Genomic DNA, 42,370 nt, shown 5'->3' with positions numbered 1-42,370 from the left:
AGCCGCAGTCACCGAGGTCGGCGTGATTGCCCGGGAAATGGCCGCCATGGCGGCCCGCTGACGCAGTTCCCTATCTCGATCGAAAAAATGGTTGAGCAGCCGTCAGGCCGGCAGCCGCCGCAAACTGTCCGTCGGCCGGTCGATAACGTTTGAGACCGCGTTTTATTCCGCGGCGGAATTGCAACCAGTCCGAGAGCGGTAACGTTTACGGAAGGGGCATGGTTTACCGGACAGGCCGGAATCTGTTGCAATCGCCCCGGCAATTTTTCCTTCGATGGCAAAACGCTTCGCGGAATTTTGATCGGACTTCTCGCTACATCCCCGAATCGCTTCGCATCGGGGCTGGGAAAGAAATGTTCATCGTGCTCCTGCGAAAAATCATGGGCTCAATGGCAGAATTTGCCGAAGCGGACATGCCTGTTCATCTGCATTGGCACGGACCTCGTCATTCGACATCGAGATCAAAGAAATGCTGAGTCGCCAGAGCGGCGGCACCCCGAGCCCAGGAGCCCGGCACCCAATCGGGAAGCAATTCGGGCATATTCAGAAAAACATATTTTGCCATCGAACGGCGGATCGGCTCGAGAATCGCCTCGCCAAACTGCATGGCTTCGCCGCCGGCAATCAGCACCTCCGGATCGAACAGATTGACGAGATCCGCCAGGTGGCGCCCGATCAGTTCTCCCGCTTGCGCCATGATTTCGAGAGCATCCGCGTCGCCGGCCTCGATCGCGGCGGCATATTCGTCACGCGTTGCCTTTGCTCCCCGGCGCCGGCTCCATTCATCGACCATCGCGGCCTCTGCCGCATGGGCCTGAAGGCAGCCCCTTCGTCCGCATTCGCAAAGCCGGCCGCCGGGAACCGTGATGATGTGACCGAGCTTTCCGGCAAGGCCATGGCTTCCGTGATAGATTTCGCCGCCCATGACCAGAGACGACCCGACCCCAGTGCCGACTGCGATGGTCGCGAAATTGCTGTAGTTGCGGCCGGCTCCGAAGAGCCGCTGCGCAACGGTAAAGGCGCTGATGTCGTCATCGATCCAGACCGGGATATGGACCCGCTCGCGCAGCAATTCGGGAAAAGCAAGATTGCGCCAGCCAAAGCGGGGGCTCTGGACGCAGATGCCCTTGACCGCATCCACCTCGCCGGGGATCGAAACGCCGACGCCCATCACCGGCGAGCCGGTGCGATCCGCATCGGCCAAAAGTTTCGGGATCGCCGCGGCAATGGCCTCGACCATGGTTTCCGGCCGCGTGTCCGGCACCGGCATATCGAAAGAGGCAATCGGCGTCGTGGCAAGATCGGTCAGGACGCAATCGATGCTGTCGTGGCGGAGCTTGAACCCGACGGCCAGATGGCCGCCATAGTTGATATCCACCGGCACCGGCCGGCGTCCCGCCGCGCCGGTCTGTGCCTTTCCTTCGACGACCAGCCCCTCCTCGATCAGTTCCGTGACCACGAAGGTAACGGCCGCAGGACTGAGGCCGGTAACGGTCGCAATCTCGGCGCGTGGCATCGGCCCGCGGTTTCGCAGCAAGTTGAGAATGAGCCTTCGGTTGAGGGCTCTCGAGGTACTAGGGTTGCCGCGCACGGGGTTCCTTTAAATTTATTTTGTAAATTAACTATTGTCGCTTCCCGGAAGATACGGTATGCAATAGCGCATGGCAATGGAGGAATATCCGCTCGCATCAGCGCAAGCGGAAATGCCGGTTTATTGCGTAAATTCTGAAGGTTGGCGGCTGTCTGCGTCTGTGGACGGGCCTGGATTTGATGTGCCTCGGGAGGAAATAGATGGCATCGAAGAACGAACTTTCACTCATCAATGCAATCAAGGCGTCTCGGCGCCAATTCATAGTCGGCACGGGCGCTGCCCTGGCGGCCACGGCGCTCTATCGCCCGGCGATTGCCAATGGCGGCGAAGTGACGATCATTTCGGATATCGGCAATGCCGGCCAGCGGGCCGTCCTTGAGCGCATTGCCGCAGATTTTACCAAGCAGACGGGGACAAAAGTCACCATCAACAATATGGATCACGAGGCCCATAAGACGGCGATCCGCAGCTACCTCGTCGTCGGCGCTCCTGATATCTGCTTCTGGTTCTCCGGCAACCGAATGAAGGCCTTCGTCGATCGCGGACTGTTCGACGACATTTCCGACCTGTTCGTAAAGGAAGGCTACGGCAACAAGCTGGGCGCCACCATGACCGCCGTCACCGTCAACGGCAAGCAATATGGCCTGCCGCTCGGCGGCATTCTCTGGGGCCTTTTCTATCGCAAGGACGTTTTCGCCGAGAAGGGCTGGACGGCGCCGAAGAACTGGGACGACTTCCTGAAATTCGGCGATGCCGCAAAGTCCGCCGGCATGACGCCGATCAGCATGGGGACGAAGGAGCTGTGGCCGACCGGCGGCTGGTTCGACCACATGAATCTGCGTATCAACGGTCTCGAAAAGCACTTGGCGCTGATGGAGGGCAAGGTCCCCTATACCGACCCTATGCTGAAGCCGGTCTTCGACAAGTGGGAAGAACTCATCAAGGCCAATTTCTTCTCCGCAAGCGGTCCGTCCTTCGGCTGGGAGCAGGCAGGCGCGGCTCTCGCACAGAAGAAGGCGGCAATGATGGACCTCGGAGGCTTCATCAAGTCCGCCTTCCCGGCGGGCGACGAGGGCCAGATCGGCTTCGCTCCCTTTCCGGAAATCGTCCCAGGCGTCGAACGCTATGAGGATTTCTCGGTCAACTCGGTGCATATCCCCGCCAAGGCGAAGAACCGGCAAGGTGCGCGCGATTTTCTGGCCTACTTCTACCAGCCGGAAAATCTCGGCGTCTTCCTTGAAGCCGAAGGCACGATCCCGCCGCGCAACGATTGCCCACCGAGCAAGGACCCCTTGGTCAATATCGCCGTGGAATCGCTTAAGAGCGTGAAGGGAACGTCGCAATATTATGACCGCGACACCGATCCGGACATGGCGCAGGACGGCATGAAGGGCTTCCAGGAATTCACGGTCAAGCCCGAGCGGCGCGATCAGATCCTGGCGCGTCTCGAAAAGACCCGCGCGCGCATTTTCAAATAGTCCTCCCGGACCAGGGCGCGGCGGGCAACGGGTCTTGCGGCCCGTCGCTCCTGCCGCGCCACCTTCGAAAGGCGCGCCTGTCGAGGCGCCTTGAATTATCGAACCAAGAAGTCTGAGCCATGTGGAAAAAGCACAGGAACTGGCTGACGCCCGTCCTCTTCATTGTGCCGGGATGCATCCTGTTCGGGACGATCATCATCGCTTCCTCGGTAGAATCGGTCTGGATATCGTTCTTCGATTGGGACGGCGTCGGCCAGAAGACCTGGGTCGGACTGGCGAACTATTCCGAACTTCTGTCCGACCCCCAGTTCTACGTCTCGCTGAAGAACAATCTCATATGGCTTGTGATGTTCATGGCGGCGCCGCCACTCGGACTGGCGCTGGCGCTGCTCGTCAACCAGCAGATCGCCGGCATGCGGATATTGAAGTCGCTCTTCTTCATTCCGCTGGTACTTGCGACCGTGACGGTCGGCGTCGTGTTCGGCTGGGTCTATGATCCGAATTACGGGCTTCTTGCGCTGATCTTCAGCCTCTTCGGGGCGACGGCTCCGGCCCTGCTTGCCGATGAGCATTTCGTCACCTTCGCCGTGGTTGCCGCCGCGCTCTGGCCGCAGATCGCCTTCTGCATGGTGCTCTTTCTCGCGGGCCTCAACAATCTGAGCTCCGATATTATCGGAGCCGGACGCGTCGATGGCGCCCGCGGCTGGAGCATGCTCTGGCACGTCGTTCTGCCGCAATTGCGCGAAGTGGGTTTCATCGCCCTTGCCGTCACGGTCGTCGGCGCATTGCGGTCCTTCGACATGATCGCGGTCATGACCTCGGGCGGCCCGTTCGGCTCGTCCGAGGTCCTGGCCTACCAGATGTACGAGCAGTCGATCTTCTCCTACCGTTTCGGCTACGGCGCGGCGATCGCTACCGTCCTGTTTGCAATCATGATCATTTTCATCACCTGGTATCTGCGCGTCATGGCGCGCATGGAACGGGAGACACGCTGATGTATCCTCGCCCCATTCCCGAAGAAAAGCCGGCACTCCGCGGCCTTTATGCCGGTTTCGTCGGCCTGATCCTCATACTCTGGCTGCTGCCGCTCTTCGCCGTCATGCTGACCGCATCCAAGACGGCCGATGAGATCATGGCCGGCAAATACTGGACCTGGCCCGAGCATTTCAATCTCATCGAGAACTTCCAGTCCGTCTTTCAGCAGACGAACATGTGGGGCTATTTCATCAACAGCCTCATCATCACCCTGCCTTCGGTGCTGCTGGTTCTGGTGTTCGCGACGCTGACCGGCTATGTGCTCGCCCGTTATTATTTTCGCGGCACCGCCCTGCTCTTCTCGCTCTTCGTCGGCGGCAACTTTCTGCCGGCGCAGATCATGATGATCCCGGTGCGCGACCTCATGGTCAGATTCGGCCTCTACGACACCTATCTCGCGCTGATCATCTTCCATGTCGCCTTCCAGACCGGCTTTGCGACCCTGTTCATGCGCAATTTCATCGCAGCCCTGCCCGACGAATTGTTTCAGGCGGCACGCGCGGAAGGCGCCTCCCCCTGGCAGACGATGCGCCATGTCGTCTTACCGCTGATGCGGCCTGCCCTTGCAGCGCTTGCGATCCTGATCTTCACCTTCGTCTGGAACGATTATTTCTGGGCGATCGTGCTGACGCAGAGCGACGTCGTCAAACCGGTGACGGCGGGCCTGAACAATCTCAGAGGCGAATGGACGTCCGCCTGGAACATCGTGGCGGCCGCAACCTTGTTCGTCGCCGTTCCGCCCGTCCTGATGTTCTTCCTGATGCAAAAACATTTCATCGCGGGCCTGACCATGGGCGCCGTCAAGGGCTGACGCGTTCCGCTCCGTTTGAGACGATTTGGAGTACCATTCATGAGCCATGTACAGCTGATCGATATCGACAAACATTATGGCAGCTACCATGCGCTGCGTTCGGTCAATCTCTCCGTCGACAAGGGCGAGTTCATCGTCATGGTCGGCCCGTCGGGCTGCGGCAAGTCCACCACGCTGAAGACGATCGCCGGGCTCGAGACCATCAGCTCGGGCGAGATCTGGATCAACGGCCGCAACGTGACGCGCGAGGAACCGGGCGATCGCGGCATTGCCATGGTTTTCCAGTCCTATGCGCTTTATCCGCACATGACGGTTGCCGAGAATATGGGCTTCGGCCTGAAGATGGCCAAGCGACCGCAAACCGAGATCGACGCTGCCGTCAAGCGGGCGGCCGAAATTCTCAGAATATCCGATCAGCTCGACAAGCGCCCGAAGCAGCTTTCTGGCGGCCAGCGCCAGCGCGTCGCGATCGGCCGCGCCATCACCCGCTCGCCGGAGGTCTTCCTCTTCGACGAACCGCTCTCCAATCTCGATGCCGCATTGCGCACGCAGATGCGCGTCGAGCTTTCGACGCTGCATCAGCAGCTCGGCTCGACGATGATCTATGTGACGCACGATCAGGTCGAGGCGATGACGATGGCGAGCCGCATCGTCGTGTTCAACAAAGGCATCATCGAACAGGAAGGCGCGCCGCTTCATCTCTATCACAATCCGGCAAACCAATTCGTCGCCGGCTTTCTCGGCGCGCCGCGGATCAATTTCGTCAATGCAAAGCTCGTTTCGCTGCGTGACGGCATTGCTGAAGTCGCGCTCGAAGGCGGCGGCGCGACGGTCCTCGTTCCCGTAGCCGATGTCGGCGATCTCAAAGCACAAGCAGACCTCACTCTCGGTATACGGCCGGAATCGCTGAAGATCGGCGCCTCCAGCGAGGACGCTGCCATTTCCTTCGACGGCAGGGTCCGCCTCGTCGAACAGCTCGGCCGAGAAACCATTCTCTACGTCGACGCCAGTCCGCTTGCTACGGTCGGCTCGGAAAGCGGCACGCGCAATTTCACCGTTCAGCTCGGCAACGCGACCGGCTTTTCGGCCGGCGAGCAGGTCAAGCTGTCCGCCTCGACATCCTCGCTCTACCTCTTCGGTCCCGATGGCAGAACCCTCAGCCGGCCGAAGCCCATCATTGCCTCTCTGTAAAGAAAGCTTGTGACCTCATGAAAGTTTTGGAAAGAAAGCCGCTCTCGGTCTGGCGGACGCTCAATCTCGACGGCTTCATGGTCGGCGTGCCGCATTATCCCGAACATGTCGACGAAAGCTATTGGGACCGCGATGCCGAACGCATGGCGGCCGCCGGGTTCAACACCGTCCGCATGGCGGAATTCGCCTGGCACATCATGGAGCCGCATGAAGACCATTTCGATTTCTCGCTCTTCGACAAGGCGATTGCCGGCCTCGCAAAGCACGGCATCAAGACCATCCTCTGCACGCCGACCGCGACACCGCCGCGCTGGCTGACGGCGAAGTACCCGGAAGTCCTGCGTGTAGACGCAAATGGCAGAGAGGCGAGCCATGGATCGCGCCAGCATTGCGACACGACGAGCCCGGTGCTGCGCCGGCACAGCCAGCGCATTACCCGCGCGATGGCCGAGCATTACCGCGACAATCCTGATGTCATCGGCTGGCAGACGGACAATGAGCTGAACACGACCACCTCCGAAAGCTACTCGCCATCGGCGCTCATCGAATTCCAGAAGTTCTGCCGTGCCAAATACGGCACGATCGAAGCCGTGAACTTTGCCTGGGGCGGCGACTTCTGGGCGACGGCATACCAGACCTTCGACCAGATCGTCTTCCCGAAGCCGCTGAATCCGTCCTTCTCCAGCCCCGGACATGTGCAGGACTATCACCGCTTCCTCGCCTTCGCGACGGCTCTCTTCCAGCACGATCAGGTAGACATCCTGAGGACGACCAATCCCGAATGGTTCATCTTCCATAACCTCGGCAACCTTGCCGACATCGATTTTCGCGGCCAGTTCGGCCAGGATCTCGATTTCATCGGCTTCGACATCTACCCGTTCCTCTATGACGAAATGCGCCGCGGCGGCGGTCATGCGATCACGCAGGCTTTCCACCTCGACCAATGCCGCGCCTATTCCGGCAATTTCATCGTTCCGGAACAGGCCTCCGGCCTCGGCAGCCAGCCGGGCTTCTCTTCATCCGTGCCGGAGCCCGGCGAGATGCGCCGCATGGCGATGACCTCGGTGTCGCGCGGCGCCGACGGACTGATGTTCTTCCGTTGGCGGCCCGCGCATTTCGGCGCCGAGATCTACTGGAACGGCATTATCGATCATGATGATGTTCCACGCCGCCGCTACGAGGAAGCCATGCAATTCGCATCCGACATCCGCAAGATCGAGGACAAGCTGCTCGGCACCACCGTGCGCATGGATATTGCCATCGCCGGCGCGGATTTCGACAATCAGGAAGCCTACAAGACCTACGCGATCGGCCTGCCAAGCCCGATGCAGGATGCCGCCCATCTGCACCGTGCATGCTATCAGGCCGGCATTGCCTGCGGCTTTATTCACCCGGAAGACGATCTGTCGCGCATCAAGGCACTCTATGTTCCCCATTGGGTCATGTGGAAGGAAGAGTGGTCGGCAGCCGTGGAGAAGTTCGTCGCCGATGGCGGCACGCTCATCCTGTCGGCAATGACGGGGACCCGCGATGACAACAACCACATCATCCGCACCCAGGCGCCGGGTGCCGCACTTTCCAAGCTTTCCGGCGTAAGCGTCTACGAATTCGGCCCCGTCTCCGCCCCGGGCGCCGACGGACTGTTCACCGGCTTCCGTGAGGGCGGCATCGGCAGCCATCAGCCGTCCCCGCGTCCGCCGGCATCCTCGGCCTCACGCAAATATGCCTATACAATCGGCAATCGTCAGCTGGAAGCGGGACACCTTTACGAGAAGCTGGAAACAACCGCGGACACCGAGATCATCGGCCGCTGGTCCGACCGCTTCCTGGAAGGCACGCCGATGCTGACGCGCCGCCGGCGTGGCAAGGGTCAGGTCTATTATCTCGGCACCTATCTTACCGCGCCGCTCGCAGAGGTCATCGGGGAGATTCTCGCCAGCGACGGCGTTGCCGCGCCGCTCGTGCAGGATCTGCCTGCCGGCGTCGAGGTGTCGCTGCGCGAGGGCAACGGCAGGAAGTTGCTGTTCGTGCTCAATACGGAGCACGAAACGAAAATCGTCGATCTGCCTGCAGGGATCGATCTGCTGACCGGCAGGACGATATCGGGACGGAGCGAGCTTCAAGGCTACGGCGTGCTTGTGATCGAGCAATCCGTCTGACACGGTCCGTCAAGCGGCGGCGCCGAAGGTGAAGCCTCGGCGCCGCCGCTCGGCCTCGATCAGCCCGCGTCGTCACCGTTTGCCAGCGGCACGAACAATCCAAGCTTGACGTCACGCAATACTACATTCGTGTGCATGCGCCGGATCTGGGGATTCTCCGCCATGATCACGGCGGCGATATCGTCATAGTGCTCGACATCGCGCGCAGTGACGATCGCGATGAGATCGACGGCGCCCGTGACATAATAGACCTGCTGGATGTGATCCTGCTTTTCCGCCCAGAGGCGGAATTTCGCAAGCGCATCGTAATTGTCGCGCTCGATCTCCATGCCGACGATGAACACCATCGGCGTGCCGGTCGCCTTGCGGTCGACAACCGCGATTTCCGCCTTGATGATACCGTCCTCGCGCAGCCGTTTCAGGCGCCGCTGTACGGCTGAAGTCGAAAGGCCGACCTCCTCGGCGATCGCTTCGGCGGTCAGCTGACAATTGCGTTGGACGATATCGAGAATATCGCGATCAAAACGATCGAGGTTTTCCATTGCCACTCCTCTGTCAGCCCGGCGAAATCCCCTGGCGATATCTCTATTCCATCACAAAAGATGCACACGGAATACATTTTTGCTTTTTTTATGCAGAATGATCGGAAATTGCGCGCAAATTCCGCTCTTCTTCGCGATATTCTCCGCAAATTGTTTTCATCGGAATTATATATGACAGAGCTGTCCTCCCAGGCTCTTTGCGTGGAAGATCTCCACAAGAGTTTTGGGTCACATCAGGTCCTCAAGGGCGTTTCGACCATTGCCAATCAAGGGGACGTGATTTCCATCATCGGCTCGTCCGGTTCCGGGAAAAGCACGTTTCTGCGCTGCATCAACCTGCTTGAGATGCCCGATCGCGGACGCATCGTCGTCAACGGCGAAGAAGTCGCCCTGAAGCGCGGACGGCAAGGACAGATGCAGCCGAAGAGCTGGCGGCAGATCGAACGGATGCGCAGCGGGCTGGGCATGGTGTTCCAGAGCTTCAACCTCTGGGCACATATGACCGTTCTCGAAAATATCATCGAGGCGCCGGTGCATGTCCTCGGCATTCCTCGTCGCGAGGCGATCGAGAAAGCTGACGCTCTCCTCAATAAAGTCGGGCTTTACGACAAGCGCGACGCCTATCCAGCCTTCCTGTCGGGAGGTCAGCAGCAAAGAGCAGCAATTGCCCGCGCGCTTTGTATCGATCCGGCCGTGATGCTCTTCGACGAGCCGACGTCAGCGCTCGATCCCGAACTGGTCGGCGAAGTCCTCAAGGTGATCCGGGACCTCGCGGAAGAGGGCCGAACCATGCTGCTGGTCACCCATGAGATGCGTTTTGCCCGCGATGTCTCCAACCATGTTCTTTTCTTGCACCAGGGACGCATCGAGGAGGAAGGGCCGCCCGCGCAGGTCTTCGACGCTCCGCTCAGCACCCGCTGCCGTGAATTCACCGGCCTGCTGCCGGCCTGATCCTCAATCCATTCGCAGACAACACCATTAGGAGAATCCCTTACATGAGACTGGTTTCCACTTTATTCGCCGGACTTGCCCTCGCGCTTTCTTCGATGACGGCGCAGGCCGAGGTTCGCTTCGGCATCATGAACGAATCCTACCCGCCCTTCTTCGCCAAGGATGCCTCCGGCAAATGGCAGGGCTGGGAGATCGACTTGATGGACGCCGTTTGCGAGCAGATGAAAGAGAAATGCTCGATCGTCGAGCTTTCCTGGGACGGTCTCATCCCTGCGCTTCAGAGCAAGAAGTTCGATGTGATCTGGTCATCGATGTCGAATACCGCCGAACGTTCGAAGGTCATCGATTTCACCGACAAATATTATAATACGCCGAGCACGCTGATCGGCCCGAAGGACCAGAAGACCGGCGCGACGGCAGGCGACGTCAAGGGAAAGACCATCGGCATCCAGGTGTCGACTATCCAGTCGGAATATTACAAGAAGTACTTTGCCAAGGTCGCGGACGAGAAGACCTACCAGACGCTCGATGAGGCATTTCAGGATCTTGCCGCCGGTCGCATCGACTATGTCTTTGGCGATTCACTTGCACTCGACGCCTTCCTCAAGAGCGATGGCGGCAAGGATTGCTGCGCCAAGATGGGTGATGTCGCCGACGACAAGGAAATCCTCGGAGCCGGCGTTTCCGGCGGCCTGCGCAAGGAAGACACCGAGCTGAAGGCAAAGCTCAATGCGGCGATCGCCGCGGTGCGCGCCAGCGGCAAATACGATGAGATCACCAAGAAGTATTTCAGCTTCGATATCTACGGCACCAAGTAAACGACCGCGACGATGGTGACCTCTCCACAGGGCATTTTGGACCTGCTCTCCCCCTATCCGCCTGGATGGGGTGGAGTCCTCTTGACCGGGGCCGCCTCCACGGTCGCCATCTCCGCCGGCGCTTTTCTGATCGGCCTTCTGCTCGGTACGGGCGGGGCACTGGGCAAGCTTTCGGGCATCAGGCCGCTCCGGCTTCTGCTCGAACTCTATACGACCGCCGTCCGCGCCGTCCCCGAATTGATCCTGATCGTCGGGCTCTATTATGCGGGCATGGATGGCCTCAATCGGCTCCTCGCCATGCTCGATCTTCCGGCCTTCGAATTGAATGGCTTCGCGGTCGCGGTCGCTGTGCTCGGTTTCGTGCAGGGCGCCTACATGACGGAAGTGTTGCGCGGCGCGATCCTGGCGATTCCCGTTGGCCAGATCGAGGCGGCAAAGGCTTTCGGCATGGGGCCGCGCCTGCGCTTCCGCCGCATCATCCTGCCCGCCCTGTTGCCGAACGCCTTGCCGGGCCTTGCCAATCTGTGGATGTCGGTCACCAAGGACAGCGCTCTCGTTGCGGTCGTCGGCTATCAGGAACTGGCTCTCGCCACGCGTCTCGCCGGCGCGAGCACTAAGCACTATTTCATCTTTTTCCTGGCATCCGCCCTCATCTATCTCGCTCTCACCCTCGTCTCGAATGCCCTCTTCAACCTGTTGGAGCGGCGTGTGCGGCGCGGCCAACCGAAGCCGGCGTGAGGAGTGTTGACATGACCTTCTCGTGGATATCATCCTATTGGCCGCTTCTGTTGACAGGCGCCTGGCAGACGCTGTCGCTGCTTGCGATTTCGGTCATCTTCGGCTTCATCATCGCGATTGGCCTTGCCTTTTGCCAGGTCAGCGGCGGCCCGCTCCTGCGAACTCTTGCCCGCGGCTATTGCACCTTCTTCCGGGGCACGCCTCTCTTGATACAGCTCTGGCTGCTCTATTACGGCGTCGGCTCTCTTCTGCCTGTCATCCCGGGCATCCGTCAGAGCTTCTTCTGGCCGATCCTGCGCGAAGGCTTCTTCTTTGCTGCCGTCAGCTTCACCTTGAACTACGCAGCTTACGAGGCGGAGGTGCTGCGCGGCGCATTGCTGGCGGTCCCGAAAGGCGAGCTGGAAGCCGGCCGCGCCTTCGGCATGCGGCCCCTCACGCTGACGCGGCGCATCTGGCTGCCGCGCGCCATCCGCATCGCGCTCCCGACGATCGGCGGGGAAATCGTCATGCAGCTGAAGGCGACGCCGCTCGCCTTCACCGTCACCGTGATGGATCTCTACGCCGTTGCCACCAAAGTTCGCCAGGACACCTTGCTGGTCTACGAGCCGCTGATCGTCGTCACCGTCTTCTATCTCATCCTCACCGCCATCATCGCACGAGCCTTCCGCTTCCTGGAAGCGCAGGTGTCGGTGCGGCGCTAACCACGGGTACGAAGGAGAGGCCAAACCTCCCACAGACCCCAGCAATTCTGGAGATCCCATTCATGAGCAAACTCTTGATCCTCGACGGCGGCATGAGCCGCGAACTGCTGCGCCTCGGCGCTGAGCTGAAGCAGCCGGAATGGTCGGCGTTGGCGCTGATCAATTCGCCCGAGATCGTCCGTCAGGTCCATGACGAATTCATCGCCGCCGGCTCGGACGTCATTACCACGAACAGCTATGCGCTCGTGCCTTTCCACATCGGTGAAGAGCGGTTCTGGGAGGAAGGGGCCGCTCTGATCGCACGCTCGGGACAATTGGCGCGCGAAGCCGCCGATGCGTGCAAGGATCGAAAAATCCTGGTCGCGGGTTCGCTGCCCCCTATCTTCGGCTCTTACGAGCCGCAGAATTTCGATCCGTCACGTGTGCAGGACTATCTCACGGTTCTGGTCGAAAACCTCGATCCATACGTCGATGTCTGGCTCGGCGAAACCCTCAGCCTGATCGCCGAAGGACAAGCCGTCCGTACAGCGATTGCAAAAACTGGCAAGCCATTCTGGATCTCGTTCACGCTGGCGGATGATGCCGCTCAAAGAAGCGGCGCCTCTCCCAAGCTCCGCTCCGGCGAGGCGGTCGAAGACGCAGCGCAATGGGCCGCGTCGTCCGGTGCGAACGCGCTTTTGTTCAACTGCAGCAAGCCGGAAGTCATGGGCGCAGCCGTCGATGCTGCAGCTGCGGTCATCAGGCGCGGCGGCTTCAATCTCGAGATCGGCGTCTATGCAAATGCATTCGAGGGAGAACAAGGCGAATCCGCCGCCAACGAGGGCCTTCATGCGACCCGCGACGATCTGAACGACGATGCCTATTCGCGTTTCGCCTGTTCATGGGTGGATGCCGGAGCAACCATGGTCGGCGGCTGCTGCGGGATCGGTGCCGGATATATCCACCGCCTGAAGCGGGCGCTTCTGCATCCATCATCCTGACATGCCGAGCCTTAGGAGCTCCACCACAAAGGCAGCTTCGAAGGCCTTTCAGTCGCCCGAGTAACGTAAGCCGTGACGACCTATTCGCTTTCACTTATATGTGAACCTATGGACCGACACGATCGGGCATCAAGCTTGCCGCAGCTTCCATGTACGGATTTCGAATGGCATGATGTCGGCCGGGCCGGTGCGTTCGATCGGCTCTTCGAGAAGATTGAGCGGCTCCGAAGCCGTCCATCCCGATGGCAGGGTCAAAGACAGGCGGCCGCGTCGGCCGGCGGGCTCATAGAGCCGCAAGGCAAGACCCTCGCCCTCCTCGGCCCGTTTCAATCCTGAGAAGGCGACCGGTATGCCTTCGACGCCAACGGGCGCATAACTGCCTGCCGACAGACCGCTTGCCTCCGCGGCAAGGAGCGGCTGGTTGAGATCGATCGCCTCCGAGAGAACGCCGCCTTCATGCCAGGCGCCCTCATGCGGCATCAGCGCATAGGCGAAGCTTTGCCGGCCTTCGTCGGCGAGCGGATCGGGATAGATCGGCGATCGTACGAGGCTCATGCCGATGACGTTGCCGCGAGCGCTATGACCGTATTTGGCATTGTTGAGCAAGGCGACGCCGAAGCCAGGCTCGCTGAGATCGACGAAGCGGTGCGCCGCTGCCTCGAACATAGCCTGCTCCCAGGAGGTGTTGGTGTGGGTTTGCCGCTCGACGACGCCGAAAGCGCATTCGAAAGTCGCGCTGCGCGACCGCACGGCAACCGGGTTCAAGGTTCTGAGCAGGGTGCGCCGGTCGTGCCAATCGAGCGTCGTCTCGATATCCAATCTGCGGGCGTTGGCGGTCAGAACATAAAGCTGGGTGACGGTCGAGTTGCGATATCGATTGACAACACGGATCGCGGCGCGATGCGGTCCCTCCTCGACCAGGGTGATGCTCTCGGGCTGATCCAGGCGGACGCCTTTCTCGGCATAGTCGGCATCAACATCCCAGGCATCCCAGTTGCGCGGCTTGTCGGCGGGATAGACCCAGAGCTGATTGGCCGCCCCTTCGATCGCTTCCCGCCCGGTCGCCTTGTGAACAAGGCTCGACACGGCCCCGTCCTTGCCAATGACGACGGACAGATGCTCGTTCTCAAGGCGATGGCTATCGGCCTCGAGCCCGCCGGCTGGCCTGAGTGCTCTGCGATCGAAGACCGCGACGGAAAGAGGTGCGACAAGATCTCCCGATGACAGGACCGTACCATCGGACAGCGTTGCGCTGAGCGGACGCGCAGAAAGCGAGGGGTTGACGACAACAAGCGCGTCCGTGACGGCACCCGCAGGAAGATGGGCTGACAATGCCTTGAGCGCCTTGGCCTGCTCCGCCCTGGCATTGCCGATCACGCCGTCAAGTTCCCGCTCGGCGTCGATATAGACTTCCCGGATGCTCGATCCCGGCAGGATATCGTGGAACTCGTTCTTTAGCACGACGCGCCAGTCCGCCTCGAGGCTTTGAGGCTTGTCGGCGCCCAGCATATGGGCGAGCGAGGCAAGCGTCTCCGCCGTTATCAGGGCGCGCTCGGCCTGGCGGTGCTTGCGCTTGACGCCGCTTTGCGTCGTCAGCGTCGCGCGGTGCAGTTCGAGATAGATCTCACCATCCCAAACCGGCAGCTCCTTTTCCGCCGCGGTGCGATGAGCCTTCTCGTAAAATTCCTTTACCGTGCCCCAGCGCGCCTTCGGAATCGCCGGGAAATCGCGCAACTGCACCTCGCGCTCCACCATTTCCGGCGTGACACCGCCACCGCCGTCGCCATAGCCGACGGCAAGCAACGATGTGTCGTGCTGCGTCTTGCCCCGGAAATTCTTCCAGGTCGGCACGAAGCAGTCCGGCTGCACGAAGCCGTTATAGCCTTGCATGGGATTGTCGAATGTATGGGTCAGCACCTTGCTGCCGTCGAGCCCCTTCCACCAGAACAGATCGGATGGAATATGATTGGTCTCGCTCCAGTTCACCTTGATCGTGAAGAAGCTGTCGATGCCTCCGAGCCGCAGGATCTGCGGCAGCGCGCCTGAAAAGCCGAAGCAGTCGGGTAGCCAGCAGATGGTATGGCGCAGGCCGAAATGCTTTTCGAAATAGCGCTGGCCATAAAGAACCTGGCGTACAAGGCTTTCGCCTGTCGGCATGTTGGTGTCGGGCTCGACCCACATACCGCCGACAGTTTCCCATTTGCCCTCGGCCACCTTTTTCTTGATCCGCTCGAGCAGATCCGGATCATCTCCTTCCATCTGCGCATAATATTGGGCGGTCGATTGATTGAACCGAAAATCGTCGGAGCGCTCCATCAGCGAAAGCGCGGTATTGAAAGTGCGCCGCATCTTGCGGCGCGTTTCGTCGTAAGGCCAAAGCCATGCCAGATCGATATGGGCATGGCCGGTCAGCAGCAATTCGCCATTTTGCGGAAAACGTTTCTGCAGCTCTTTCAGCTGTGCGAGCAGGCGATCATAGGCAGCGGCGGCCGAGGCGCTCTGCGCCTCGGTGAGACCGGCCGGATTGTCCTGAAGCTCCGGCAGTTCCCAGATCTTCTGCTGCATCGCCTCGGCTGACGTGCGCGAGATATAGGCTGATGTATCCGAAGGCCAGTCGAGGCCGCGCAGCGCCCGTTCGGCTGCATCGATCAGATGCGGCAGGACCTCATGACCTTCGAGAACATCGGCAGCCTCACCGATCTGCTGCAACAGGAGATGCAGCCGGTGGACCGGTTCGTCCAGCCAGATCAGCCGCGCCTTGTTCAGCTTCGGCGCCCGGTTCGGCTCGCCGAAAGGAAAGCGCGCGACACTCTCGGTGGCAATCGAGATCTCCCTGTCCTTGATCGGAAACTCCTGGTGATAGGGATCCAGCCCGAACGTCTCGGTCCGTCCGTGCGGATAACGCAATGTCAGCAGGCTTTCGCCGCCAAGATCAAGCTGCAGGCGGACCTGCCCAAGAGGCCAGCCATGCGGAACCGCTGCCTTGGCCGCGAAATGAACCGTCCCTTTGCGATGCGGCCAGTCCTGATGATGGGCGATCGGTTCGCCATCGAAGGTCCAGCCGTCGATTGTCAGGCTTTGCCTGTCGCGCCAATGAACAAGCTCTGAGATGCGGATTTTCAGACGATCGAGGCGTTGAGCAAGCGTGAGAGACATGGCGGGTCCTGTCGGAAAATCGGCAACTGACGGCGGAGGGAGAGAACATATCAGTGCAGATAGGCCGCATGCATTGCGCCCGTCTCCTCCAGGCGGATCGCATAGCGTGGCCTAAACTAAGTAACTTTGTTTTGGCGTCAAGCGCACCGGACATGAGTTGCGGGATGCATTCTTCACAATCGGCATCGATATCGGTAGCGATCATCCGACGGTCCTTGCGGTCGATGCCGCCGGCAGCATGCGCGCCCGCGTGCATCATGAAAAGCGCCGCATCCTGCCGGACGAACTCATTGAAAGCGAAACCAGCGCCACAGCACTCGCCGAACGGGGCTTCTGGCTTGGAGCCGAAAGCCTCAGCTTCTTCTACGTCGTGATCAATGCATGCTTCCGCCTTCTTGGAGATCGACATTGCTGAGGATCAGTGCCAGGGGAATGGCGCAAAGCACGACCAGCATCAGAACATGGAATACGTCGATGAAAGCGAGGAAGCTCGCCTGGGTCTGCACCTGCTGACCGATCCATGCCGTTGCCTGCGCTTGCGCATCGGGCATGGTTGCGCCCTTTTCGGCAAAATAACGCGTCATGGTCCGCAGCGTTTCGTGATAGGCCGGCGAGGACGGCGTGACATGCTCCACAAGGCGGCTCTGATGCCATTGTTCGCGATGCGCGAGGACATTTGTCGCGATACACACGCCGATGGAGCCGCCGATGTTGCGCGCGGCATTGATCATGGCCGAGGCCTGGTTGGTCTGCTCCGGCTTCAGGCCGTAATAGGAGGCGGAGGTGATCGGGATGAAGATCAGCGGCAGGCCGAGCCCGATATAAAGGCGCGACCAGACGAAAAAACCGAAGTTCAGTCCCGGGTAGAGCCGTGTCAATTGCCACATGGACAGCGCTATGATCGCGGAACCGATGGCAATCAGATATTTCGGCTGGACCAGGGAATTCACCCGCCCGGCGACGAACATCATGACCATGGTGACAAGCCCGCCCGGCGATAAGGCAAGACCGGCCCATGTTGCCGTATATCCGTAATTCTGCTGCACGACCTGCGGGATGAACTGCGTGGTCGCGATGAGGATTGCGCCGGTTGCCATCATGACGATGAAGCAGGACCCGAATTGCCGGGTACCGAGCAACCATCCGTCGATGATCGGGTTTGCCTTGGTCAGGACCCAGGGAATGGCGAGGAGAAAGGCAAGCACGCATATGCCCGTCATCACCAGGATGAAACCGGAGCCGAACCAATCGTCGGTCTGGCCGCGATCCAGGACGAGTTCCAGCGAGCCGAGAAAGGTTGCCACCAGCAGGAATCCGACAAGATCGAAGCGCACGCCCTTGCGCCGGAATTCCTCGCGCATGCTTCTCGTTTTCGGCGTTTCCTTCAGCAACGCGTAGACAAGGGCAAAGGCGAAGATGCCGACCGGGCCATTGATGAGGAAACACCAATGCCAGGAAAGATTGTCGGAGAGGTAGCCGCCGAGCGTCGGCCCGATGACGGGCGCGACGACCACGGCCACACCGAAGAGGGCGAAGGCCTGGCCGCGCTTTGCCGGCGGGAATGCGTCGGCGAGGATCGCCTGCGAGGTCGGCACCATGCCGCCGCCGGCAAAGCCCTGGATAACCCGGAAAATCAGCAGGACCTCCAGATTCCACGACAAGCCGCATAGGACCGACGCGAGCGTGAATGTCGCCAGGCACAGGAGATAGAACCTGCGGCGCCCGAACCGCTCGGCGAAATAGCTGCTGGCCACCAGCACGATTGCATTGGAAACGAGATAGGTCGTCACCACCCAGGAGGCCTCGTCGGCGCTGACGGCGAGACCGCCCGAAATATAGCGCAGTGCGACGTTGGCGATAGTGGTGTCGAGCACCTCCATGAAGGTAGCCAGCGACACCACGATGGCGATCAGCCAGGGATTTGTGGCGTGAGCGGAAGAGGCTGCCGATCCGCCCGTCGTTGCTGCGCCGCTCATCTCAACTCCTCGGCCGGACCGTCACCGTCGGCACGACGGACATGCCGGGGCCGATGGCGACATCCGCGGGCCATTTGTCGATGACGATCTTGACCGGTACGCGCTGCGTGACCTTGACGTAGTTGCCCGTCGCATTCTCCGCCGGCAGCAGGGAAAAGGCCGTGCCGGAGCCCGGCTGGACGGACGCCACCTTGCCGTGAAGCGTGTGATCCGGATAGGCGTCGATCGTGACGTCGACCGGCTGACCCGGCCGCATGTCGGTCAGTTGCGTCTCCTTGAAGTTTGCCGTGAGCCAGACCTCATCGGGAACGAAGGTTGCGATCGCCTGCCCCGCGTCGATGAATTGACCTTTGGCACCGGTAAGGCGAACGACGCGCCCCGGCTGGGCGGCGGTAATCGTCGTATAGTTCAGATTTTGCTGCGCCTCCTCGGCCTGGGCCTGCGCCTGCTTGAGGTTTGCAAGCGCACTGGATTTCTGCGCTTCGGAGACCGCCTTGTTCTTCAGCGCCGATGTGACATTCGCCTGCATCTGCGCAAGACTCGCCTGATCCTGCGCCAGCGTCGCGGTTGCCTGCTGTACGGATTGCACGCTGCCCGAGCCGTTCTTGACCAGCTGTTGCTGCCGATTGGCCTCTTCCTGCGCATATTGAAGGGCGGCATTGGCGGAATTCTGCTGCGCTCGGGCGACATCGACCGAAGCATTGGCGGCTTCGACCTGCGCCCCTGCGCTGTCGATGGAAGCCCTGGCGACATCCACCTGACCATTGGCCTGATCGAGCGCGATCTGGTAGTCGCGCGGCTCGATCCTCAGGATGACATCGCCGGCCTTGAGGTGCTGGTTATCGGTCACCGGGACATCTGCCACGTAGCCCGAAACCTTGGCGGCGACGGAGAAGCTGCGCGCATCGACGAAGGCGTCATCCGTCGACTCGTAAGGATAGAAATAGATTTTCCAGACGAACCATGCGGCAACGATGACGGCCGCCAGCACCACAATGGTCACGAACACCGAGAATGGATGGCGCCGTATGAATGAGGGACGCTTCCGTTGCCGTGATGCGGTCCTGTCACGGTCGTTGCCGTCAGTCGCCGGCTGCGTAGGCTGCTCGGGTCTGGTTTCCTTGATATCGAGTTGATCGTCAGCCATGACCTGATCTTTGCTTGTTATCTTGAAGGTTTCATTCCGGGCGATCGTGGAAACGCTGATCAATGCCGCAGAAAGCGCTGGATCCTTCTCAAATCTCCGACGAAAGCGATCCGGTTCTTTTCCTTCTCGGCAGGCTCCCTGATCCGCAAAAGCGCCGAGGGATGGATGGTGACGAGGACGTCGAGCTTTCCGGGCGGGTGCAGGATCCGGCCGCGGTCGCGCATGACTTTGACCTTGGAGCCGAGCAGCGAGGACACGGCCGTGGCGCCGAGTGCGACGACCAGCTTCGGCTTCAGCAGTTCGAGCTCCGCCCCCAGCCACCAGGCGCAGCGCTGCACCTCGCCGGCATTGGGCCTGGCATGCAGACGCTTCTTGCCGCGCATCTGATATTTGAAATGTTTGACGGCGTTGGTGACATAGCAACGGTCCCGGTCCACGCCCGCTTCTTCAAGACATTGATCCAGAAGCCGGCCTGCCGGACCGACGAAAGGCCGCGCGGCGAGATCCTCCTTGTCGCCGGGCTGTTCACCGACAAGCACGATGTCGGCGGCGCTAGGACCCTCGCCGAACACGAGATGGGTGGCGCTGCGATAAAGATCGCACCGTTGACAGGCTTGCGCATCGTCGTGCAGTTCGTCGAGCGTTTCGGCGTCTGCATGCTCATACGCTAGCGAGGGGCCTGCTCCAGCCAAGGGAATTCGATCGAGCATTGGGGGGCTCGCAATGGTTCCAGACACTAGGACGATCAACTAACAGCCGTTCTGTTTGTTCCACGCATGGGTTCGATGCCCATCAATCCTTCGCACGGGAACTCGCCTCTCCCGCGTTCGTTAGAATGATAGGAACATCGAAACGGAGGAATCGCCATGATCAGCGACGGTAAACTAGGCTCCTTTGCGCTGAGCGCATTCTTCGATGATGAATATGATGCGGAAGCCGCAGCCAAGGCCTTGATGCAGGCCGGCATTCCCAAGGACGCAATCACCATGACGCCCGGCAATCGGCCCGACACATCTCCCGTCGATCATATGGGTTTTCTCGACGCGTTGACCGGCATCTTCTTTCATGAGGAACAGCGCGCAGCCTACGCGGCCGCCCTCGAAAGAGGGGGGACCCTCCTCACAGTGCAGGAAATGAACGAAGCGCAACACAATATCGCCCTGCCGATTTTGGCCGAGAAAGGTCAGATCGATCTCAACGAACGGGAAAGCGCCGGCTGAAAGCCGCTGCAGAAGCACCGATACCCACCGGCGTTCGAGACCTGCCGAACAGTGACGGCCAGCCTATGGAGGATGATATGGCAGAGACAGAGATCCGCGACATGTTTGTCATCGGGCTTCGAAACGCCTATGCGATGGAAAATCAGGCATTGGGCATGATGAGGCCGCAGCTGTCGCGTTTGGAACATTATCCGGAGGTGGCTGCCAAACTTGAACGGCACATCGGCGAAACAGAAGTTCAGGTCAAGCGCCTCGAGCGTATCCTCGAGGACATGGATGAGAATTATCTGAATCTCAAGGATACGATCCTGTCGTTTGCCGGTCCGACGACGGTGATGAGCCATGCAAGCGTGGACGACAAGGTGCTGAAGGATGCGCTTACCGACTTCGCATTCGAAAACTACGAAATTGCCGCATACAAATCATTGATGACGATCGCCGACGCCGGGAACTTCGGCGACGCGAAGGATGCATTGCAAGAGACCCTGGCCGAGGAGCAGTCGATGGCGAAATGGCTGGACGACAATCTGCCGGCGGTCACGCGGAAATTCCTGCTGATGTGGGAAGGCGATGCACCCGCCGCGCGGCCAGATGATCCTAGATCGGCGCATGATGGCGATCACGCCTGATCAGTTCGGCGGATGACCGGGTCTATGCCGATCGCTGCGGATCTTCTGCGCATCCATAAATCCGTGCGCCCACTCGTCTCGGCGGTGATCGCCTTCCGGAAATGGGTTGTCGGCGCCGCTCGCCCCATTGGCAAAGGCACTCCTGCCGAGCTCATAGGCGTCACTTTCCGAAAGTCCATCGTCGTTGCGCGTCTTCATGGCTATGCCCACTCCGGCATCAAGCGTGCATCGCGGCAGGCATTCACGAAAGCCGTTCGGGACGCCTCGATTGGAATCCTGTGCGAGACGGCGGCAAAGCATTTCTCTCTGGCATCGGCGTAGGCGGAACCTCTTTCGCATGGCCATCGCCGCGACAGAAAATGGATCGCGTCTTCCGGCCCCTGGACCATGTGGCTGCTTCGGCCTCCGATCGAAAGGAGGACTGGTGCGGTCCAAAGCATTTTGAATTCCACATCAATGACTTCGTGCATCCGATCCTCCCATATCAGGGATGGCCTCGCCCTCCATGATCGAACGAGATAGGTGGTCGTTTGTTCCTGAAATCGCCCGATATCAGGCATGTTTTCACGAGGTTTTTTTGCAAGATCCGGAAACCTTTGCCGGCAAGGAATGTTTATGGCGGCACGCGGCAACCTCGGATCGGACAGACGAACTCTGCGCGATCATGGCTCGGATTGGGCCATGATCGCGCAATTCCGGCCGGCGCTCAGGTTACGCGGCTCACTTTCCGGCGGCCGGTTATGAACAATAAACTCAATCCGGATCGAGAAATGGACAACACAACGGCTCCTTACAGCGAGATGTTTGCGGGAAAGCGGCTCCTGGTGGTGGGAGGCGGCTACTTTCTCACCGACGAGGTGCGTCAAAAGCTGCATGAGCTCGGTGCGATCATAGTCGGTCCCGTCGCCGATCTCGAATACGTGGCCGATCTCATTGATAGGAAGGGCGCGGACGCAGCCATCCTTGATCTTGATCTTGCTGCGGATCGGGTATTTCCCCTTGTCGAGGGGCTCGAGGTGAAAAACATTCCTTACATCTTCGCCCTCGGCCGAGAGCCGATCGTTCCGAGCAGGCGGTTCACCGGCTTTGTACTGTGCAAAAAAGCGGTTGCTATCGAGCACATCGCCAAAGGATTGTTCAATATGTGGAAAAAGGACGTTTAAAGCATTTCCAGGAAAAGCGCGTAGCGGTTTTCCATCCGGAATGGGTGAAAACAAAGAGGTAGAGCATATTCGCGAGATTGCGCAATGGAAAGGGAGTGTCAAAGCCCTCTCTCGTCGAGGCGGGCCGCCAATTGCTGCCGAGCGCGATTGATCCGGCTCTTCACCGTGCCGATCGCACAACCGAATTTCTCTGCGGCGGCATCATAGGACTGTCCCTCTATGACCACATATTCAAGCATGACACGATAGGGCTCCGGCAAGAGGTTGCAGGCTTTTTCAAGCTCCTTTGCGCGGATGGTCCATTCTTGCGGCGGCGGGATGACGCCATCGCCCGAAATGCACTTCTTCGCACCTGGAGCCTCGCGCTTGGCAATGCGGAACTTCGTGCAGAACGTATTGCGCATGATCGTGAACAGCCACGATTTCAGCCGGGTACCCTGATCGAACTGGCTGAGATTGGCGAGTGCCTTCGTCAAGGTTTCTTGAACCAGATCATCGGCGTCGTTCGCGTTTCTGTGAAAGGTTCGTGCAAACGCGCGAAGGGCCGGAATAAGTTCTACAATTTCATTTTGCAGATCGGCTGTTCGAGGCATATCGGTCACAGCTTTTCTCCTTGGAAAACGGCGTAAAGGCGACATTCCCGGCTTTGGCTCGCAACGCCCGGTCCCGTCGGCTGTCACCAATGACATGGCACGGCGCCCGGCGCCTTTCGGACGTCGGACAAAACCACCGGTGATCTTGATGTGAGCAAACTTGCTGTTCGCTATGCGTTGCGATGGGTATTTCAGGAGCTTCGGGAGACCTTCAGATCTCACAAGCTCCTTCCATCTTTCAAGGGAACGGCCGCATCCTGCGCTTGTTCCATGAAAATCCAAATTATCATGTGAGGGTCGCGGCACGAAGATCGGAATGGAACAGTGCCGGTGGAATCTCGGCTATCGCTCGATAGTGCCGTTGCGGCGAATCTTGCGCTGGAGAAGCAGAATTCCATAAAGCAGAGCCTCCGCGGTCGGCGGGCAGCCAGGCACATAGATATCGATGGGAACGACTCGATCACAGCCGCGCACCACCGAATAGGAATAGTGATAATAACCGCCACCGTTGGCGCAGGAGCCCATCGAGATGACATAGCGCGGTTCGGGCATCTGGTCGTAGACCTTGCGCAGGGCCGGCGCCATCTTATTGCAAAGGGTGCCCGCGACGATCATGAGATCCGATTGCCTGGGGCTGGCCCTGGGCGCCGCGCCTGTACGCTCTACGTCATAGCGTGGCATGGACATCTGCATCATCTCGATGGCGCAGCAGGCAAGTCCAAACGTCATCCACATCAATGATCCTGTTCGCGCCCAGCTGACGAGCTCATCCGTGCTCGTGACGAGGAAGCCCTTGTCGGCGAGCTCGCTATTGATCGTCCCCATGAAGGGATCGCCGCCCGGAGCCTGACCGGGATGCTGAAAATCGCTGATGACAGAGCGGTCCTTGAAGGAAGACATGGTCCGATCTCCCGCGGAAAGATACTTCTAACTTCCGCCGGCCCGGCTTGTTCCGGCCATTTTGCGCGTGCCGGCCTGGAATTCTTCGCGACGACAAAAATCCGAAAATCCGGAAACAACCGCCCGATTGTCCAGTTTGAAGGCGGCAAACGGATGAAAGGAAATATCCCATGTTGTCCAAGATGATCGCAATCTGTGCCTTGTCGATCGGCATGGCCACCGCGGCCATGGCCCAGCAGTCAGGTTCCGGCGACACAGGCTCCGGCGGGTCGGGTAGCGGCAACGGTGCCGCGACAGGCTCGCAAAACAACGGCACCTCCAACGGAAACGGGGGCGCAAACAGCAACGGTTCGACCGGCACCAACGGCACTCCGAACACCGGTGGTCAATCGCAAGACTGCAACGCAATGAAAACCGGCAAGAATACAATGCAGAACAATAGCGCGCAAAACAGCCAGTCGGACGACAGCACGACGGCGAAGAATTGTCAGCATTAAAGAAAGCTTACAAGGCTCTTGAGCCCCGTCCGGCGTGCCGGGCGAGCGCACATCGCTGCCGGCAATATACCGCTGGACAACCCCGATCGCGGATTGCCGGCGGAGCGTGCCAATCGAGGAGTATCATCATGATGAACAGTGCCCTGGAACTCGCAAACGAATATCTTCGGCTGGGCGGCCACAGGCTTTTGGTAATGGACGATAATATCCTGTCGACCCAGAGTTGGGAGGCGGATCCGCCCGAAGCCGAAACCTTCTGGAAGCAGGAAATCGAGATTCTTGCGCCAAGGCAGCGCAGCGAGGTCATGTCATTCCTGCCTTCTATCAATGTCAGCTGACGCCATTCAGCCGGCACCGGTTTCTCGCCGCAGCCGTTAGAGCATGATGCCGAAAAGTGTGATCGGTTTTCGGACAACATCATGCTCTGCTTCTTTGTTTCCGGAGCGGATTCAGATTTCAGGCCGATCCGACCTAAAATCATCCGGTTCTAACCTCGAGCGGGAACAAGCCGATCCGAATCCGGTTGGGAATATATGGCAAAGACAGGAACAATCCGCATCGGCATATCCGGATGGACCTACGCGCCCTGGCGCGGTGTTTTCTATCCCAAGGACGTGACGCAGAAACGGGAACTCGCCTATGCCTCCAGGCAATTCCCATCCATCGAAATCAACGGTACCTTCTACAGCCTGCAACGTCCCGATACATTCGCGCGCTGGCGGGACGAGACACCGGATGATTTCGTCTTTGCGATCAAGGGCTCCCGCTACATAACGCACCTGCAAAGGCTTCGCGACATCGAATTGCCGCTTGCCAATTTCATGGCGTCGGGCCTGCTGCGCCTGGGACCCAAACTCGGACCGATCCTCTGGCAGTTTCCGCCGCGTCTGCGCTTCGAACCGGAGCTGTTTTCCGCCTTCATCGGCATGCTGCCAAAGAACACGGATGAGGCGTCAAGCCTCGCGAGACGCCACGACGCGCGACTGGACGGCCGCGACTGGCTCAAGACGGATGAGACGAGACCAATCCGCCATGCCTTTGAAATCCGCAACGAAAGCTTCGCGAACGCCGATTTCATCGAACTGCTGCGGGAGTATCGGATCGGCCTCGTATGCGCCGACAGCGTCGAATGGCCGCTGCTCATGGATGTCACCGCGGACTTCGTCTATTGCCGCCTGCACGGCTCGGAACAACTTTACGTCAGCGGCTATGACGACAAGGCTCTGGATGCGTGGGCGACGCGCATCGACGACTGGGCGCATGGACGCGAGCCCGCCAACGCCAATCGCGTCCTGAAACCCGCGAAAAGATCGCGAACCGGCCGTGACGTCTATGTTTATTTCGACAATGATGTGAAGGTGCGGGCACCCGCCGATGCGCGGCGGCTCAGCCAGCTTCTTGGGTTGCCCCAACAGGAACAAGCGTTATCTCATCGACCGCGCAAGAAACCGCACAGGCGGGATATATCCGAACAAGGGCACCAGCATCAACCAGGCTAGGAGCCGACGCGGGCTTCTTCGAGTTGACCCCAAGCAGGGTCCCAGGCCACACCTTCCGACAGTTCAACATAGATCGGCCGCATGTACTCGTCGGCCATTTTGTTGCGCGCCGCCCGAAAGGCATCAACAGGCTCCATTTCCTCGCCGGGAAAGACCGTGTCATCCTCTCCGGGCGGCGTCACCTTGCGAAGGAATCCCCGGATTTGATCGCCGGAGTGATAGAACTTGACGACAATGGAGTCCGGCGGCACCGCATCCTTGCGATATCGGTAGTAGGTTTCCATTTTCTCCTCCTGACATCGGCTGGCTGACACCGGGCCACGTCCGGCGCGCGCAGGGAACGCCTGCTCGATCGAACGGCCAACCGTATTGGTCGGCGTTTGTTCAGCCAATCGGTCTTATTCCGAACCGCTTTCGTCGGGCTTGGTTCCCCCCCGTATGATCGAGAGTCGCACAGGATCGTCCGCTCAATTGCCCCCAAAGGCTTGAACGGCATCGCCTCGCTCGGAAGCCTATCCGATTTTTTTCGGGCGACCACCTTTTGCACCGTTCGCACGGCTCGCGGCAATTTTCGCCGGTGACCGGGATTGTCCTCCACGGCGCTGAATGTCCATAAACGCCTTCGTCCCAAATATCCCGTTCATAAGGCCAGCGATCGAATAGTCCATATCGAGGCTTTCCCAGTGCAACCCGGTTTCCCCGAGAAGCTCCACCTCAGCCAGCTGCTGGATAGTAGCCTCTTGCATCCCTTCCAGAGACCGGGCGGGGAACATAAAGGATGCGCCGTTCGCAAATTCGACAATGACCCGCTCCGATGAACCGTCGGAGGGGCATAGGCGGAGTAACTTTGCCTGAAGCAGCACGCAGTTCTGCTCGGCAACCTCTGGCGCTGCGGTGAGTGAACCGAAATATGTGCTGGCCCGCAACTCCCGCGATAGTGCGCGCAAGCCGCCTTGTGCCACAACAACCGAGGTCACTCTTCACCGATGTCGCTGCCGGCGTCGACGCTGTTGCGGACATTGGATACTTTGTCACATCCATGTCATGAAATACGCCGACACGTCGTGCCTGATCAAGAGTGGGTACCCAAATGGATTATTTCAGACGTTTCAACTTTCTGTTCGCAACGCCAGCCTTTGACAGCGAGGATCTGGAGGGCGCCCGCTACAACCAGATTGTCGAGGAGATCGAGCGCTCCGGTTTCGAGGTCGTGCGCGCTCGTAATCTCGAAGATGCGGAGATCGCCGTGCAAACGGACGCTGCCATCGGCTGCATGCTGGTTGACTGGGGCAAGAAGGGGCTTGAAGGCAAGACGGCCGCTCTCATCAATCTGATGCGCCGGCGTGGCCTGGAATTCCCGATCATCCTTCTGATCCGCCGCAAACGCTTCGAAGACGTGCCGGTCGAAGTGCTCGATTTCATCGACGGCTATGTCTTCCTGTCCGAAGAAACGCCCGCCTTCATCGCCAAGAGCCTTATCAGCCGTCTCAAGCAATATGCCGAGACGCTGAAGACGCCGTTTTTCGGCGCGCTGGTCGATTATGCCGAAGAAGGCAACCAGCTCTGGACCTGCCCTGGCCACAATGGCGGCATCTTCTACAGCCGCAGCCCGATCGGCCGCGTATTCATGGAGCATCTGGGCGAAGCGGTATTCCGCGACGACCTCGACAATTCCGTGCTCGATCTCGGCGACCTTTTGACCCACGAAGGGCCAGCGCTCGCAGCACAGAAAGAGGCCGCCAAGATCTTCGGCGCCGAAAAGACCTATTTCGTCCTGAACGGCACTTCCACCTCCAACAAGGTCGCGCTCTCGGCGCTCGTCACCGACGGCGATCTCGTGCTGTTCGACCGCAACAATCACAAGGCCGCCCATCATGGCGCCTTGATGATCTCGGGCGGCATTCCGATCTATTTGCCGACCATACGCAACGTCTATGGCCTGATCGGTCCGATGGATTTCGCTGAAATGGACGAGGACGCGCTGCGCGAGCGCATCCGCACCCACCCGCTGGTGAAAGATCCGGAAGCCTACAAGAAGCCACGCCCGTTCCGTGTCGCCGTCGTGGAGCAATGCACCTATGACGGCACCATCCACAATGCCGAGATGATCCTCAAGCGCATCGGCCATTTGTGCGATTACATCCTCTTCGACGAGGCCTGGGCGGGCTTCATGAAATTTCATCCGCTCTATGCGGGGCGTTTCGCCATGGGCCTTGCCGATCTTGGTCCGGACGCGCCCGGTATCATCGCGACGCAATCCACCCACAAGCAGCTCGCAAGCTTCTCGCAGGCCTCGCAGATTCACATGAAGGATCGGCACATCACCGGCCAGAAGCGCCGCGTGGAGCATCGGCGCTTCAACGAAAGTTTCATGCAGCACGCCTCGACCTCGCCTTTCTATCCGCTGTTTGCCTCGCTCGACGTGGGCGCGCAGATGATGAAGGGCCGCTCGGGCGAGGTGCTTTGGGACGATACGATCCGCCTCGGCATCGAACTTCGCAAGAAGATCCGCGCCGTGCGCCGCGAATTCGAGGAGAAGGAACATCGCCCGGAGCGCCGCTGGTTCTTCGAACCTTTCGTGCCGGACCGGGTGGCGATCCCGGATGTGGCGAGCCCTGGCGCGGTGCATGACGTGCCTTGGGAAAGCGTCGCCACCGACCAGCTCGCCACCAATCCGGCCTTCTGGCACCTGACACCCGGTGCGGCATGGCACGGCTTTTCGGGAATGGAGCCGGGATTTGCCATGACCGACCCGAACAAGCTCACCCTGCTCACTCCCGGACTCGATCGGGCGACCGGAAAATACGCCGAGCACGGCATACCGGCGCCTGTGGTCGCGCAATATCTGCGCGAAAACCGCATCGTTGCGGAAAAGAACGACCTCAATTCGCTGCTGTTCCTCCTTACCCCCGGTGTCGAAGCCAGCAAGGCCGGCACGCTGATCAGCGGCTTGGTCGCCTTCAAGAAACTCCATGACGACAATGCGCTGCTCGAGGAGGCAATTCCGGAATTCTATCGCCGCCGGCCGGGCCGCTATGCGGGCGTGCGGCTGCGCGATCTCTGCGCCGAGATGCACAATTTCTTCCGGCAAGCCGATGTGAGCGCCCTGCAGACGAAGCAGTTTTCCGCTGAACACCTGCCGCCGATCGCGATGTCGCCGCACGATGCCGCCCGCTGCCTAGTGCGCAACGATGTGGAATATCTGCCGATCGACGCCATTGCCGGCCGCATCGCGACGACACCCTTCGTAGTCTATCCTCCGGGTATCGCGACCATCGTGCCAGGCGAGCGCCTGACGGAACGAGCAAAACCGATGATCGACTACCTCAAGATGTTCGAAACCTGTTTCAACACCTTCCCCGGCTTCGAGGTGGAGATTCAGGGGCTCTATCGCGAAGTCGATGCATCCGGCAGAATCCGGCTCTACACCTACGTCGTCGCGGAATAGGCTCGGAAATTCAGGTTCGATCATGAAGCAGGATAAAACAATCGTCGTTCGCCCGTCCCGGGAGAGCGACGTCGATGCCATGCTGGCGATCTATCGCCGCCACATTCACCGCGGCGTCGAGGCTGGAGTGGACGATAGCGACACGCCGCAACCGGACGATCTGCGCGAACGGCGCAAGAATCTGAAGGACCGCCGCTTCCCGCATGTCGTTGCGATCGAGGGTGAGAAGGTCCTGGGTTATGCCTATGTGGTGCTGTTCCGCAAGCGTCCGGCCTATCGCTATACGGTCAAGCACTCGATCTACGTGCATCACGACCATGTCGGCCAGGGTGTGGGAAGCCTGCTTATGCGCGGGCTGATCGACGCCTGCGCCGCGGCCGGTTTCCGGCAGATGATCGGCTATATCGATGCCGACAACGCGGCCTCGCTCGCCTTGCACGAACGCTTCAGCTTCGTTCGCGTCGGCCTGCTGCCGGCAGTTGCCTATCGTTACGGCCGCTGGGCCGACACCGTGATGGTGCAGCGCTCGCTCGGTCCAGGCGCAACCACACAGCCCCCTCCTCCGCCGCTCTCCACCCGCTGAAACAAACGGGATCGGCGGCGCCGAACGGTTGCTGCAAAGATCGCTCGCCTATACCGTCGGTGGCATCGTAGCGGGCCTGAAACCCAGTACAAAGTCCACGACCTTGGACGACGACATTTCGCAAGGCTTGAGGGCAAGCCTTGCTCCTGCGAGTACATAAAGATTGAAGCTGACGACATCGGTCCCGCCAAGCTCCTCGCCGTAGAGCCAGATCCGTTTCCCGTCGGCCGACCGCTTGACCGTCACGCCCCAGGGCCGACCTTGAAAGCGCCCCTCCATGTAACCGTCGGGCAGTTCCGCAAGTAGATGTTCGAACTCCGGCAATTCGTCAGGCGGCGGCTTTGCGGCGCGGTTCGTCATGGCGCCAGACATTCGTCACAGATGCCGCAGCCGTCCTCGTCCATCTTCCTCGCCGATCGCAGCCTTCGACAGCAGAGACACTCTGTGCCGTCCGCGCACGGTTCCTCATCGCGCTCGGGCGGCGAGATCTCCATAAGCGGCTCGGAAAGCGGATCGAATACAGTTTGGCCCATCATCAGGCTCCGTATTGGGGGATGAATAAGAGATAGGAAGCCTCGACTGCATCTCAAGGCGCCGTTTCATGGCTGGCGCAGGGCGATCCCCCGTTCTGTCAGGCACAGCAACCGAGCCGGTTTGATATCGTCATCAAGGATGATATGTTCCGTATTTGTTTCAGCGTCCGCAATTGAAGGCCGTGCTGAACTTGCGGTTTGATGACTGAGACCACCATGAACCAAATGAGCACTGGCCCTGTCCGAAAGATCATCCATGTGGATATGGATGCGTTCTATGCATCGGTCGAGCAGCGCGACAATCCCGAGCTGCGCGGCAAGCCGCTTGCGGTCGGCGGATCGGCGGCGCGCGGCGTGGTGGCGGCGGCAAGCTACGAGGCTCGCGCCTTTGGCGTCCATTCGGCCATGCCTTCGGTTACAGCGAAGCGCAAATGCCCGGATCTGATTTTCGTGCCGCCGCGCTTCGACGTCTACAGGGCGGTATCGCAGCAGATCCGCGAAATCTTCGCCGAATATACGCCGCTGATCGAACCGCTATCGCTCGACGAAGCCTATCTCGACGTCACGCAGAACCTCAAGGGTATGGAGGTTGCAACCGAGATCGCGCTGGAGATCCGGACCAAAATCAAGCAGGTCACGGGGCTCAATGCCTCGGCCGGCATCTCCTACAACAAGTTCCTCGCCAAGATGGCGAGCGACCTGAACAAGCCCAACGGCCAGGCGGTGATCACACCGAAGAATGGGCCGGCCTTCGTCGAAACGCTTCCCGTCAAGAAATTCCATGGCGTCGGGCCTGCGACCGCCGAGCGCATGCGCAAGTACGGAATCGAGACGGGGCTCGATCTGAAATCGAAGCCCCTCGCCTTTCTGCAGGAGCATTTCGGAAAGGCCGGATCCTATTTCTACGGCATCGCCCGCGGCATCGACGAGCGCCAGGTGAAAGCCAACAGAATTCGCAAATCCATAGGAGCGGAGGACACATTTGCCGAGGATATCGACGATCTCCAGCTGGCGACGGCCGAGTTGCGCCCGCTTGCCGAGAAGGTCTGGCGCTACTGCGAGACCGGCGGCATCGGCGCCAGGACGGTGACCGTGAAGATCAAATATTCGGACTTCACCCAGGCGACGCGCAGCCGGACAAGCCCCTTTCCCGCCGCCGATGCCAGCGGCATCCTCGATGTGGCATCCGCACTTCTGGCAACCGTCCACCCGTTCGCCCGGCCTGTGCGGCTGCTCGGCATCACGCTTTCGTCCCTGACGAACGGAGAAGGCGACGACGACCTGTCGCGGACCCAGCTTGATCTCGGACTTTGAATTATGCAGCGGATTTAAGGTGCTGCGGCGACCTTTTGCGCGTCATATGTGACGCTCGGCGCTGTGGTGCCAGGAATCGAAAAAGCCTGCCGCGGGAGGAGGTGCGGCAGGCTTTTCGAAAAGAACCGAACAGCGACTGGGAGGAGGAGTGCCGCTGTTCCTACAAACGACCCTTGGGAGGAGGAGCGGGCCGTCTGAAACACGAAGCTTTGCGGGAGGAGGTGCATCGCTTCGTTACAAGTGGTTTTACTCCCTGCGTCGCGGATCGCCAGCATCTATGCTGCAGTGCAGCTATGCGCTTGCCGCAATCCTTCCGCGGCAAACGCCTGGATTACAGTCACCGTCTCCCAAATCGAGCGAGCACGGCGGGCGTCTGGCTCACGGACTTGCCACGAGCCATGGGTCGGCTTCGGCCAAGACCCAATGGCTTATCATCGAATCTTCCATTTCAGGCCCCAGCTTCGATCTTTTCGAGGGAATCTCGGCTCTCCGGCGCGCCTGCGGCCAATTCGTTCGGATTCCATTCATGTGAAACGAATAAACTGGCAGCAGACAGCTCAGCGATCCGCAGGAAAGGCCAATACTCCCGATAGATCGGCCTTTCATTCGTCAGGCGTGGTTCTGACGAAGGAGATAATGATGGAACATGATGAAAACTCGAGATTTGAACGGCGGCAATATGCGCGAAAGGCGCTTCTGACCGTCATCGTTTGTGCCGCGCTTGCAGCTTTTGCAGCCTGGCTCATCCAGCCCGAAACGGCCGCAGCCAAGCTGCACACGCCGTCCACACAGCCAACGGCATCCGTCATGCCGCTTTAGGCAGCTCATTTAAGGGCTATAGGCTTTCGATCCGGCGATTGCGCTCGCGTTGCTGCCATCGCGCCATTCTCAGAAATATATGCTCCGCAATCCACTTAAATTGGTGGGCCCGGCAATCGCTAAGGGCATCGTTACCAGATATTGTCGATCAAGGTACTAGACAATCAGGATTCAGTGGACGTAGACTTGCATGATGAACCGACGCCAAAAAGAAAGCGATCATGCTTTGATCTCATCCGGAGCGGCTACGTCAATGCCGATGGCTCTTACCTGGATACGGGGCTGACGAATGCTGTTTGATCCAAACATGTCACGATCGCGCTGGCCCCTGCCATTTCGCCGGCAATCATGGGAGACGTTGATCGGTCTGGTCTCGGTAATCGCATTGGTCGGGATCATATGCGCAAATCTGCCCAGCGCATGGACCGTCGAGCGGAACGTGTCGCTGGCTTCTTCGAACCATGACGGACACTGACGGGTTGGGATCGTTCTGCCGCTGATGTAAAGCGATCGGACCGCCACCTCACGTCCGCGTCTACCGAACGCACGGTTCGAACGATCGTCTTCCTCATTCTACTTTCAGTGCACGCATTGCGCCCTCCTGCTTACCATACTGAGGCACCGGGGCGGCATCGCAGCCCGCAGCGACGGATGCGCTTTCAGCGTCTTCAATCGCGGCAATCTTCATATTCCCAACGGCAAAATGGACCTTAAGCGCGATGACGTTCCGGGCACCTCAGATGCAGGCCCGCTCACATCAGGCTTTGGTCTGAACACCCATGCGACCCAAGCCCCAACTTGCCCGACTGAAGCCTCAGGAAAGGAACAGATCCGGACGAAGCCCTGTTTTACCGACAGCTCCGTCAATGACGGACGAATGGAAGGTGAAAGGAGATTCTGATGAAAACGAAAGTACTTAGTATTGCGACACTCGCGCTTGGCCTGACCGCCGGATGTGCCTTTGCCCAGTCGTCGACCGTCACGGGTGCTGCCGGTGGTGCCGTTACCGGTGCCGTTGTCGGCGGACCGGTCGGAGCCGCCGTGGGCGGTGTGGCAGGCGCCATCGTCGGTACTGCCATCGATCCGCCGCCTCAGAAGGTCGTCACCTATGTCCGCGAACAGCCCCTGCCTGAAGAGGGAACGGTTGTCCGCGAACGGGTGGTCGTCGGCCGGCGATTGCCGGATACGGTCGTTGTGCGAACCGTTCCGCAGAATCCACGATATGCCTATGCGGTGGTCAACCACGAACGCGTGATCGTTGAGCCCTCATCGCGCAAGGTTATCCAGATTCTCAACTGACCACTTTGGAGAGCGGAGAGCCGCTCTCCAACCCCCTCTTCCAGCTCGCCGTTGCAGTACCTGTTCCGGTTTGAGAGACAAGGCGAGCAGACCGCCAGGTCCTATCCGCTCAATCCAGCGCTCTCGCGCAATGGTTCCCGCAGACGGCTATCGCGCAGCCTTCCGTCTCGCAGGCACACCATGCCATGCATGCCGCCTATTTCATGCTGCAAAATTGCCTATCGCCGGATCGGCCAGCGTCCGGGGGAAAAGCCCGACCCGGCGATAGAGCCGGTGGGCGGACCGGCTATGAAGCGGCGTTCGCTGACGCCGAACCCTCGAAACGATGACCGAGGGATTTGCCGCCCGGGCATTCGCCCGGCGATGCGCCTAGCCCGAAAGGCCGTCAGCGCGACGTTTTCAATCGGCAGTTACCGCATCGCTGTCAGACGGGGCCGAGGTTTCGGATTTTCTTTCCAGCGCGTCACGGACTTCCGCGATTTTTCCCGAATTTGTTCCGACGCCAAGAATGCTCTTTGCTTCAGCAAGCGTCTGGTCCGTCACCGGCTTGTTCGACAGTTGCGCCAGAGCCGAACGCAAGGCGTTGTCGCTGAGGGCCGGATCTGTCGGCACGGCCGTCGTTCCATATTGTATTTCGAACTCTGCATATGCCTTCACATAGGCAGCGAGCGCTGCCATCTTGGGATCCTTAGAGTTCAAATAGGCATGGTAGTCTCTTCTGAGCGAGCTGAGCCTGCCTTCGCCGGGCTTTGAGACGTGCGTCTTCGAGCTTGCGCTATGCGCTTTGGAGTGCTCGTCGGCATCCTGCGTCGTCGCCGTATTCGTGGACTTACCGCTTGCATCATCGCCGGACTTTTCATGGCTGTCATGGTCGGATCTTCCCTCGCCATGGTCATGGCCACCGCCGTTGCCGTTGCCGCCGCCATCTCCGCCCTTGGCGAAAGCTGTCTGCATGAGGCCGATGGCGGCCCCTCCCACGGGAACGACGGCCAGCGCCAGGCCAAGGCTTGCAGTACCGATGATAGAACGGATTTTCATGTGCATTTCCTTTACAAACAAGACGTCCGTCGCCTGCGGCAGCGGCGGTATTCAGCAAATCATTGCGCACTACAATATTGCCGAAATCTCATGTTTCTACACCGGTCGGACCTATGCCTTGGGTATTCGGACCATGGTCTGATTGATGGCGCCCGATGGTCCCTTAAATTGTGGGGTCCCGGCAGCAATACCGTCTTCGCATGGCAAGGCAGGCGGTAAAGGCCTGTAACAGTTGACACTCCCTCCCGCTGAGATAGCTATGAGGGGTTGGGAGATCAGTGCTCATTATGCCAATTCTGCGAGCAAACAGTAAATACAAGCTATCTCTGGCAGGTCTTATCGAACGCTGGAACTCGCAATCCTTGACCAGGCAGTTTCTGCTCGCGGGCGGCTTCGTCGCAATCTGTGCGATGCTCGCGGTCGGCTCCTTCGTTGCAGGCCTGATCGAAAATGCCGTGACACGTAATTCCGCGGCGACGACGGCCCTTTACGTCGACAGCGTCATCGCCCCGCTTCTGCCCGACATGCAAACCACCCAGGTTCTCGACGACACGGTAACGCGAGCCCTTGACGAGACACTCGGCCAGGGCGCGCTCGGCACGCGGCTGTTTTCGTTCCGCCTGTGGCGCGGCGACGGAACGATCCTCTATTCCAGCAACAAGGATCTTTCCGGCAAACGGTTCCCACTTTCGAAAAGTCTCCGAACCGCTTTTTCCGGCCGAATGGTCGCCAAATTCAATCACATCGATGATGTCGAAAGCGTTGCCGAGCGCAATAGCGGCAAACCGCTCCTAGAAATCTACAATCCGGTGCTGCAGCCCTGGTCGGGCAAGGTCGTCGCCGTCTCCGAGTTTTACGAGGTTGCCAACGATTTCGAATGGAGCCTCACCCAGGCCCGCCTGTTGAGCTGGCTTGTCGTTGCCTTGTTTACGCTGACATTCTTCGCCCTTCTGTCGATCATCGTCATGCGTGGCAGCCGCACCATCGACAACCAGCGCAAGGCGCTCAATGGCCGCATCGGCGAACTGTCGACGCTTCTTCTGCAGAACGAGGCTTTGCGCGCGCGCGTCCAACGCGCAACCCAGCGCGCAGCCGCGCTCAACGAGAGCTATTTGCGCCGCATCGGCGCCGACCTGCACGACGGTCCCGCCCAACTGGTTGCTTATGCCTCCTTGCGTCTGGACAGTCAGACCCTCGTCAGCCCCACTGCCTTGCCGGCCGAGCGCGAGGCATCGCTGCATACCATCAAGGCCAGCCTTGACGACGCCATGACGGAGATCAGAGGGATCTGCAGCGGGCTGATGCTGCCGCATATCGAGACGGATAATTTGGCCGATCTCCTGAAGCGTGCAATCCGCGCCCACGAGCGGCGCACCGGTGTCGCCGTCGCGCTCTCCGTGGGCACGACACCGACGGACCTTTCCACCTCCGCCAAGATATGCGTCTATCGTTTCGTCCAGGAAGCCCTGAACAACGGCTATCGTCATGCCGGCGGAATCGGGCAAAAGGTCGCGCAATCCTTCGAGGACGGTCAGGTCGTCATCGAGGTTGCCGATGAAGGGCCGGGATTCGATCCGAAAGAGGTCGGCCCGCAAAAGCTCGGCCTTGCCGGCCTTAGAGACCGGGTCGAAAGCCTTGGCGGTACTTTTCAGCTTTTGTCATCGAGCAGGGGAACCAGCGTACGCATGTCCCTGAACATCGAGGAAATGGAGCAGGCATGACAGCGGAAATCAGTTTGGCAGTCATAGACGACCACCCTCTCTTCAGAGAGGGCGTCATCAGAAGCCTCACCGAAATGGATGGGTTCAGCATCGTCGGCGAAGGCAGCAGCAAGGAGGATGCTCTGCGCATAGCAACGGAACATCGCCCGGACATCTTGCTGCTTGACATTTCCATGCCCGGAGGAGGGCTGGACGCCATTTCTCTCATACTCGGCCAAATGCCAGACCAGAAGATCGTGATGCTGACTGTCTCCGAGGCAAGCGACGACGTGATGGCCGCGCTCAAGAGCGGTGCGAAAGGCTACGTTCTGAAGGGCGTCGGATCGCGGATGCTCGCCGACATCATCCGCAGCATTGCCGCCGGTGACAGCTATGTCGCACCGACGCTGTCGGCGCGTCTGATTTCGGAAAACGGATCGGCCGCTCAGGTCAATCCCTTCAACGCGCTGACGGATCGGGAAAGGGAAGTGCTGGAGCTCGCTTCTGCGGGCTTGAGCAACAAGCACATAGGACTGAAGCTCGACCTGCATGAAAAGACCATCAAGCATCACATGACGCAGATCTTCGCCAAGCTCGAGGTAAGCAACAGAACGGAAGCTGCCATGGCGTTCCGGGATGAGATTGAAAGGCGCCGTCAGTGAAGGAAGGATTTGAGCCGCTGCTCGTCCGCGGTCGTCGCAGTGCGGTTGATGATGGTGCGGCCCTTTGAATCCCTCATCACGTAGCGTCCGCTTCGTATATTTTCGCTCATCCCATCCTTGTGGTGAACGGTAATCGAGCCATTGCCGTCATCGCTCGATTGATCGGAATCGACCTGGCTTTGGGTTGCGCTCTTGGCGCTGGACGACTGGCCATTATCCTTTCCTTTGCCATTGCCATTGCCATTGCCACTGCCGTTCCCGTTTCCATTACCGTTGCCACCGCTGTTGCCGCTATTGCCGCCGCCGTTGCCATTACCGTTTCCGCCGCCGTTGCCATTGCCTCCGCCATTACCGTTTCCGCCACCGTTGCCGCCGCCATTGCCGTTACCCCCTTTGGCCTCCGCCATCTGCTGTACGAATGTCGCGGAAACGCCGTGTATTTTGACGGTGTAGGGCAGTGCCGTGTTGACCAGGGTCAGCGATAGACACGGCAGGACAGCGATAAGCTTTCGACGCAATGACACCTGTAGCCTCCTGAGGCTCCGATTGGATCCGGCAACGAGCAGCCGCTCCCTGGCACGAAAGCGCCGCTGCGCATCGCCGATTGGCAAGGTTCTGATTCCCATATCAAATCGCCGCAACAACGTAAGGGGTCAAGTCTTAATCAAGCGGAGAAAGCCCGGTTTGGACTTCAGCAATCGCACGCGAGACCTTTTGGCGACGGGGCATCAGACCAACGTCGGAGGCAGAAACGGACTGAAGCCCAATTGCGTGATTGCGTGATTGAAAGCGCCTTTCGCCAGCCGATATGACTACGGGCACGCCGGGCCATGCCGACGCAAATGCAATGGCCGGGACCCTGATGACATCTCTGCGAGAACCGGCAGGCGAAACAGGTCACGCCCCGCGCGACCGATCCGATGGAGAGGGAACCATGACGACCCAAGACTGGAGGATATATCTGGCCCGTTCAGCTCCACCGGGCGCCATATTGGATTTCTCCGCCGCCGAATTCGCTCTCGAGGTCGCCATCAATCTGCGCTATTGCCTGAACCTCGTTCGGCCGACGCCGGAATGCATTGATCTTGCCGAGTTCGTTTTGCTGCGCGCCGCAGATTACGGCAAGGCAAGAACGGACGATAGGTCGCATTTGTTCGCCGAGGCGGAAAATGCGCTTGCCCAGGCCACAAGGCTGCTCGAAATAGAGCTTGACTATTGCTCAAGGCGGGAAATGAAGCAGGACTGCGATCAAGCCGCCTGAATTCCCCGCCGATTTATCGGCTTCGTCGATCGTCGGAAATCGCGAAAGCGTTAGGGCATGCAAGCCGCGAGGAAGTAGCCGAGATCGGCGGGCGGGAGGGCATCACCGACCGAACGGTTCCCGCGCCTTGACGGGTCAAAGTGAACCGTTCAGCCAAAGCATTGTCGGCGTGCCCAGAACGACCACGGCCACCGCCACCGAAACCGTCATCTTTATCGCTTTGATGCGCCGTGTCCTGACGCCGCTCCAATCATAGCTCACAATTACTAACCCTCGCAAATCATTAGAGATTCGCAAACTAGGGGCAACCTGCCTTTCGGCAAGGGAAGGAAGTGATTCGTCCACAAGGGATAAAGGAGGGTCGGGCGCACCCACCTGGAGCCTCTCGCTCGCCTTATATGAAGAGTTAGAGGATGCCGACGTTTTCCGCGTTAGACTTTCCGGTTCTGCGGTCCTCGCCGAGATCACAGGCAACTTTGGTGCCCTTATCGGGCGAGCCACCGCTCCGAAGCGCGGAGATGTGGAGGAACAGGTCTATCCCACCCGATGCCTGCAACGTCACGGCATATCTCGTCTGCCCGAGGTTGAAGGAGTCGAAAAAGAAGTTCAAGAGCTACCTGATTGACTACTGCCACATGGATATTGCCGAGGTGCGGACGGCGGAAGACAGGCTCTGTCACCTTGTCGCAATTGACCGAACATCAGTGGACATCCGAGCCAAAACGATTGAGGTTAAACCCGATCCATCAAATGACGGGACTGAATGCCTAGTGTTTCGTGCAATCGCCGATCGGGCGACAGCGGTCCAGCGAGTGTTTTGGGTCGGTCGGACGAGTTCGAAGCATTTCCGTTGTGTATTCAGCCAAATGCTTTGACAAGCGCGCGATCTGCTGCCCAAAGAAGGACAAATGGAGCTGCTCCGGTAAATTGCGGAATGGCTGTGCGCAACCTGCCATTCATATGCTCACCAAGGAACCGTTCGACCGAGATAATCCAGATATTCCAGGCCCGGCTTTCCTCGTTGACCGAGAAGTACGTTCACCAGATTCGGAACGCTTTCCTCGATCGTCAGCCGTCCGTCCGGGCCGCCCATATCGGTCCTGACCCAACCAGGAGCCATGAGCACCAATGCCCGCGCATCGCTCGCGTGCCGGGCGGCGTAGCTGCGCATCAGGGTGTTCAAGGCCGCCTTGCTGCCGCGATAGACTTCCCGCATGCCCGTCGTGTTGTTGCTGACACTGCCCTGCCCCGACGACATCACGCCGATCAGCCCCGCGGGCGAGACAAGGTCCTGCAGGCCCTCGACGGTTCGCATCGGGCTGAGCGCGTTCGTCACCATGACGCGGATGAATTCCTCGGTCGTGACCTCGCCGATCGTTTCGGTCGGGACATTGGTCGTGCCTGCGTTGACGAACAGAATGTCGAGAACGCGGCCATTGAGACGCCGGCGCAGTGACGCAAGCTGCTCCGGTTCATTGATGTCGAGCATTTCGATGTTGACGCGGCCGCCGGAGCTGTCTGCCAGATCGTGAAGCTTCGTCCTTGATGCCGACGCCCGCACCGTGCCGATGACGGACCAGCCCTTCTTGAAGAATTCTTCGGCCATGGCGTGACCGAGCCCACGCGATGCGCCGACTATGAGGATGGTGCCTGTGGAGGATGATGAGGGCATGTCGCATGCCTCCTTTGCTAGTTGCCGTAAGGCCAATATGAAAGTGCAATATGGATTTCGCCAGACGCAAGGAGTGCAAAGAATAGTTGCGCTGGACGCTATGCGGCCGGCCCGATATGATCTACGCAATCATCATGGAAGATATCGACCTCAATCTCCTCGTGGCGCTTGACGTCCTGCTTGCCGAAGGCAGCGTGACCGAGGCGGCGAAGCGGCTGGGACTTAGTCCGTCCGCCATGAGCCGGACGCTGTCTCGGCTGCGCTCCGTAACGGGTGACCCGTTGCTCGTCAGGGCAGGCAGATCTCTTGTGCCGACGCGCTTTGCCGAAAGCCTGCGCGATCGTGTCCACGCCGTAACCCAAGATGCGCAGACCATTCTGCGGCCGGCCGCAAGCGAACTCGATATTGCAACCTTGGAAACCACCTTTTCGATCCGCGTCAGCGAGGCCTTTCTTGAACTGATGTCTGCGCCCCTCGTGTCGGCCATTACCGAAGCCGCCCCTCGCGTTCGCGTCCGGTTCGCACTCAAACTGGACAAGGAGCCGCATACGCTGCGGGAAGGACTGATCGATCTGGAAATCGGCGTACTGGGCGTGCCCGCACCCGAGTTGCGCACGCGTCTGCTTATTCGCGATCGACTGGTCGGGGTGGCACGGGAAGGCCATCCCGTGCTGGCGGGCGGGGCGGTGACGGCGAAGCGCTATGCGGCCGGCGGCCACATCGCCGTTTCCAGGCGGGGAGAATTTGCCGATGCGGTCGACGAGGCCTTGGAACGGAAGGGTCTGAAACGGGAAATCCGCGTTGTCGTGCCAGGCTTTCCGGATGCAATGAGAATAGCAGCATCGACGGATTTCATCGCGGCCGTCCCCCTCTCCTGCCTCGGCAGGGGCAAAGTGAACGAGGGGGTGGCCAGGCTTGGCATTCGCAGCTTCGAATTGCCGTTCGAAACGCCTGAAATACTCATCGCCGCCATATGGCACCCGCGCGCCGATGCCGATCCCGCTCATCGATGGCTGCGCAATATCGTGGCGCGCGTGTGCCGCTCCATCTACCCATGAATCGATCCCCCGGAAATGGATGAAACGGCGCGGTTTCTTTCGGCAGCCTGGCGGTGTTCGGCATGTCCTCGGCCAGGAACTATTTCGCAAACGGGTGTCGGAATCCCGCCGGGCCGGTCGTCTTTAAGACGGACAAGCACGGAGAGCCGCAATGACGATAACGATTACCGCCTTTGAAAACTCGCCCGATCGCGGCAGAGGTCTGGCGCGCGATATGCGCGTTCGCTGGGCGCTCGAAGAGGTCGGGCAACCTTACGAGGTGCGCCTGCTTTCCTTCAGGGCAATGAAGGAGCCCGCACATATCGAGCTTCATCCCTTCGGGCAGATTCCCACCTATGAAGAAGGCAATCTCGTCTTGTTCGAATCCGGATCGATCGTGTTTCATATCGCAGAACGCCACGCAGGCCTGTTGCCCGACGATGCAGGCGCGCGAGCCCGCGCGATCACATGGATGTTTGCCGCGCTTTCCACAATAGAGCCGCCGATCATCGAGCGTGCGACCGCAAGGTTCCAGGAGCGCGATCAGACCTGGTACGAGCAGCGCCTGTCCATGATCGACGAACGCATCCGCCAGCGGCTGAACGAGCTTTCCGCTCGGCTCGGCGACGCCGACTGGCTCGATGGCGCGTTCAGCGCCGGCGATCTTCTGATGATATCGGTCCTGCTGAGGCTGAAGGAATCAGGCATGCTGCGCGAATATGAAAACCTTTCGGCCTATGTTGCCCGCGGCGAAGCCCGGCCCGCATACAGGCGCGCCTTCGAGGCTCAGCTTGCGGTTTTCGCCGCTGCATCGGCAAGCTGATATCGCTTCGCTCCGGGCCGCCAGTATGCGCGAGGCCATGGGTGTCATGAGAAAATGGAGGCGATCGCGGCTCCAGATGGCAGCCGAGTGATTGGCGCGCAAGACACCAATCGGGAAAAGCGGACATCCGCAAGGGCGAACACGCCGTCATTTAAAACGCCGGCGGCTTTTGGCCGGCGGCACGATGTGCGGCGCTCACTGTCACGAGCGCCATCACTCACCCCATGCGTTCGGAAGCGTAGGAGCCTGGGCTTGCCGGGAAGACGACGGTGCGGTTGCCGTTGAGGAAGGTGCGGAAATGGATATGCGCATGGATGGCGCGGGCGAGAACCTGGCTCTCCACATCGCGGCCGATCGAGACATAGTCGTCGGCCGACTGCGCATGCGTGATGCGCGCCGTGTCCTG

The 42,370-nt window shown here is 59.8% G+C and carries 42 protein-coding genes and 3 pseudogenes; 28 read left to right on the top strand and 17 right to left on the bottom strand.

Annotated features, from left to right (window positions below; genetic code table 11):
- Positions 1–445: 445 nt before the first annotated feature.
- Positions 446–1,591 (bottom strand): ROK family transcriptional regulator, encoded by a 1,146-nt coding sequence (locus tag Q4Q11_RS14930; protein ID WP_113214267.1) that lies wholly within the window; start codon positions 1,589–1,591, stop codon positions 446–448.
- A 200-nt stretch (positions 1,592–1,791) separates the two neighbouring features.
- Between Q4Q11_RS14930 and Q4Q11_RS14925 the strand changes: the two genes are divergently transcribed.
- The 5 genes from Q4Q11_RS14925 to Q4Q11_RS14905 all read left to right on the top strand — a co-directional run bounded on the left by Q4Q11_RS14925 (position 1,792) and on the right by Q4Q11_RS14905 (position 8,265).
- Positions 1,792–3,069, top strand: a complete 1,278-nt coding sequence (locus tag Q4Q11_RS14925) for an ABC transporter substrate-binding protein (RefSeq protein ID WP_498569978.1) — start codon at positions 1,792–1,794, stop codon at positions 3,067–3,069.
- Positions 3,070–3,188: 119 nt separating this feature from the next.
- On the top strand, positions 3,189–4,064 hold the full coding sequence (locus Q4Q11_RS14920) for a carbohydrate ABC transporter permease (protein WP_498569977.1): 876 nt from the start codon (positions 3,189–3,191) through the stop codon (positions 4,062–4,064).
- Positions 4,064–4,915, top strand: coding sequence for a carbohydrate ABC transporter permease (locus Q4Q11_RS14915; protein WP_498569976.1), 852 nt, complete (start codon positions 4,064–4,066; stop codon positions 4,913–4,915). The genes Q4Q11_RS14920 and Q4Q11_RS14915 overlap by 1 nt, the downstream gene beginning before the upstream one ends.
- A 39-nt stretch (positions 4,916–4,954) precedes the next feature.
- The gene (locus Q4Q11_RS14910; RefSeq protein ID WP_498569975.1) at positions 4,955–6,106 is read left to right on the top strand and encodes an ABC transporter ATP-binding protein; all 1,152 of its coding nucleotides are present in this window, start codon (positions 4,955–4,957) and stop codon (positions 6,104–6,106) included.
- A 17-nt stretch (positions 6,107–6,123) separates the two neighbouring features.
- Entirely contained in the window at positions 6,124–8,265 is a 2,142-nt protein-coding gene (locus tag Q4Q11_RS14905) for a beta-galactosidase (RefSeq protein WP_498569974.1), read from the top strand.
- Between the two features lie 59 nt (positions 8,266–8,324).
- Here the strand turns inward: Q4Q11_RS14905 and Q4Q11_RS14900 are convergent, their stop codons facing one another.
- A complete protein-coding gene (locus Q4Q11_RS14900) occupies positions 8,325–8,807 on the bottom strand; it encodes an Lrp/AsnC family transcriptional regulator (RefSeq protein WP_112512574.1) in 483 nt (160 codons plus the stop codon).
- Positions 8,808–8,978: 171 nt separating this feature from the next.
- Here Q4Q11_RS14900 and Q4Q11_RS14895 point away from each other — a divergent pair, with 171 nt between their 5' ends.
- From Q4Q11_RS14895 to Q4Q11_RS14875, 5 genes are all read left to right on the top strand, one after another.
- Positions 8,979–9,758, top strand: a complete 780-nt coding sequence (locus Q4Q11_RS14895; protein WP_112512612.1) for an ATP-binding cassette domain-containing protein — start codon at positions 8,979–8,981, stop codon at positions 9,756–9,758.
- A gap of 44 nt (positions 9,759–9,802) precedes the next feature.
- Positions 9,803–10,576 (top strand): transporter substrate-binding domain-containing protein, encoded by a 774-nt coding sequence (locus Q4Q11_RS14890; RefSeq protein WP_113214262.1) that lies wholly within the window; start codon positions 9,803–9,805, stop codon positions 10,574–10,576.
- Between the two features lie 12 nt (positions 10,577–10,588).
- On the top strand, positions 10,589–11,314 hold the full coding sequence (locus tag Q4Q11_RS14885; RefSeq protein ID WP_498569973.1) for an ABC transporter permease: 726 nt from the start codon (positions 10,589–10,591) through the stop codon (positions 11,312–11,314).
- A gap of 11 nt (positions 11,315–11,325) precedes the next feature.
- Positions 11,326–12,015 (top strand): ABC transporter permease, encoded by a 690-nt coding sequence (locus Q4Q11_RS14880; RefSeq protein WP_498569972.1) that lies wholly within the window; start codon positions 11,326–11,328, stop codon positions 12,013–12,015.
- A gap of 62 nt (positions 12,016–12,077) precedes the next feature.
- Entirely contained in the window at positions 12,078–12,995 is a 918-nt protein-coding gene (locus Q4Q11_RS14875; protein WP_498569971.1) for a homocysteine S-methyltransferase family protein, read from the top strand.
- A 129-nt stretch (positions 12,996–13,124) separates the two neighbouring features.
- Here the strand turns inward: Q4Q11_RS14875 and Q4Q11_RS14870 are convergent, their stop codons facing one another.
- Positions 13,125–16,151, bottom strand: coding sequence for an alpha-mannosidase (locus Q4Q11_RS14870; protein WP_498569970.1), 3,027 nt, complete (start codon positions 16,149–16,151; stop codon positions 13,125–13,127).
- Between the two features lie 163 nt (positions 16,152–16,314).
- On the opposite strand from Q4Q11_RS14870, the pseudogene Q4Q11_RS14865 reads away from it, so the two are divergent.
- Positions 16,315–16,536 (top strand): annotated as a pseudogene (locus tag Q4Q11_RS14865) (hypothetical protein); the annotation flags it as partial.
- Here the strand turns inward: Q4Q11_RS14865 and Q4Q11_RS14860 are convergent.
- From Q4Q11_RS14860 to Q4Q11_RS14850, 3 genes are read right to left on the bottom strand one after another with little or no spacing between them, the layout of a single operon-like run.
- Entirely contained in the window at positions 16,526–18,127 is a 1,602-nt protein-coding gene (locus Q4Q11_RS14860) for a DHA2 family efflux MFS transporter permease subunit (protein ID WP_112512581.1), read from the bottom strand. The pseudogene Q4Q11_RS14865 and the gene Q4Q11_RS14860 sit on opposite strands and share 11 nt — an antisense overlap.
- 1 nt (position 18,128) lies before the next feature.
- Positions 18,129–19,274 carry an HlyD family secretion protein gene (locus Q4Q11_RS14855; protein WP_498569969.1) on the bottom strand — a complete coding sequence of 382 codons (1,146 nt, stop codon included), beginning with the start codon at positions 19,272–19,274 and terminating at the stop codon, positions 18,129–18,131.
- Positions 19,275–19,333: 59 nt separating this feature from the next.
- On the bottom strand, positions 19,334–19,984 hold the full coding sequence (locus tag Q4Q11_RS14850; protein ID WP_498569968.1) for a UdgX family uracil-DNA binding protein: 651 nt from the start codon (positions 19,982–19,984) through the stop codon (positions 19,334–19,336).
- Positions 19,985–20,140: 156 nt separating this feature from the next.
- On the opposite strand from Q4Q11_RS14850, the gene Q4Q11_RS14845 reads away from it, so the two are divergent.
- Together Q4Q11_RS14845 and Q4Q11_RS14840 are read left to right on the top strand one after the other, a co-directional pair.
- Positions 20,141–20,494 (top strand): hypothetical protein, encoded by a 354-nt coding sequence (locus Q4Q11_RS14845; protein WP_498569967.1) that lies wholly within the window; start codon positions 20,141–20,143, stop codon positions 20,492–20,494.
- Between the two features lie 77 nt (positions 20,495–20,571).
- The gene (locus tag Q4Q11_RS14840) at positions 20,572–21,123 is read left to right on the top strand and encodes a ferritin-like domain-containing protein (RefSeq protein WP_498569966.1); all 552 of its coding nucleotides are present in this window, start codon (positions 20,572–20,574) and stop codon (positions 21,121–21,123) included.
- Here Q4Q11_RS14840 and Q4Q11_RS14835 read toward each other — a convergent pair whose 3' ends face one another.
- Together Q4Q11_RS14835 and Q4Q11_RS14830 are read right to left on the bottom strand one after the other, a co-directional pair.
- Positions 21,124–21,321, bottom strand: coding sequence for a ribosome modulation factor (locus tag Q4Q11_RS14835; RefSeq protein ID WP_498569965.1), 198 nt, complete (start codon positions 21,319–21,321; stop codon positions 21,124–21,126).
- Positions 21,322–21,323: 2 nt separating this feature from the next.
- Positions 21,324–21,563: a DUF982 domain-containing protein gene (locus Q4Q11_RS14830; RefSeq protein WP_498569982.1), complete on the bottom strand. Its 240-nt coding sequence runs from the start codon at positions 21,561–21,563 to the stop codon at positions 21,324–21,326.
- A gap of 300 nt (positions 21,564–21,863) precedes the next feature.
- Here Q4Q11_RS14830 and Q4Q11_RS14825 point away from each other — a divergent pair, with 300 nt between their 5' ends.
- Entirely contained in the window at positions 21,864–22,286 is a 423-nt protein-coding gene (locus Q4Q11_RS14825) for a response regulator (protein ID WP_498569964.1), read from the top strand.
- Positions 22,287–22,384: 98 nt separating this feature from the next.
- Here the strand turns inward: Q4Q11_RS14825 and Q4Q11_RS14820 are convergent, their stop codons facing one another.
- Both Q4Q11_RS14820 and Q4Q11_RS14815 read right to left on the bottom strand, forming a co-directional pair.
- Complete coding sequence (locus Q4Q11_RS14820) at positions 22,385–22,879, bottom strand: sigma-70 family RNA polymerase sigma factor (protein WP_498569981.1); 495 nt, start codon at positions 22,877–22,879, stop codon at positions 22,385–22,387.
- A gap of 342 nt (positions 22,880–23,221) precedes the next feature.
- On the bottom strand, positions 23,222–23,779 hold the full coding sequence (locus Q4Q11_RS14815; protein ID WP_498569963.1) for a NuoB/complex I 20 kDa subunit family protein: 558 nt from the start codon (positions 23,777–23,779) through the stop codon (positions 23,222–23,224).
- Positions 23,780–23,952: 173 nt separating this feature from the next.
- Here Q4Q11_RS14815 and Q4Q11_RS14810 point away from each other — a divergent pair, with 173 nt between their 5' ends.
- The 3 genes from Q4Q11_RS14810 to Q4Q11_RS14800 all read left to right on the top strand — a co-directional run bounded on the left by Q4Q11_RS14810 (position 23,953) and on the right by Q4Q11_RS14800 (position 25,775).
- Positions 23,953–24,276: an oxidoreductase gene (locus Q4Q11_RS14810; RefSeq protein ID WP_498569962.1), complete on the top strand. Its 324-nt coding sequence runs from the start codon at positions 23,953–23,955 to the stop codon at positions 24,274–24,276.
- 128 nt (positions 24,277–24,404) lie between these two features.
- Positions 24,405–24,614, top strand: a complete 210-nt coding sequence (locus Q4Q11_RS14805; protein ID WP_498569961.1) for a hypothetical protein — start codon at positions 24,405–24,407, stop codon at positions 24,612–24,614.
- A 195-nt stretch (positions 24,615–24,809) separates the two neighbouring features.
- Positions 24,810–25,775 carry a DUF72 domain-containing protein gene (locus Q4Q11_RS14800; RefSeq protein WP_498569960.1) on the top strand — a complete coding sequence of 322 codons (966 nt, stop codon included), beginning with the start codon at positions 24,810–24,812 and terminating at the stop codon, positions 25,773–25,775.
- On the opposite strand, the gene Q4Q11_RS14795 is transcribed toward Q4Q11_RS14800, so the two are convergent.
- The gene (locus Q4Q11_RS14795; protein ID WP_498569959.1) at positions 25,772–26,167 is read right to left on the bottom strand and encodes a DUF2934 domain-containing protein; all 396 of its coding nucleotides are present in this window, start codon (positions 26,165–26,167) and stop codon (positions 25,772–25,774) included. The genes Q4Q11_RS14800 and Q4Q11_RS14795 overlap by 4 nt on opposite strands.
- Positions 26,168–26,287: 120 nt before the next feature.
- The gene (locus Q4Q11_RS14790) at positions 26,288–26,638 is read right to left on the bottom strand and encodes a DUF2442 domain-containing protein (RefSeq protein WP_498569980.1); all 351 of its coding nucleotides are present in this window, start codon (positions 26,636–26,638) and stop codon (positions 26,288–26,290) included.
- A gap of 227 nt (positions 26,639–26,865) precedes the next feature.
- Between Q4Q11_RS14790 and Q4Q11_RS14785 the strand changes: the two genes are divergently transcribed.
- Both Q4Q11_RS14785 and Q4Q11_RS14780 read left to right on the top strand, forming a co-directional pair.
- A complete protein-coding gene (locus Q4Q11_RS14785) occupies positions 26,866–29,223 on the top strand; it encodes an Orn/Lys/Arg family decarboxylase (RefSeq protein ID WP_498569958.1) in 2,358 nt (785 codons plus the stop codon).
- 22 nt (positions 29,224–29,245) lie between these two features.
- Positions 29,246–29,806: a GNAT family N-acetyltransferase gene (locus Q4Q11_RS14780; RefSeq protein WP_112512597.1), complete on the top strand. Its 561-nt coding sequence runs from the start codon at positions 29,246–29,248 to the stop codon at positions 29,804–29,806.
- A gap of 48 nt (positions 29,807–29,854) precedes the next feature.
- Here the strand turns inward: Q4Q11_RS14780 and Q4Q11_RS14775 are convergent, their stop codons facing one another.
- Positions 29,855–30,178: a hypothetical protein gene (locus tag Q4Q11_RS14775; protein WP_498569957.1), complete on the bottom strand. Its 324-nt coding sequence runs from the start codon at positions 30,176–30,178 to the stop codon at positions 29,855–29,857.
- Positions 30,179–30,555: 377 nt separating this feature from the next.
- Between Q4Q11_RS14775 and dinB the strand changes: the two genes are divergently transcribed.
- The 3 genes from dinB (at position 30,556) to Q4Q11_RS14760 (ending at position 33,771) form a co-directional block, all read left to right on the top strand.
- Positions 30,556–31,653, top strand: coding sequence for a DNA polymerase IV (gene dinB / locus Q4Q11_RS14770; protein WP_498569956.1), 1,098 nt, complete (start codon positions 30,556–30,558; stop codon positions 31,651–31,653).
- Positions 31,654–32,292: 639 nt separating this feature from the next.
- The gene (locus tag Q4Q11_RS14765) at positions 32,293–32,472 is read left to right on the top strand and encodes a hypothetical protein (protein WP_498569955.1); all 180 of its coding nucleotides are present in this window, start codon (positions 32,293–32,295) and stop codon (positions 32,470–32,472) included.
- 900 nt (positions 32,473–33,372) lie between these two features.
- Positions 33,373–33,771, top strand: a complete 399-nt coding sequence (locus Q4Q11_RS14760; RefSeq protein WP_112512603.1) for a DUF1236 domain-containing protein — start codon at positions 33,373–33,375, stop codon at positions 33,769–33,771.
- 399 nt (positions 33,772–34,170) lie between these two features.
- Here Q4Q11_RS14760 and Q4Q11_RS14755 read toward each other — a convergent pair whose 3' ends face one another.
- Positions 34,171–34,809: a hypothetical protein gene (locus Q4Q11_RS14755; protein ID WP_498569954.1), complete on the bottom strand. Its 639-nt coding sequence runs from the start codon at positions 34,807–34,809 to the stop codon at positions 34,171–34,173.
- A 287-nt stretch (positions 34,810–35,096) separates the two neighbouring features.
- Between Q4Q11_RS14755 and Q4Q11_RS14750 the strand changes: the two genes are divergently transcribed.
- Positions 35,097–36,530, top strand: coding sequence for a sensor histidine kinase (locus Q4Q11_RS14750; RefSeq protein WP_498569953.1), 1,434 nt, complete (start codon positions 35,097–35,099; stop codon positions 36,528–36,530).
- Positions 36,527–37,171, top strand: a complete 645-nt coding sequence (locus Q4Q11_RS14745; RefSeq protein WP_113214235.1) for a response regulator transcription factor — start codon at positions 36,527–36,529, stop codon at positions 37,169–37,171. Before Q4Q11_RS14750 ends, Q4Q11_RS14745 begins: the two co-directional genes overlap by 4 nt.
- On the opposite strand, the gene Q4Q11_RS14740 is transcribed toward Q4Q11_RS14745, so the two are convergent.
- Complete coding sequence (locus Q4Q11_RS14740; protein ID WP_498569952.1) at positions 37,165–37,695, bottom strand: hypothetical protein; 531 nt, start codon at positions 37,693–37,695, stop codon at positions 37,165–37,167. The two genes, Q4Q11_RS14745 and Q4Q11_RS14740, sit on opposite strands and share 7 nt — an antisense overlap.
- Before the next feature lie 410 nt (positions 37,696–38,105).
- Here Q4Q11_RS14740 and Q4Q11_RS14735 point away from each other — a divergent pair, with 410 nt between their 5' ends.
- On the top strand, positions 38,106–38,432 hold the full coding sequence (locus Q4Q11_RS14735) for a hypothetical protein (RefSeq protein WP_113214234.1): 327 nt from the start codon (positions 38,106–38,108) through the stop codon (positions 38,430–38,432).
- 544 nt (positions 38,433–38,976) lie between these two features.
- Positions 38,977–39,136, top strand: a pseudogene (locus Q4Q11_RS14730) (IS481 family transposase); the annotation flags it as partial.
- A gap of 260 nt (positions 39,137–39,396) precedes the next feature.
- Here the strand turns inward: Q4Q11_RS14730 and Q4Q11_RS14725 are convergent.
- Positions 39,397–40,104 carry an SDR family NAD(P)-dependent oxidoreductase gene (locus Q4Q11_RS14725; RefSeq protein WP_498569951.1) on the bottom strand — a complete coding sequence of 236 codons (708 nt, stop codon included), beginning with the start codon at positions 40,102–40,104 and terminating at the stop codon, positions 39,397–39,399.
- Between the two features lie 134 nt (positions 40,105–40,238).
- Between Q4Q11_RS14725 and Q4Q11_RS14720 the strand changes: the two genes are divergently transcribed.
- A complete protein-coding gene (locus Q4Q11_RS14720; RefSeq protein ID WP_498569979.1) occupies positions 40,239–41,162 on the top strand; it encodes a LysR family transcriptional regulator in 924 nt (307 codons plus the stop codon).
- A gap of 151 nt (positions 41,163–41,313) precedes the next feature.
- On the top strand, positions 41,314–41,964 hold the full coding sequence (locus tag Q4Q11_RS14715; RefSeq protein ID WP_498569950.1) for a glutathione S-transferase family protein: 651 nt from the start codon (positions 41,314–41,316) through the stop codon (positions 41,962–41,964).
- A 217-nt stretch (positions 41,965–42,181) separates the two neighbouring features.
- On the opposite strand, the pseudogene purU reads toward Q4Q11_RS14715, so the two are convergent.
- Positions 42,182–42,370, bottom strand: a pseudogene (gene purU, locus Q4Q11_RS14710) (formyltetrahydrofolate deformylase); the annotation flags it as partial.

This window comes from Rhizobium sp. UFLA01-1127 (assembly GCF_059803845.1).
The sequence above is the reverse complement of the archived record's forward strand: the minus strand, read 5'-3'. Positions and strand labels throughout refer to the sequence as shown.

Excerpts from the sequence above, each read along its gene's own strand:
- Q4Q11_RS14925 (WP_498569978.1), top strand. The coding sequence starts at position 1,792 with ATGGCATCGAAGAACGAACTTTCACTCATCAATGCAATCAAGGCGTCT.
- Q4Q11_RS14920 (WP_498569977.1), top strand. The coding sequence starts at position 3,189 with ATGTGGAAAAAGCACAGGAACTGGCTGACGCCCGTCCTCTTCATTGTG.
- Q4Q11_RS14915 (WP_498569976.1), top strand. The coding sequence starts at position 4,064 with ATGTATCCTCGCCCCATTCCCGAAGAAAAGCCGGCACTCCGCGGCCTT.
- Q4Q11_RS14910 (WP_498569975.1), top strand. The coding sequence starts at position 4,955 with ATGAGCCATGTACAGCTGATCGATATCGACAAACATTATGGCAGCTAC.
- Q4Q11_RS14905 (WP_498569974.1), top strand. The coding sequence starts at position 6,124 with ATGAAAGTTTTGGAAAGAAAGCCGCTCTCGGTCTGGCGGACGCTCAAT.
- Q4Q11_RS14900 (WP_112512574.1), bottom strand. The coding sequence starts at position 8,807 with ATGGAAAACCTCGATCGTTTTGATCGCGATATTCTCGATATCGTCCAA.
- Q4Q11_RS14895 (WP_112512612.1), top strand. The coding sequence starts at position 8,979 with ATGACAGAGCTGTCCTCCCAGGCTCTTTGCGTGGAAGATCTCCACAAG.
- Q4Q11_RS14890 (WP_113214262.1), top strand. The coding sequence starts at position 9,803 with ATGAGACTGGTTTCCACTTTATTCGCCGGACTTGCCCTCGCGCTTTCT.
- Q4Q11_RS14885 (WP_498569973.1), top strand. The coding sequence starts at position 10,589 with ATGGTGACCTCTCCACAGGGCATTTTGGACCTGCTCTCCCCCTATCCG.
- Q4Q11_RS14880 (WP_498569972.1), top strand. The coding sequence starts at position 11,326 with ATGACCTTCTCGTGGATATCATCCTATTGGCCGCTTCTGTTGACAGGC.
- Q4Q11_RS14875 (WP_498569971.1), top strand. The coding sequence starts at position 12,078 with ATGAGCAAACTCTTGATCCTCGACGGCGGCATGAGCCGCGAACTGCTG.
- Q4Q11_RS14870 (WP_498569970.1), bottom strand. The coding sequence starts at position 16,151 with ATGTCTCTCACGCTTGCTCAACGCCTCGATCGTCTGAAAATCCGCATC.
- Q4Q11_RS14860 (WP_112512581.1), bottom strand. The coding sequence starts at position 18,127 with ATGAGCGGCGCAGCAACGACGGGCGGATCGGCAGCCTCTTCCGCTCAC.
- Q4Q11_RS14855 (WP_498569969.1), bottom strand. The coding sequence starts at position 19,274 with ATGGCTGACGATCAACTCGATATCAAGGAAACCAGACCCGAGCAGCCT.
- Q4Q11_RS14850 (WP_498569968.1), bottom strand. The coding sequence starts at position 19,984 with ATGCTCGATCGAATTCCCTTGGCTGGAGCAGGCCCCTCGCTAGCGTAT.
- Q4Q11_RS14845 (WP_498569967.1), top strand. The coding sequence starts at position 20,141 with ATGATCAGCGACGGTAAACTAGGCTCCTTTGCGCTGAGCGCATTCTTC.
- Q4Q11_RS14840 (WP_498569966.1), top strand. The coding sequence starts at position 20,572 with ATGGCAGAGACAGAGATCCGCGACATGTTTGTCATCGGGCTTCGAAAC.
- Q4Q11_RS14835 (WP_498569965.1), bottom strand. The coding sequence starts at position 21,321 with ATGAAGACGCGCAACGACGATGGACTTTCGGAAAGTGACGCCTATGAG.
- Q4Q11_RS14830 (WP_498569982.1), bottom strand. The coding sequence starts at position 21,563 with ATGCTTTGGACCGCACCAGTCCTCCTTTCGATCGGAGGCCGAAGCAGC.
- Q4Q11_RS14825 (WP_498569964.1), top strand. The coding sequence starts at position 21,864 with ATGAACAATAAACTCAATCCGGATCGAGAAATGGACAACACAACGGCT.
- Q4Q11_RS14820 (WP_498569981.1), bottom strand. The coding sequence starts at position 22,879 with ATGCCTCGAACAGCCGATCTGCAAAATGAAATTGTAGAACTTATTCCG.
- Q4Q11_RS14815 (WP_498569963.1), bottom strand. The coding sequence starts at position 23,779 with ATGTCTTCCTTCAAGGACCGCTCTGTCATCAGCGATTTTCAGCATCCC.
- Q4Q11_RS14805 (WP_498569961.1), top strand. The coding sequence starts at position 24,405 with ATGATGAACAGTGCCCTGGAACTCGCAAACGAATATCTTCGGCTGGGC.
- Q4Q11_RS14800 (WP_498569960.1), top strand. The coding sequence starts at position 24,810 with ATGGCAAAGACAGGAACAATCCGCATCGGCATATCCGGATGGACCTAC.
- Q4Q11_RS14785 (WP_498569958.1), top strand. The coding sequence starts at position 26,866 with ATGGATTATTTCAGACGTTTCAACTTTCTGTTCGCAACGCCAGCCTTT.
- Q4Q11_RS14780 (WP_112512597.1), top strand. The coding sequence starts at position 29,246 with ATGAAGCAGGATAAAACAATCGTCGTTCGCCCGTCCCGGGAGAGCGAC.
- Q4Q11_RS14775 (WP_498569957.1), bottom strand. The coding sequence starts at position 30,178 with ATGTCTGGCGCCATGACGAACCGCGCCGCAAAGCCGCCGCCTGACGAA.
- dinB (WP_498569956.1), top strand. The coding sequence starts at position 30,556 with ATGAACCAAATGAGCACTGGCCCTGTCCGAAAGATCATCCATGTGGAT.
- Q4Q11_RS14765 (WP_498569955.1), top strand. The coding sequence starts at position 32,293 with ATGGAACATGATGAAAACTCGAGATTTGAACGGCGGCAATATGCGCGA.
- Q4Q11_RS14760 (WP_112512603.1), top strand. The coding sequence starts at position 33,373 with ATGAAAACGAAAGTACTTAGTATTGCGACACTCGCGCTTGGCCTGACC.
- Q4Q11_RS14755 (WP_498569954.1), bottom strand. The coding sequence starts at position 34,809 with ATGAAAATCCGTTCTATCATCGGTACTGCAAGCCTTGGCCTGGCGCTG.
- Q4Q11_RS14750 (WP_498569953.1), top strand. The coding sequence starts at position 35,097 with ATGCCAATTCTGCGAGCAAACAGTAAATACAAGCTATCTCTGGCAGGT.
- Q4Q11_RS14745 (WP_113214235.1), top strand. The coding sequence starts at position 36,527 with ATGACAGCGGAAATCAGTTTGGCAGTCATAGACGACCACCCTCTCTTC.
- Q4Q11_RS14735 (WP_113214234.1), top strand. The coding sequence starts at position 38,106 with ATGACGACCCAAGACTGGAGGATATATCTGGCCCGTTCAGCTCCACCG.
- Q4Q11_RS14725 (WP_498569951.1), bottom strand. The coding sequence starts at position 40,104 with ATGCCCTCATCATCCTCCACAGGCACCATCCTCATAGTCGGCGCATCG.
- Q4Q11_RS14720 (WP_498569979.1), top strand. The coding sequence starts at position 40,239 with ATGGAAGATATCGACCTCAATCTCCTCGTGGCGCTTGACGTCCTGCTT.
- Q4Q11_RS14715 (WP_498569950.1), top strand. The coding sequence starts at position 41,314 with ATGACGATAACGATTACCGCCTTTGAAAACTCGCCCGATCGCGGCAGA.